The 57,671-nt window shown below is 55.0% G+C and carries 35 protein-coding genes (2 of these 35 only partly in view); 5 read left to right on the top strand and 30 right to left on the bottom strand.

Translation table 11 applies throughout. From position 1 onward, the window contains the following. Together LX87_RS02090 and LX87_RS02085 are read right to left on the bottom strand one after the other, a co-directional pair. Positions 1 to 979, bottom strand: partial view of a SusC/RagA family TonB-linked outer membrane protein gene (locus tag LX87_RS02090; protein ID WP_111626510.1) — the beginning only. Its footprint begins 2,081 nt before the window's first position; only the first 979 of its 3,060 coding nucleotides appear in the window; the start codon lies at positions 977 to 979; the stop codon falls past the left edge of the window. Positions 980 to 1,151: 172 nt separating this feature from the next. Next, a complete protein-coding gene (locus LX87_RS02085; RefSeq protein WP_111626509.1) occupies positions 1,152 to 2,492 on the bottom strand; it encodes a sugar porter family MFS transporter in 1,341 nt (446 codons plus the stop codon). Between the two features lie 100 nt (positions 2,493 to 2,592). Here LX87_RS02085 and LX87_RS02080 point away from each other — a divergent pair, with 100 nt between their 5' ends. Further along, complete coding sequence (locus LX87_RS02080; RefSeq protein WP_111626508.1) at positions 2,593 to 3,489, top strand: AraC family transcriptional regulator; 897 nt, start codon at positions 2,593 to 2,595, stop codon at positions 3,487 to 3,489. On the opposite strand, the gene LX87_RS02075 is transcribed toward LX87_RS02080, so the two are convergent. From LX87_RS02075 to LX87_RS01975, 21 genes are all read right to left on the bottom strand, one after another. Beyond that, positions 3,486 to 6,851 carry a tetratricopeptide repeat protein gene (locus LX87_RS02075; RefSeq protein ID WP_111626507.1) on the bottom strand — a complete coding sequence of 1,122 codons (3,366 nt, stop codon included), beginning with the start codon at positions 6,849 to 6,851 and terminating at the stop codon, positions 3,486 to 3,488. The two genes, LX87_RS02080 and LX87_RS02075, sit on opposite strands and share 4 nt — an antisense overlap. 30 nt (positions 6,852 to 6,881) lie before the next feature. Continuing rightward, on the bottom strand, positions 6,882 to 9,767 hold the full coding sequence (locus tag LX87_RS02070; protein ID WP_111626506.1) for a DUF8487 domain-containing protein: 2,886 nt from the start codon (positions 9,765 to 9,767) through the stop codon (positions 6,882 to 6,884). Between the two features lie 211 nt (positions 9,768 to 9,978). Further along, the gene (locus tag LX87_RS02065) at positions 9,979 to 11,499 is read right to left on the bottom strand and encodes a PQQ-dependent sugar dehydrogenase (RefSeq protein WP_111626505.1); all 1,521 of its coding nucleotides are present in this window, start codon (positions 11,497 to 11,499) and stop codon (positions 9,979 to 9,981) included. A 4-nt stretch (positions 11,500 to 11,503) separates the two neighbouring features. Beyond that, entirely contained in the window at positions 11,504 to 12,769 is a 1,266-nt protein-coding gene (locus LX87_RS02060) for a M14 family zinc carboxypeptidase (RefSeq protein WP_229310516.1), read from the bottom strand. Positions 12,770 to 12,873: 104 nt separating this feature from the next. Further along, on the bottom strand, positions 12,874 to 14,316 hold the full coding sequence (locus tag LX87_RS02055; protein WP_111626504.1) for a RagB/SusD family nutrient uptake outer membrane protein: 1,443 nt from the start codon (positions 14,314 to 14,316) through the stop codon (positions 12,874 to 12,876). Positions 14,317 to 14,341: 25 nt separating this feature from the next. Further along, a complete protein-coding gene (locus tag LX87_RS02050; RefSeq protein ID WP_229310515.1) occupies positions 14,342 to 17,812 on the bottom strand; it encodes a TonB-dependent receptor in 3,471 nt (1,156 codons plus the stop codon). 268 nt (positions 17,813 to 18,080) lie between these two features. Continuing rightward, positions 18,081 to 19,271, bottom strand: coding sequence for a FecR family protein (locus tag LX87_RS02045; protein WP_111626502.1), 1,191 nt, complete (start codon positions 19,269 to 19,271; stop codon positions 18,081 to 18,083). A gap of 84 nt (positions 19,272 to 19,355) precedes the next feature. Continuing rightward, on the bottom strand, positions 19,356 to 19,937 hold the full coding sequence (locus LX87_RS02040; RefSeq protein ID WP_111626501.1) for an RNA polymerase sigma factor: 582 nt from the start codon (positions 19,935 to 19,937) through the stop codon (positions 19,356 to 19,358). Positions 19,938 to 20,135: 198 nt separating this feature from the next. Further along, positions 20,136 to 20,990 (bottom strand): SMP-30/gluconolactonase/LRE family protein, encoded by an 855-nt coding sequence (locus tag LX87_RS02035; RefSeq protein WP_111626500.1) that lies wholly within the window; start codon positions 20,988 to 20,990, stop codon positions 20,136 to 20,138. A 39-nt stretch (positions 20,991 to 21,029) separates the two neighbouring features. Continuing rightward, positions 21,030 to 22,595: an SLC5 family protein gene (locus LX87_RS02030; RefSeq protein WP_111626499.1), complete on the bottom strand. Its 1,566-nt coding sequence runs from the start codon at positions 22,593 to 22,595 to the stop codon at positions 21,030 to 21,032. Continuing rightward, the gene (locus LX87_RS02025; RefSeq protein ID WP_111626498.1) at positions 22,576 to 23,976 is read right to left on the bottom strand and encodes a neutral/alkaline non-lysosomal ceramidase N-terminal domain-containing protein; all 1,401 of its coding nucleotides are present in this window, start codon (positions 23,974 to 23,976) and stop codon (positions 22,576 to 22,578) included. Before LX87_RS02025 ends, LX87_RS02030 begins: the two co-directional genes overlap by 20 nt. Before the next feature lie 6 nt (positions 23,977 to 23,982). After that, on the bottom strand, positions 23,983 to 24,771 hold the full coding sequence (locus LX87_RS02020) for an SDR family NAD(P)-dependent oxidoreductase (RefSeq protein ID WP_111626497.1): 789 nt from the start codon (positions 24,769 to 24,771) through the stop codon (positions 23,983 to 23,985). 4 nt (positions 24,772 to 24,775) lie between these two features. Beyond that, a complete protein-coding gene (dgoD, locus tag LX87_RS02015; RefSeq protein WP_111626496.1) occupies positions 24,776 to 25,954 on the bottom strand; it encodes a galactonate dehydratase in 1,179 nt (392 codons plus the stop codon). Between the two features lie 18 nt (positions 25,955 to 25,972). Continuing rightward, the gene (locus LX87_RS02010; RefSeq protein ID WP_229310514.1) at positions 25,973 to 27,319 is read right to left on the bottom strand and encodes an aspartate aminotransferase family protein; all 1,347 of its coding nucleotides are present in this window, start codon (positions 27,317 to 27,319) and stop codon (positions 25,973 to 25,975) included. 126 nt (positions 27,320 to 27,445) lie between these two features. Next, a complete protein-coding gene (locus LX87_RS02005) occupies positions 27,446 to 28,672 on the bottom strand; it encodes a Gfo/Idh/MocA family protein (protein WP_111626494.1) in 1,227 nt (408 codons plus the stop codon). A gap of 4 nt (positions 28,673 to 28,676) precedes the next feature. Then, positions 28,677 to 29,942 (bottom strand): Gfo/Idh/MocA family protein, encoded by a 1,266-nt coding sequence (locus LX87_RS02000; RefSeq protein WP_111626493.1) that lies wholly within the window; start codon positions 29,940 to 29,942, stop codon positions 28,677 to 28,679. 18 nt (positions 29,943 to 29,960) lie between these two features. Next, complete coding sequence (locus tag LX87_RS01995; RefSeq protein WP_111626492.1) at positions 29,961 to 31,733, bottom strand: RagB/SusD family nutrient uptake outer membrane protein; 1,773 nt, start codon at positions 31,731 to 31,733, stop codon at positions 29,961 to 29,963. 27 nt (positions 31,734 to 31,760) lie between these two features. After that, complete coding sequence (locus tag LX87_RS01990) at positions 31,761 to 34,937, bottom strand: SusC/RagA family TonB-linked outer membrane protein (protein WP_111626491.1); 3,177 nt, start codon at positions 34,935 to 34,937, stop codon at positions 31,761 to 31,763. 493 nt (positions 34,938 to 35,430) lie between these two features. Then, positions 35,431 to 36,069 (bottom strand): GntR family transcriptional regulator, encoded by a 639-nt coding sequence (locus LX87_RS01985; RefSeq protein WP_111626490.1) that lies wholly within the window; start codon positions 36,067 to 36,069, stop codon positions 35,431 to 35,433. A 222-nt stretch (positions 36,070 to 36,291) separates the two neighbouring features. Beyond that, on the bottom strand, positions 36,292 to 38,070 hold the full coding sequence (locus LX87_RS01980) for an ABC transporter ATP-binding protein (protein ID WP_111626489.1): 1,779 nt from the start codon (positions 38,068 to 38,070) through the stop codon (positions 36,292 to 36,294). A gap of 174 nt (positions 38,071 to 38,244) precedes the next feature. Next, positions 38,245 to 39,105 carry a helix-turn-helix domain-containing protein gene (locus tag LX87_RS01975; RefSeq protein WP_310587877.1) on the bottom strand — a complete coding sequence of 287 codons (861 nt, stop codon included), beginning with the start codon at positions 39,103 to 39,105 and terminating at the stop codon, positions 38,245 to 38,247. A gap of 134 nt (positions 39,106 to 39,239) precedes the next feature. On the opposite strand from LX87_RS01975, the gene LX87_RS01970 reads away from it, so the two are divergent. Then, on the top strand, positions 39,240 to 40,217 hold the full coding sequence (locus tag LX87_RS01970) for a phytanoyl-CoA dioxygenase family protein (RefSeq protein ID WP_111626487.1): 978 nt from the start codon (positions 39,240 to 39,242) through the stop codon (positions 40,215 to 40,217). Between the two features lie 190 nt (positions 40,218 to 40,407). Then, a complete protein-coding gene (locus LX87_RS01965) occupies positions 40,408 to 41,511 on the top strand; it encodes a 3-oxoacyl-[acyl-carrier-protein] synthase III C-terminal domain-containing protein (protein WP_111626486.1) in 1,104 nt (367 codons plus the stop codon). A 68-nt stretch (positions 41,512 to 41,579) separates the two neighbouring features. On the opposite strand, the gene LX87_RS01960 is transcribed toward LX87_RS01965, so the two are convergent. Both LX87_RS01960 and LX87_RS01955 read right to left on the bottom strand, forming a co-directional pair. Next, complete coding sequence (locus tag LX87_RS01960) at positions 41,580 to 42,272, bottom strand: LytR/AlgR family response regulator transcription factor (RefSeq protein WP_170139290.1); 693 nt, start codon at positions 42,270 to 42,272, stop codon at positions 41,580 to 41,582. Positions 42,273 to 42,308: 36 nt separating this feature from the next. Further along, on the bottom strand, positions 42,309 to 44,117 hold the full coding sequence (locus tag LX87_RS01955) for a histidine kinase (RefSeq protein WP_111626484.1): 1,809 nt from the start codon (positions 44,115 to 44,117) through the stop codon (positions 42,309 to 42,311). Positions 44,118 to 44,300: 183 nt separating this feature from the next. Between LX87_RS01955 and LX87_RS01950 the strand changes: the two genes are divergently transcribed. After that, positions 44,301 to 46,700: a mechanosensitive ion channel family protein gene (locus tag LX87_RS01950; protein ID WP_111626483.1), complete on the top strand. Its 2,400-nt coding sequence runs from the start codon at positions 44,301 to 44,303 to the stop codon at positions 46,698 to 46,700. A gap of 30 nt (positions 46,701 to 46,730) precedes the next feature. On the opposite strand, the gene LX87_RS01945 is transcribed toward LX87_RS01950, so the two are convergent. Continuing rightward, positions 46,731 to 49,349: an ABC transporter permease gene (locus LX87_RS01945; RefSeq protein ID WP_229310512.1), complete on the bottom strand. Its 2,619-nt coding sequence runs from the start codon at positions 49,347 to 49,349 to the stop codon at positions 46,731 to 46,733. Between the two features lie 106 nt (positions 49,350 to 49,455). Next, on the bottom strand, positions 49,456 to 49,788 hold the full coding sequence (locus LX87_RS01940) for a PadR family transcriptional regulator (protein ID WP_111626482.1): 333 nt from the start codon (positions 49,786 to 49,788) through the stop codon (positions 49,456 to 49,458). A gap of 276 nt (positions 49,789 to 50,064) precedes the next feature. On the opposite strand from LX87_RS01940, the gene LX87_RS01935 reads away from it, so the two are divergent. Next, positions 50,065 to 51,495, top strand: coding sequence for a glycoside hydrolase family 125 protein (locus LX87_RS01935; RefSeq protein ID WP_111626481.1), 1,431 nt, complete (start codon positions 50,065 to 50,067; stop codon positions 51,493 to 51,495). 122 nt (positions 51,496 to 51,617) lie between these two features. Here the strand turns inward: LX87_RS01935 and LX87_RS01930 are convergent, their stop codons facing one another. From LX87_RS01930 to LX87_RS01915, 3 genes are all read right to left on the bottom strand, one after another. After that, positions 51,618 to 52,826 carry an FG-GAP repeat domain-containing protein gene (locus LX87_RS01930; protein WP_111627444.1) on the bottom strand — a complete coding sequence of 403 codons (1,209 nt, stop codon included), beginning with the start codon at positions 52,824 to 52,826 and terminating at the stop codon, positions 51,618 to 51,620. Between the two features lie 58 nt (positions 52,827 to 52,884). Further along, positions 52,885 to 56,412 (bottom strand): PVC-type heme-binding CxxCH protein, encoded by a 3,528-nt coding sequence (locus LX87_RS01925; protein ID WP_111626480.1) that lies wholly within the window; start codon positions 56,410 to 56,412, stop codon positions 52,885 to 52,887. Between the two features lie 243 nt (positions 56,413 to 56,655). Continuing rightward, positions 56,656 to 57,671: the 3' portion of an outer membrane beta-barrel protein gene (locus LX87_RS01915; protein WP_111626478.1), read on the bottom strand. The gene runs 343 nt beyond the window's last position; only the last 1,016 of its 1,359 coding nucleotides appear in the window; its start codon lies off the right edge, out of view — the gene reads right to left on this strand; the stop codon is at positions 56,656 to 56,658.

Raw genomic sequence — 57,671 nt, 5'->3', positions numbered from 1 at the left:
TCCCGCCCGTAAACGAAAGCTGGTGATTGGAGAGGGCACCGGTCCGCGTAATGGCATCCATCCAGTTTGTGCCTGCGCCGATCTGATTGATTTGCGCATCGGTATAGCGCGGACTACCGCCCTGGCTACGTTCCAGAATGTTCAGATAGCGCGCGTAATCGGCACCGTTCAGCACCTCAATGGGCCGGGCAATCTGCTGAATCGAATACGAACCTTCGTAGTCTACCCGGCTGGCGCCTTCCTTCCCGCGTTTGGTCGTAATCAGTACCACGCCGTTGGAACCGCGCGAACCGTAGATGGAGGTTGCGGAGGCATCTTTCAGGATTTCGATGGATTCAATTTCGTTGGGGTTTATCGTCGCCATCGCGTTGCTGGCCTGCCGGTTACCCGATGTTCCCATCGCGCCGTTGTCGGGATACATCGGAAAACCGTCAATCACGTAAAGCGGCTCACTTCCGCTGTTGATGGAGTTGGCGCCCCGCACCCGAATGGAAATACCGCCCCCCGGTGCCGATGAACTCTGCGTCACCTGCACCCCCGGCGCCCGCGACTGAATGGCCTGATCGACCGAAATGACGGGCATTTCCTTAATGGCATCGGCTTTGATCGTGGATACCGAACCGGTCAAATCGCTCTTCCGAACCGTTCCATACCCCACGACCACCACCTCTTCCAGACTGCGGGTGTCGGCTGCCATTCGGATAGTCAGGTTGGTCTGGCTACCGACAACCACTTCCTGCGTGGTGTAGCCTACATAGCTGAAAACCAGCGTTTCGTTCGGGCTGGCGTTGAGCTGAAACGCCCCAGCTGCATCGGTTGTTGTGCCCCGGGTTGTGCCTTTGATGGTGATCGTTGCGCCGGGTATCCCTTCGTTTCGCTCGTCCGTAACCCGCCCCCTGATCGCGTTCTGGGCAAAGGCGGTGAGCGTAAAGCAAACCAACACCACGGCCGTTTGCAGACACCGTAAATAAAAGTGCATAAAAGAAAGAGCTAAGGGTTTAGTTAAGATTTAGGAATTAATAATTAAAGTAGCCAGTTGGTGCGGTAAAATCCAAATCATTATTTGCTTAATTCCAAAAATACAAAGGTTACGGGCGGCTTTCGCTAAATCAATAGCCGTAATTTTGATTAAGATGGATAATCTTACGGTTTCAATGTCCCACAAACGTCCCTTCCAGTTCCTCAAGCGTTCTGCCTTTCGTTTCGTAGACGTTCCGCCGGACAAACCAGAAGCCCAGCAGACAAATCAGTGCATACAGCCAGAACGGACCGTAGGTTCCCAGCCATTCGGCCAGAATCGGGAATGTGAAGACCAGGACAAAATACGAGCCCCAGAGCGCCAGTACGGCCACCGAAAGGGCCAGCCCCCGGACTCGGTTCGGGAAAATCTCCGAGATCAGAACCCAGGTGATGGGGGCCAGCGACGTAGCATACACGCTGATCGCCAGAAGCACAAACACCGACAGCAGCCCCGACGACGCGCCGGTTTTCAGCAGCGTCGCAATCACGACGTACAGCACCGCCAGGCCGAGCGTACCGATGAGCATCAACGGTTTGCGGCCCAGCTTATCAACCTGCCACATCGCCACCAGCGTAAACACCAGATTAACCGCCCCAATCGCAACGGTTTCAAAAAGTTGACGGTCCAGATTGGCCCCGACGGTTTCGAAAATCGTGGAAGTATAGTTAAACACCACGTTGATTCCGCACAATTGTTGCAGCACCGCCAGCCCCATGCCCACAAAAACCGCCGGACGGACGCTTTTTTCCCACAGCATTTGCAAGGAAGGTTTATGGCTCCCTTCCATAGATCGATTAATCGCCGTAACCGTTTGCTGGACAAACGATTCTCCGCCAATCCGGCGTAAAATGGTTTCGCCCTCGCCTACTCTGCCCGTCTGTACCAGCCAGCGCGGACTTTCGGGAAGCCAGAACACGCCCACCAGAAAGCCGAGCGACGGCACCGCCCCCAGCCCGAACATCCAACGCCAGGCATCGGGACCGCTGTCGGCCAGGCTGTAATTCACCAGATTGGTCACGAGAATACCGATAACAATGGTCAACTGGTTGATGGACACATTGCGGCCCCGGACTTCGGCGGGCGAGATTTCGGCGATATACAAAGGGCTGAGGGTAGAGGCCATACCGACGCCAATACCAGCAAAAAACCGCATGGCGATGAAGACGGACAAGGTTCCGGAGAGGGCCATGCCAATAGAGGACAGCGCGAAAATTAGGGCCGCCACCATCAGGCCGGGTTTGCGCCCGTAGCGGTCGGCCAGATTACCCGCCAGCACACAGCCCACCATGCAGCCCAGCGCCAGCGAACCCGTCAGAAAGCCCTCCCACCAGGCCGTCAGCCCAAAATTAGTACGCAGAAAGGGGAGCGCGCCCGAGATAACGGCAAAATCAAAGCCGAACAGGTAGCCGCCCAGAGCCGAGATAAAGGCGATGCCGAAAATGTAACTGGTGTTGAGACCGCTGGTTGCCATAACGGTTGGGAATGAATTAACGATAGGGTTTAGAAAGAAAAAGAGTTGGTTCTGTATTTTTACGGGGCAGTGCCTACCCAAACCCAGCGAAAAAACCGTCATGATCAAGAAGAAAGAAGGCTTTGCCGGACAGCGTAGTTGCGTTTTGCCCAGCGACCTGCAAAAACAGATTGCCGTTCATCCGCTTTGCGAATCGTTGTACATTACCGATATCGGTTATTACCCGAAAGCCGCTTTTCACGACCGCGAACGCCGGAAGGGCAGCCCGCAACACATTCTGATTTACTGCGTCCAGGGCGAAGGCTGGTATCTTCTTAACGACCAGAAATATAGCGTCAAGCCCAACCAGATGTTTATTCTGCCCGCTGAGCTGGCCCACCGCTACGGCACCGACGCCCGGAATCCCTGGACGATTTACTGGCTGCATTTTACGGGTTCGCGTGCGCATCATTTTCTGGATTTTTTAAAGTCGGGCCACGATAGGCCGGGTCAGGACTTCGCCCCGGTTACCGTGTCGCCCCAACCCGAACGTTTTCAATTGTTTGACGATATTCTGGCGCACGTTGAAATGTCGTTTAACCTGGACAATGTTATTTACGCCAACAGCAGTTTGTCACGCTTTCTGGCGACGTTCAACAACGCGGTTTACAACCCTAGCCCGCTCGCCCAGCCGGAAAGTGACCCCATCAGCCGGACCATCACGTTCATGAAAGAAAACCTGAGCAAGTCGCTGAGTCTGGAAGAACTGGCCCAGGTGGCGGGTATGTCGGCTTCGCATTACTCGGCGGTTTTTCGGGCTAAGGTGCAAAGTGCGCCCATCAACTTTTTTACTTTTTTAAAGATTCAGGAAGCCTGCCGCCTACTCGAAAACACCCGGTTCCGGATCAAGGAAGTGGCCTACCAGATCGGCTATGGCGACCCCTATCATTTCAGCCGGGTTTTCTCGCACATCATGGGCGTGTCGCCCCGCGACTTCCGCCAGCGCCGGAAAGCCTAACCCGACATTTCCGGCAGTGCCAGAAACTGGACCATTTTCTTGTGCAGGGCCGCGCCCTGGTGGGTCCCATCCAGCGCCAGCACCCGATCAAAACAGTCGATAGCCCGCTGCGTATGCCCGTTGCCCAACCCCAGATACCCCAACCCCATGAGGTAATCGCAGTGAATGCGGTTGCGCTCGTTCAGGTCGGCGTCAAACACCAGCAGGTCGGGCAGCGAAACAGCAAAATAGTCGATCTTGATCGTATCATTTCGGTGCATCTGGCCGTACTCGATCAGGCGATTGAAAAGCGATTCCGCCCGCTCGTGCTGACCGAGCTTTTTGCGAGCCAACCCCTGGTAAAACAGTTTGTCCGGCTGCTGATCGTTGTAAAAAACGGCCTGAACCGGCGCTTCCAGCCCCACCGAAGCCCGCTCGAAATAGCCCCGAGCGGTATTCGGATCGCCTAAGCCTTCATAGGCCAGTCCTTTGAGGTAAAACAGGTCGGGTTCGTGCACGCCGAACAGTTTGCCCTCGCCCAGATTGGGGGGATAGGTTTCGGCGGCTTCCAGCAGCGTCAGGGCTTCGGCGTAATCGGCATTTTGCAGCGCCTGTTTGGCCAGTTCGAGGTGGCAGATCAGGTATTGGCCCACCACCTTGCCTTCGCCCCCCTCCCACGGATGAAACTGCCGACTAGCCAGCAAATCGCGGGCTTTCTGGTGATTGCCCAACTGGTTATACAGCGTAATGCGCTCCAGATAGAGATCATCCCGTTGCTCGGTGACGGTCAGGTGTTTTTCTAGCAAGGCAAGTCGCTCGGCGGGCGGATGGTTCAGCTTTTTGTATAACTGATCGAGTTCCATCAGCACCCGCGCATCCATCGGGTCGAGCGCAAAAGCCGTTTCCAGTGCCGTCCGCGCCCGGTCGGGTTGGTGACGCTTGTTGTAATAGGCCAGCGACAAATTCCGGAACACCGTCGGGAAAGTATCTTTCAGATTAACCGAACGTTCCCAAGCAGCAATGGCTTCGTCGTACTGCCGGTTGGCATACCAGAAATTACCGAGGAAATACCAGGTGTGGGCGTGATTAATTGACTGATTATCGTCTGTTTGCGAAGTCGCCCATTGCAAAACCTGCAACTCCTCCAAGCGGTTGGGAAACACAAAGTCCGGGCTGGCCTCCGTGGCTTTTTTAAGGTACTCCCGAGCGGTTTGGGCGTCTCCCAACTGGTGATGAAAATAGGCCAGAAAGTAATACACCATCGGGTAAACGGGTTGCCCGGATGCCAGCAGTTCCGTCAGCAGGGCAATGGCTTCGTCGTACAGACCGGCCCGGCTGTAATCCAGCGCATAAGCCAGGTAATTATGGACGTAAAACCGCATCAGTTCGTTTAGCTCCCGGCGGGTTTGGGCGGCTTTCAACGGGTTATCCGCTTGCTCGATAAGCGATTTTTCGAACAGGCAGCCAAAATGAAAGCGGTCGATGGCCAGCGTGTCGTCGATAAGCCGGAGAGCTTCCGCCGTCCGCCCGGTCTTGCGCAGCAGAGCCGCTTTCAGGTGCCTCGCCGAATGCCCGTGCCATTTTCGAATCAGCGACTGTTCGACCAGTTTTAGCGCTTTGTCGTAGGTTTTGCGTCGGGTGGCAACGCGGGCCAGCTCGAGGAAACTGGTGTCCTGCCAGGCCGCATTCCAGGTGGCTTTATAGAACGCATCGTAGGCTTCGGCGTCGCGGCCCAGTAGTTGCAGACAAAGACCGAGGTTGTAATACGGTTCGCCGTCGTAGGGGTTGGGGTTGCGCTGCGTCAGGGTCTGAATGGCCCGCCGGAAATACGGTTCGGCCCGCGCGATTTGCCCCCGCCGGAGCAGCCAGAGCCCCATCGCGTTGTTGCAGCGAACGTCGCCCGGGTCGCGACGGAGGGCTTCCTCGTAGTAATCGGTGGCCGCGTAGGTCGCGTGGCGGTATTGCTCGATGTGCAAACCCGTCAGGTACAACTGCTCGTTGTTCTCTACCTCGGCGGGGTCTTTGGCGGCCTGGGCCGGTTCCGGTATTGCCTGCTCTATGGGTTCTTCGGGCTGGTAAGTGACTAGCTCAATACCGTCAGCGGTTTCAACGCTCACGCTCAGGCTGGCCGGCTTTTCAATGGGTTGGCTGACTTCGTAGAAAAAAGGTTGTTCCGGCGTAAGATCAACGGTTTGTTCAAATACAACTTCTTCATCCTGGGTTAGCCGGACGATGGCACCGGGATACACGGCAGTTGCATACACCCCGACCCGAACGGTTTCTTCCGTCCATTCCAGGTTCACGGCGGCTTCTTTCGTGGCATTTTTGACCAGCCCGATTTCACTGTACGGCATGAAATACTGCGTAAACTGGCGTTCTTCGTTGGGCATAATCCACGAAAAATCCGGTTGATTGTCCGTAAACACGCCGGTCATCAGTTCGATATACGGGCCATCTTCGTCGGTCAGGTTGCGGTCCCAGGCGTAGCCAAACTCCCCGTTGCCCCAGGTCCACTGTTTTTTGCCCGGCGACAGGTGATGATCGGCCACGTGCAGCAAACCGCCCCGGCTGTCGTGTTCGTAGCCGCCCATGAAATCGTACTTCGATGCCACGGCCATGTACGAGGTCGGTACCGGAATATTTTTGTAGCGGGAAATGTCGGTGCCCGGCGAATAATCCACTTTATAGTACGTCCCCCGCGCAATCGGGAAGGAAGAAACATCGCGCCGTCCGTGATCGTATACCGCGTACACATCCGGCGGAAACACGGACTGGTAATGGTCGTTGACCTTCACGGCGGGGTTGGCCCACCACAGAAACGTCTGCGGCATCGGGGTACGGTTATAAAGAACGCCCTGAATTTCCAGATACGCCTTGTCGGGATACAGCCGAAAACCGGCCATGCCCTTTGTGTGAAACATCCGTTCCACCTCGCTGACCCACACCGTTTTAGAGCCGTCGGGATGCGCTTCGGTGGTGTAATCCACCGGCTCGAACGTGCTGGGGCGGTGGTGCTGCGGCCAATTGAACTCAATCCCACCCGAAATCCACGGCCCCGTTAGTCCCACGAGCGCGGGTTTAATGACCCCATTGTAATAGATAAAATGACGGTTTTTGATCTTGTCGTACGCCATCTGAATCCGGCCACCCAACTGGGGCAAAACCATGATTTTCAGGTACTGGTTTTCGAGAAAAACCGCCTGATACGCCCGGTCTTCCTTGTGATCGTCGATCTTCTCGATGACGGCATTGGGGTACACCACGCCACTGCTGCCCTGGTAGACCCGTTTTTCGAGAAACATCGGATTTTTTTCGGGAGCGCCGACACCGTAGGTGGGAATGATAACCGACTCTTCCCACACGTTTACTTCCTGCAAATCCATAGATTCGTTTAGCGGTGTTGATAGGTTCGTTTACTTCTTTTGGGCCGGGCTGATCAGCGTCGTTTCCTGCTGGAACAATTGACTAATCTGATCAGCGGAAAGCTCATGGCCCGGCTTAAACCGACTGCTGTTCATGTAGTTTAACAGGCTGTATTTCAGTTGCCGGGCTGCGGACCGCTGGGCCAGATTATTGTCCAGGTCGATGCTGCAAACCAGCAGGTTCCCTTTGCCGACACGCCCCTCGAACGCCAGCGACAACCGACGGTTTTCGAACCAGGTATCAATCGGCTGAATCAGGGGACGGAGCGTTTTCGGGAAATCGTTGAGGATGACGGTTTGGGAATGGCTGACCAGATCCTGCCACTGGTAGTTGCTGCTGGCTTCGGTCGGGAATGCCGCAAACAGCGGGTGCGCCGGATCGCAGAGCAGTCCCAGCGTGTGCGGAGCCTGCCCTTTCGTCCAGGAGGTATTCCAGAACACGCTTGAAAAACCAATTTCCACTTCGGCCCCTTTGCCCTTCCGGACGTGGCCATAGGACAACAGCAGCACGTTCGCGCCGTTTTGCAACTGGTTTACCACGTCGTCGGTTAGCGAGTGGGCGACGATTACTTTCCCCCTAGCTGCATCGGGATTGACCCCCGTCGGGTACACCCAGAAATTCCAGGTGTTGGTAACATCCGTGCCCTTCAAGGCCACTTTCAGCGTCAGCATCTCCGGTTTCTTAAAGCCAGCTAGCGGCAGGTGAACGGTGCCCACGGTTTGCCCGTTGTCGATGGCAACCCGGTCTTTTTGCAGGGTTCCGCTTCGTTTCACTTTGCCCGACGCATCCAGCACCTGCCAGATCACGGTTTGATTCGTCAATTCCTGCGGACCAAAATGAGCAATTTCGAGGGCGGCCTGTAACGTCTCGTTGTTTTCGTAAACGAGTTTGTCCAGGCGAGCCAGCAAAACCGTATTGTTGCAAAACGTACGGTATTCTTCGGGCGTCGTGTACCCTTTTGATTCCCAGAAAACGTCCAGCGCCCCGACCAACGCCGTGCCCTGGCCCGGGAAATCGTGCAGGCCCAGCAGTTGAAAACCGGCAAAACCGGGCGTACGCAGGGCGGCTTCGATGTCGGCTTTGTAACAGAGGGTCTGCAACCGGCCTGATGAATGCAGGAAGGCTTCTGCCTGATCGCCCATCCCGGCTTCTTCGAGCGTTTCTTTGAAAATCTCGAAATTGGTCGGCTTCAACACGCCCTTGTATTTGGCCATTTCCCCGAAATTCGGGTAGACGCACCACTGCCCGATTTCGTGGCTGATGTAAGGCGCTGAAGCCTTTTGAATGATTTCCCGCCAGTCGTAGCCGGTTTGGGGAGGCTTCGCATTAATAATGCTGTTGACGCCCTGCCCCCACTGCTGAATCCGGGCGTCGGAGTGAATGTGGAACTGGTTTTCGGGCAGCATCGGCCAGCCCGCACCGCTCGTATAGAGCCGCCGACCGTCTTTTTGCTTGAAATGCTCGACCCAACGACCCAGAAAATCCGACTGAAACGCCCCGCCCGGTTCGTTGCCGTATGACATCATGCAGAACGACGGATGGTTGCCGTAGGCTTTCAGAATGCGCTCCGATTCCCGGTAAATGAAGTCGTCGATTACGCCACCGGTCCCGACGGCGCTGCTCTGGTTGGCCCAGAGCGGACTTTCCACGTACAGGTACATCCCCAGCCGGTCGGCCACGTCAAAAGCCGCTTCGGGTGGGCACCACGAGTGGAAACGCAGGTGATTCAGGCCGTAGGCTTTAGCCGTTTTCATGATTTTTTCCCAGTACGGTTCGGTGGTGGGTGGGTAACCCGTTAGCGGAAAAGCCGCGCAATCCACGTCGCCCCGCAGAAAGATAGGCCGTCCGTTGATGGTCAGTCGGGTGCCGCTGGTTCCCATTTCGCGCATCCCGAATGGCACCGTTTTTTCGGATAATACCTCGCCCTGCTCACTGACCAACTGGGCGCGCAACTCGTAGCGGTTGGGCGTAAATTCGTCCCAGAGCTGCGGGTTCGGAATAGCGTAGGTGGCCGTGACGGTGGTTTCTTCGGTGGAAAAATTGACGGGCTGCTCCTGATTGGGCAGGGCCGTTGCGTTAGGCTGTACCGGTTTGGCCTGGAGAATAATCTTGCCCCGGAAGGTTTGCCGCCGGGGCTGGTGCAGGTCCAGCGTTACGGCAATGGTTTTGGTTGCCAGTTTCGGATAGACCTGAACATCGTCGAGGTAGGTAGTCGATCCGGCAGTTAAGGACAGGTCGCCGACCAGACCGTTCCAGTTCGTCTGGGTGTGGTCCGCCACGCTGTGGGAATTGGGACCGATGTGCATTTTGTAGCGGTTGTCCACCCGCACGACAATCGTGTTCCGCCCCGGGCGCAGGGCTTTGCTCAGGTCAAACTGATGGGGCGCCACCAAGCTGTTGCGGGTGCCGCAGAACTGGCCGTTGACGTACACCATCGTCTCCCAATGGCACCGTTCAAGGTTCAGCGTAATCTGCTTTTTGGCCCAGTCAGCGGGAATATCGATTTGTCGTTTGTACCAGGCCGGACCGGTGTAGTACTTGACGGGCTTGAGCCAGAAGGGAATTTTAACGTCGCCCTGGCGGTATTTCTGGTAGCGCTCCGAAACAAAATAAGTGCTGTCAAAAACATCCCCTGTCCAGGGCGTTTGCAAGGTTATGTCGTTGCCTTTGCCGTTTTCGGCGAGCGAACCGGGTAGCGTAACCCGGTCGGTGTACTCCATTTGCCACCAGTGCTGGCGCAGGCCCAGGTCGTTTGGGTCCAGGCGAAGTTGCCACTCACCGGCTAAGGAGAGTTTGTTCTGACCGATCGCCCGATTTGAAAAGGCAAACCCGATAGCGAGCGCAAAAAGACAGATGCCCAGCCACTTTTTTTGCATACGCAGAAGTTGGTTACGAAGAATCAGCTTGGAGAATATGCAAAAAACACAAGTTTATACCCGATAAACCATAGCCTTAATTCGGAAAAAGATGGATGATTTAATGGAAAAGATTAAAAGGAGCGTTCGAAGAATCGACAGCGTTACACATTGCAAGGGCCGTCTACCCTTCTGTGATGGCGGTATACGAACCTTTTAGAGTGCTTATCCATCATTTTTTATCAGCCCGGACCTGCTTGATTTCCTCGGCAGAAACTCCGGAAGCCTCCCCGGCCAGTTTGACGCGGACATACGAGACGACTTCGGCCAGTTGCTTATCGGACATAAAACCAAAAGCCGGCATTCCTTCCCCGGACGCCGATTGAGAACCGGTCAGGATAAACTTAATCAGCGCCTTTTTATCCCCTTTCAGCCGGGACGAAGCGACCAGCGACGGAAACGAACCCGGAACCCCACGCCCATCCGGTTTGTGGCAGGATGCACAATAGCTCGCGTACAGCAAAGCCGCCGGTTCTGCGTCGGCGCTTTTCTGAGCCTTCGCCACCCGCGCTGCTTTCGGAATGGTACCGGCGCGGCTGATGCGGATAATCCGGTCATCGGCTGGGATCGGAAAATTGGCAATGGGGTTCCAGTCGCGGTTGCTGGTGCCGATAAAAACCGCACCCGACGGCGATACACACACGTCGCGCAGGCGGCCAAACTGCTTTGAAAAATGAATCTGCTCGTCCACAATCTTCTCCTTTTTGGCGTCCAGCCGCAGCACCCGCAGGCTCTGGTCTTTCAACGTACTGAGTAGCAAGGCGTTTTTCCATTCGGGGATGTTGCCGTCGTAATAATCCATACCGGCCGGGGCAATGGTGGGCGTCCAGGCTTTGACCGGAAACACGGTCGGATGGTCGGCGGCATACCGTTCTTCGTCGGGCAAGTCGCTGAAACCGGCGATATGCGGCCATCCGTAACTGGCTCCCTTCACCACCCGGTTTACCTCGTCGTCGGTGGCATCGCCGTGTTCGGCAATAAACAGATTACCGTTGCTGGCAAACACCAACCCCTGCGGCACCCGGAAACCCATCGCCCAGACCGGACTGCCCGGAAACGGATTATCAGCCGGAATGGTACCGTCGAGGTTCAGCCGGAGCACCTTGCCGTTGGGAAATTTGGGGTCCAGAATCGTTTCCTTTTGCTTCAGATCACCGGTGGCCCACAGGAGTTTCCGGTCCTTGCTGACCACCAGCCGGGAGCCGTTATGCCCCAAATACCCCGGAATCTGGTACAGCAAGACGGGCTTGATCAGGTTTTTGCCGTTGTAGGTATACCGCACCAGTTTGGAGACAATGACGGAATCCGGTTGCATATGGGTGTAATTGATAAACACCTGCGGACTGGTTTTCCAATCGGGATGCAATACCATACTCATCAGCCCCAGCCGCTTGCGGTAATAATCAGGGATTTGCAGCAGGTCCAGAATTTGCCCGGTTTCCGGGTTCAGCCGCCGGACTTTTCCGTCCTGTTCGGTAAACCAGATCCAGTTGTCGGGCCCCCAGACCATATCCCAGACGCCGTTGAGGTTGGTCGCTACGGTTTTCACCTCCAGTCGAGTTGAATCCAGCGCGTAGCTTTCCGTGGGCCCCATCCGGCCATCCAGCAGTTGGGGCACGCGAAAGCTGAGAGATGCAAGCAAAAAGAAGATCGGGCCCGCCCACAAGACCGCCCGGGGCCATCGCTTTTTCATCCGGTTACGGTTTCTGGAAATAATGGTAAAACACCTCCGGCAGTTTGCTGCCCAGTAGCAGCCAGTCCTGCGCCAACGGGGCTTTTTTCAGTCCTGCAATCCACTCGTAATTCAGTTCGTACACCAGGGCCTCGATGCCAAACCGTTCCATAAAGCCTTCGCCCAGCGAGCCGGGATTCCGGAATTGGGCGCTGGTGGAGCCTTCCGTAAACCAGGTGTATTTCCGCAGAAGCGTTTCGAGCTTCTTCATGTTTGCCAGATAAGCCGTGATGTCGCCGGCGGGTCGGCTGATGTGCAGGTTGCCGCCGGGGTCGTTGTGCAGGTCGATGGCCAGGTCCGGCTTTTTGTTTTCCCGAACCATTTTAGCCAGCCACTTTTCCAGGAAATAATTTTCGGGCGCAATCAACGAATCAGCCGCAATGTCCCACTTGCGGTTCAGGTCGTAGCCATTGGCGTTGAACCGGGTCCGGCCCCGGGCCACGCCGTCCTTGTTGGCCATCGGAAGAATGTAAACGCAGTAGTTTTTCAGGTACAGCCGCGACTCGGCATCATCCTTCAACAACCGGTTGACCAGCCCCTCGACCGTCCAGTTGCCGCCCGTTTCGAACGAATGCGCCCGCGCCCGGATAAAAAGCCGTTTCGGAGCTTTCTCGTTGCCGACTTTGATCATCTCCAGCGACCGCCCTTCGGCCGTGTGCCCGATTGGGGTGACGGTAACGAGTTTATGCGTCCGGATTTTGGCCAGAAACCGGTCCAGATCGCTGATGCGGTACGGTTCCAGACTGGCGATGTAGGCGCTGGGGCCGGTCATCTTCACTTTGAACTGCAACCGGTTGCCCGAAATCAACTCGGTCGGGCGGCTTTCCCAGGTTTTGTTGTCGAAGGAAACCACGATGGGCGTCAGTTTGGAAATCGAGCTGGCGGGGGTACGGTTCCAGATGTTGTTAAAGTTCTCGAGAATGATCGTTACCTCCTTGCCCACCGGCGCTTCGACCCGGAAATGAAAGTGATTGACCGCCCGGTTGATGGAAAACCGCTCGTGGTCGTACACCAGACTGCCGACCACCCGGCCTTCGGCATCGACCTCCCAGTTCATCGGAGATGCGTTTTCAAAGCCGGTATGAATAAAAACCGTGGAGGCAGACACGGTATCCATCCGCGCTGATTGTTTGCCGGATACGGACGCATCAGCCTGAGCAATTCCTAAAGTGGTGGTTAACCCACAAAGACCCAAAACCAATGGGCGCAGATAGTTTTTGTAGTTCATCATCAAATGCTCGATACGTAAGCGGAGCGTCCGGCACCGAACGAAGTCGGAAGAAATCCGGCTCAACCCGTGCCGGGCGCTCCTGTGAAACTTAGTTTGACACGGGCCTAAAAGGTATAGCCGGGATTTTGCGTGATGCCCTGCGGATTGACATCAATCTGGGTCTGCGGAATCGGGAAAACCTTGTTGAAATCCTGCACGACCTGCCCCTTAAAATGCCCATTCATCACCGGAACCGCCCGGCCGGTCCGGACCAGATCAAACCAGCGGTGGCCTTCAAACGCCAGTTCGACCTGCCGCTCGTGCTCAATCGCCAGCGCAAAAGCCGCCTTCGACTGACCAGCCGCCAGCGGAGCCAGCTTCGCCCGTTTCCGCACGACATTGATCGCATCCCGCGCTTCTGCCGTTGGCCCACCGTTGACTTCGTTGAGGGCTTCGGCATACATCAAAAGTACATCCGCATACCGGAGCACCGGCCAGTTGTTGTCGGCATCGCCTTCGGTAAAGGGCGTATCCTGGAATTTCAGCGTATACGGATCGGCCACAAACTTACCTGTGACATTGTCCGTATACCCCACCGCCAGCGACGCTTCCTTGCGACTGTCACCGGGTTCGTAAGCGGCAATTAAATCCTCCGTTGGAATGTTCCGGCCACTCGGAAAGCCCACCTTGATGACGGAGGTTCCGGAGTTGCGGGGGGCAAAATTGTTGTAAAAGTTGCTTCCCGTGCCGGTTCCGCCTTTCTTGAACTGCACTTCAAAAAGGGACTCCTGGTTGTTGGCGTTGGCGACCGGCCACAGCGCCTTGTAATCGTCCAGCAGTTTATACGTGCCCTGCTCAATTACCTCTTTGAGTTTGTCTTTCGCTTTGGCAAAATCGCCGGTGGTCAGATACACCTTACCGAGCAAGCCCCGGGCGGCTCCCTTCGTGGCGCGCCCAATGTCGTTGCCGGTGTACGAAACCGGCAGCTTCTGCTCGGCGTCGGCCAGGTCGGCAATGATCTGGCTGTACACCTCCGACGCGGGTCGTCTCGACTGGCTGTATCCTTCCGATACGGATTTCGTTTCAGACACCACCAGCGGCACATCCCCGAACGTCCGGACCAGGTTGAAATACATCAGCGCCCGCAGAAATTTGGCTTCCCCGATAAACCGGTCCCGCATTGCCTGATCCATCGTAGCACCACCGATATGGTCCAAAACCGCGTTGCAGGCCAGAATTCCCCGGTACGTATCCAGCCACATGAGCCGGATGATTTCGTTGGTGGAAGCCATTTTAAACTGGTCGAGTTCGGCATCGGGCAGATTTCCGCCCCCCTCCCAGTTCATCGTGTTATCGGACCGGACTTCACCCACGTTGTAATAAGCATAGCCGTATTCACCCGCGCTGGTCAGCATCCCGTAGGCGGCATTGACGGCCACCTGCATATCGGAGGCATTCCGGTAAAAATTCTTGACGTTCATCGCGTCTTTGGGGGCCAGTTCCAGAAAATCCGAACAACCGGCCAGCCCCAGGCTGAGCGCACCGATGATCAATAGACGAAATTTCATCGTTAAAATAAGTTAAGGTCAGGGTTTAGAAAGTCACATTTAAACCAAGGGTATACGTGCGGGCCAGCGGATAACCGTTGAAATCGACACCGGGCGTCAGCGAGCTGCTTCCATTCAGGCTCTGTTCGGGGTTGTAGCCCCGGTATTTGGTGAACGTGAAGGCGTTTTGCACCGACAGACTCACGCTGGCATTGCGGATGAACAGGGCTTTGCAGGCGGTTTCGGGCAGCGCATACCGCAGGTTGATGTTCCGAATCCGGAAGAACGACGCATCTTCGACCAGCAGGCTCGATACGTAGCTCACGTTGCCGCCCGTCGGAGAAACATTGGCTCTGGGTGTCCGGCCGTCACCCGGTTTTTCGGGCGATTGCCACCGGCCCAGCACATCCTTGCGGCTGTAGCTGCCATTGACCAGACCAATGTTCCGGCGCGAACCGTTCAGCAGTTGCAGCCCCTGCACCCCGTCGCCGAGGATGCTGAGATCGAACCGACCGACGCTGAAATTGTTGGTAATGCCGTAAAAGAAGTCCGGATAGTTGTCGCCGATGATGGTCACATCGTTGGGCGTGATGGTTCCGTCGCCGTCAACATCCCGAAATTTCAGGTCACCCGGACGTGAACCGGTGCTTCCTTTAACCGCCGGACTGTTATCCACCTCTTCCTGCGTCTGGTAGATGCCGATTACGTCGTAGCCCCAGAAGCTGCCAATGGATGAGCCGATGCGGGTAATGTGCGTATTCGGGCTAAACGAAGGGCTTTTGGAGATAATCGGATTGCCTTCCGGCCCCAGCGCCACTACTTTATTCCGGTTGAAGGAAATGTTGAAGTTGGTTGACCACTTAAAGCCGCCCGTGAGGTTTTTCGAATTCACACTGAACTCCCAGCCCCGGTTGTTTACTTTCCCGATGTTCTGCAAGGCGGTTTCGTAGCCGGTCGATCCGGGTACCGGCACATTCAGCAGCAGGTCCGTGGTGTTTTTGTTGTAGTAATCGACGGTGAACATCAGCCGGTTGCGCAACACACCGAAATCCAGACCAATGTCCATTTGCTGCATCATTTCCCAACCGAGTTGATCGTTGGTGATAGACAACGGATAAAGACCGTAGACCACCGTTCCGGTCCCGGCTCCCAGGCTATACCGGCGGTTGCCCAGGAGGCCGATCTGGCTGTAGTTACCAATGGCATTGTTCCCCGCCAACCCGTAACTGGCCCGGATTTTCAGGTCGGTCACGACCGGCTGGTTCTTGAAAAAGTCTTCTTCGGAAACATACCAGCCGACGGACGCCGACGGAAACGTTCCCCATTTGTTGCTGGCCCCAAACCGCGAAGAACCGTCCCGGCGAACGGTGGCCGAGAACAGGTATTTGCTGGCGTAGGTGTAATTAACCCGGCCCAGGTACGACAGCAGCGACCATTCCGAAATACCGGTTCCGCCAGCAGTTACCTGACCGGCGTTCAGCGTCGTAACCAGATCCGTCGGGAAGTTAGTGGCCGCCAGCGACGAGTATTCCGAACGGGCTTTCTGGGCCGTAAAACCCGCCAGCACATCCAGTTCGTGCTTGCCGTTGAAGGTGCGCTTGTAGCTGAGAATATTTTCATTCAGCCAGTTCAAATCCCGGCCGGTGCTGGCCGAAGCCCGCGCCTGAACGGGAGCCGGTACGCCATCTCTCCCGAGGTCGGACGGATAATAAGCGTTCTGCCGGGAATCGGCGTAATCCAGCCCGAAGGAGGTGCGGAACTTTAGTCCTTCCAGAATGCGGATTTCGGCGTAGGCGTTGCCCAGCGTCCGGAAAAACGTCTTTCTATCCTGAATCTTACTGGCAATCGCCACCGGGTTGTCGATCACCCCAATATTATACGGCGAAGGCCCCAGCAGCGTCGTAAAGGAACCGTCGGGATTGTACACCGGCACGGTGGGCGGCAGCGAAAGGGCCGATCCCAGAATCCCGCCCGTAAATACCTGATCTTCCACCGGCAGTAGTTTGTTGGATGAAAATGAAGGCGACAGGTTCAGGCCGATTTTCACGCGGTCGGACGCCTGATGGTCCAGATTGATCCGGGCCGAATAGCGGTCAAAACCGGTATTCATGACAATACCGTCCTGTTTAAAATAAGCGCCCGAGACAAAGAACTGGGTTTTGTCCGTTCCGCCGGAAACCGACAACTGGTGGTTCTGGATGGGTGCGGTGCGGAAAACCTCATCCTGCCAGTCGGTTCCCTTGCCCAGCGATTCGGGGTTCATGAACATTTCCGGAATCTGCAAATTGGCCGGACGCACGCTGTTGGGGTCCGTCGCCTTGCCGCCCCGGTCTACCCAGGCGTTGTTGCGGGCTTCGGTATTGTATTCGGCATATTCGCGGGCATTGAGCATCTCGATTTTGTTGGCCACCTGCTGCAAGCCGTAATAGGTATCGAACTGAACCGTTGATTTGCCCGATTTACCGTGTTTGGTCGTGACCAGCACCACCCCATTGCTCCCGCGCGAACCGTAAATAGCCGCAGCCGAGGCATCTTTCAGTATCTCGATGGATTCGATGTCGTTAGGGTTGATGGTGGCCAGCGGATTCAGGGTGCTGTTGTAATCACTGCCGACCGGAAAGCCGTCGATCACGTACAGCGGTTCGTTACCGGCCCCGATCGAACCCGTTCCGCGCACCCGGACCGAAACCCCACCGCCGGGAGCGCCTTTGGTCTGGGCTACATTTACCCCGGCAATCTGCCCGGCCATGGCCTGATCGAGACTGCTTAAGGGCTGATTGGAGATGCTTTTCATGGGCACCGACGCCACGGAGCCGGTAATGCTGCTTTTGGCCTGAGTTCCGTAACCGACGACAACGACATCATTCAGGGTTTTGGTGTCTACCACCATCCCGAAATTGATCTCCTGCCGGTTTCCCACCCGGATTTCCTGGCTTTTATAGCCGACGAAACTGGCCACCAGCGTCAGGTCGCCGGATTGGGCCAGCGCATCCGGAATGTTCAGGCGGTATTCACCGGCGTTGTCGGTCGTAGTGCCCATCTGTGAATTCTTGACCAGGATACTCACCCCCGGAAACGCGTTGCCGTTCTCGTCGGTCACCTTCCCCCGGATGGGCCGGTTGGCCCGCTGCGGAATTTCTTCAACGGTTTTCTGAATGGGGTTAATAGCCTGCCGGATTTCGGGAAGTTTCAGGGGCAGCAGGCTTTCCGGAGCGGAGACTCTGACCACCTTTTTGAGCACGATGGTCTGGTTGAAAATCCGGTACGAGAGCGGAAGGTTTTGGAAAACAGCCGTCAGCGCCTGGTCAATCGTTGCGTTTTTAACCCGTACCGAAATTTTTTGCGCTTCGGGCAAATCCAGTTTATCATACAGAAACAGGAAACTGGTTTGTTTTTCGATGCTGGTCAATACCGTTTCCAGCGGAGCATTCTTCGCGTTCAGGGTAATGTTCTGGCCCAGGCCGTCGGCCGCGACCTGCGTGAACGTCGCAATCAGCAAAAACAGTATCCGTGTCATGGCGACCAGTAATTTTACACGAAAGCATGCCTGCTTCGCCCGGGGATACCCGGGTAAGAAGTTTATTTTCATAAATTTGTAAAAGTTGAGGAATAGCAGATTGACTTTTGAGAGAAGTTGGGCTTGCCCCTTGACGATTCAGGGAAAATGTTGGCGCATTTTCCCTTCTTTCTAAACACAGGGCAAAGGGTCAGGAAGTCAGTGTACGGTTTGGTGCCATAGGGAAAGGTTTAGGTGTACAAATTTTAACGGTACTATCTATACGTAATCAGGAATCAATAACAATCTTTTTGCCTTCAATCCGGCAGTTCACCCCGGCATAGCGCAGCATATGGGTCACTTCGGACAGGTTGACATTCCGGGCAATTTTGCCCGTAAACTGCCGCACCGGTATTTTTCCCCCGAATTCAATCTCAACATCATACCATCGGGCCAGTTGCCGCATTACTTCTTCAATACCCGCATCCTTGAAATAAAACAGGCCATTTCGCCACGCCACCGCCTGATCGACCGAAGTATACTTGGTGTTAATTTGTCCGTTGGCCGAAACAACCGCCTGCTGACCGGGCCGGAGCGCCGTGTGCTGTTGCCGGTGGCTGATCTGCACGGAGCCTTCCACGAGGGTGGTTTTGGAGGCCCCTTCTTCGGGATAGGCCATCACATTGAACTGCGTACCCAGCACCTGCACTTCCGACGTATTGAATTTTACGCGAAACGGCTTGGCCTTGTTTTTAGCCACTTCAAAGTAAGCCTCACCGGTAATCTCTACTTTTCGTTCGGACGCCGGAAATACGGACGGAAAGCGGATGGACGAAGAGGCATTCAGCCAGACTTTACTGCCATCCGGCAGCGAAACTTCGTACTGCCCGCCTTTCGGAGTAGTCAGCGTGTTCATCCGCCCGTCGGGGCCTGCCGGGGTTGCCTTGGCGCTGTAGACCAGAATACCGTCCCCGGTTTTCCGGATTTCGGCGGTTCCCTGCCGGGCCAGCAGCCCGCTTCCTACCCGGTCCAGTTCGATGGCCGAACCGTCTGCCAGGGTCAGCAGGGCGCGGTTGCCGCCGGGTCTGACATCATTCGGTTTCTGCGCTTTTTGTACGGCCAGCCCGGTACCGGTTTGCTGATCGGCCCTAAACTGCCACCAGAATCCAATACCGATTAGCAGCAAGGCCGCAGCGGCCGCGTAACGCAGCCAGGTGAGCCGGAAAACGCGGGGCTGAGACGCTTCTTTCCGATTGGCTTTCGACAGAATGGAGTCCAGTATTTCGTGGCTTTTCTCCGGAGTAAATAACGCATTCTCCGAAGCCGCCCGGTTCCAGTTCTCTTTCAAAAACTTCTCGATCAGTTCATTGCTTTTCGCGGTCCGGATATAGGCCATAAGCTCCTCCCGTTGCTCCGGAGTCGCCGTACTGTTGTAATACCGGTTGAACAAATCTTCTAACCTGCGCTCTGTTTCGTCCATATACCTGCCGGAACCGGAATGAAGGCCCTTTGATTCAATGACAAAACCGGAGTATAAAAAGGGGGTATTGGTACGTGAATATTTTTAGAAAAAAATCTGAATAAGGAGTAGCACACTGATGACCAGCCTTTTACGAATGTACGAGGAGATGGATTCCGTTGAAAGTTGCAGGTATTTTTTGACGGTTTCTCTGGAAAGGCTCATGCGTTCGGCAATTTCCGCGTAGGACAGCCGTTCGTGCCGACTCAGCAAGTAGACCTGCCGCTGCTGAAACGGGAGCCGGTCAATGGCTTCATCAATCAGCAGATACCGGTAATCGTCCTCGGTTGTTTCGGCGATCTGCAACTGGTCGGCATCCAGTTCAGTTATTCGGGCCTGTTCATTAGCTAGCTTTTTGAGTCCATTCAGGGCCGCATTCTTCGACAGCACAAACAGATACGCCTGAAAGTTTTCGATTTCGCCGAGCAACTCCCGGTTTAGCCAGATTTTCAGAAAAACATCGTGAACGATCTCTTCCGCCAGCTCGGTTGATTTCGTAATCCGGTAAATATGAATTCCCAATCGCTGGTGATAATGATCAAAAAGGGCCGCAAACGCCTTTTCGTCTCCCTGCGCAATACGCCTTAAAACCTCATGTTCCTGATGTAAGGGAGACAGGTATGACATTCTTGTTTTTTACGAACGATTGATCAGTGCCGCTTGCGTTGATAAAGATAGGTTTGAGATTGTAAACAAAGAAAACAAGTCCGTAAAATCACAACAATTCCTGTTTCCAGCAGGAGCTTTCCCTAAAACGCATCATTTTCACGCCCTGGAGCCGGAGAAATGATACGTCTTAGGGTCGCGGTTAAACCGATGCGTTGGCTAGATCTCCAGTGCTTTAACCACAAAAAGACTTCCCGCCAGCGGTTGCTGCTGTAAATCGCCACCACTTATACCGGTTTTGGCCGAGGTGATGTATAAATCCTGAAGTTGACTGCCGCCAAAGGTGCAGGAGGTAATTCGGGCTGCGGGCAATGGAATCCGGGCCAGCCGCTCGCCGGTATGCGGGTTGCAGCGCACCACACTCCAGCCGTCCCAGAGGGCAATCCAGAGCATACCGGCCCGGTCGATGGTCATGCCGTCCGGCAAACCGTCGGCTTCGTCAAACTGAATGGCGACCCGGGGGTTGCTGATGTCACCCGTTGCCTTGTCGTAATCATACGCAACAACCTGGCGGGTGGGTGAGTCGATGAAATACATCGTCCGCGCATCCAGACTCCACGCCAGTCCGTTGGAACAGCTCACGTTCTGGATTTTTGGCGTAACCGAACCGTCGTGGTCGAGCCTATACAACGCTCCGGCACCGGGGGTATCGTCCAGTGACATGGTTCCGGCCCAGAACCGGCCCGCGGGGTCGAGCTTGCCGTCGTTGAAGCGGTTGCCCGGCAGGTGCGCTTCCGGGTCGGCTAGGGGGGTAAGGGTTTCGTTTTCGAGCGAAATGTCGTAAAAACCGTGTTGGAGGGCCGCCCGGAGCGTCCCGGAAGGCTGCAACGCAATGGCCCCAACCATCTGCCCGGCGTTAAAAACCCGGTGTTCGCGGCTAACGGGATCAAACGAATGAATGTCGCCCGGCAAAATATCCAGCCACAAAATTCGCCCATTTTGGGCGTCCCAAACCGGCCCTTCGCCTAATTGACAGGTGTAATCCAGAACAACTTCCCACGGGTATTGCGTCATGCTTCGTTCAGTAGAGGGTGAATACGGCCCGCCCAACCGTCAGGCGTAGCGGATGTAAAAATACAGAACGGCCGCCGTAATAATAGCCCACCAGATTGCCGGATTGCGCCAGCCCCGCTGTTGTTCGCGTTCTTCGGGCAGCAGCGAAAGGCTTTCCTTGTTCCAGATCAGCCCTGCGAGTTCGGCCTCCGGTTTGGGTTTGGTCACCAGACTAACGAGCACGCATAAGGCCATGCAGGTCCAAAATACAATACCGGTACGGTTGAAAAACGGCATTTGCGGAAACACAAACTCCAGCACGATGGAAAGCGGAATGGTCAGGATTCCGGCGGTCAGCGCCCCGGCCTGGGTGGTGCGTTTCCAGAGAATACCGAGCAGAAACATCACGGCAATACCGGGCGTAAACAGGCCGTAAGCGTTCATCAGGTAGAGAAAAACCGGCTTGTCGGACTGGGTGATGAAAAGCCCCGTGCAGAGAATGCCGACCGCAATGATAACCACCCCGGCGATGCGGCCAAACCGTACGGCCTGCACTTCCGACGCGTTTTTCCGGAAATACGTCAGGTAAACGTCTACCGTCAGAATGGTGGTGCAGGAGTTGATGGCTCCCGACAGGTGCGACATGACAGCGGCAATCAGACCCGCCATCACCAGCCCCACCAGACCCGTAGGCATCAGATTTTCAACCAGCGTTGGAAAGAGCAAATCCGGTTTTTCCAGCGCCGGAAACAATTTGGGAGCCACCAGCGCCGGAACCGTGATGATGACCGGTATCAGAAATTTCAGATAATCGCCAAACACCACGCCCATGCGCGCGTGCCACTCGTTTTTGGCCGCCAGCACCCGCTGCACGATAAACTGGTTGGTGGCGCAGTAGAAAATACTGATGCAAAGCGTACCGCCGAGGTACATCGTCCACGGAAAATCCGGATCATCGGCGGGCAGAATCAGGTCCCAGTCTTTGGAGGTTTCGGTCACGGCGGAAATCCCCCCGGCGGCATTGACCGTGGCAACGGTTAGGGCCACCCCACCCAGCACCAGCACGGCAAGTTGCAGCATTTCGGTCCAGATCACCGCCCGCAAACCACCCGCAATCGTGTAGATACCGGTAAAAATGGCCAGCACCAGCACACTCGTCACAACCGGAAAACCCAGCAGAGAATGCAGGGAAAGCGCGCCCAGATACAGCACCGCACTGATTTCCACAAAGATGTACGTTAGCAGAATAAGTACGGCATAGGTGGTGCGGGTGGCGGCTCCGAAGCGTTTCTGGAGAAATTCGGGAACGGTATAAAACCCGTTGCGGATGTAAAAAGGCAGAAAAATCCAGAGCAGGGCGTTAAAACCGATTAGGATGGCTCCCCATTCCATCGCAATGGCCACAAACCCCCGGCTGTAGGCCACGCCCATAGCCCCTACCAGGTGGTGGCTGCTGATGTTGGAAGCAATGATGCTGCCGCCGATCATCCACCAGGGCAGTTTGTCGCCCGCCAGAAAATAATCCCGTTTGGTTTGCTGGCCCTGGCGGGACGCATAAATGCCTAGTGCAATAACGCCAAGAATGTAAATACCGAAGATGGAAAGGTCAAGCGTTGAGAGGTTCATGCCGGGTCAGGTTGCGGGTCGTTTGAATGGCGCTTTCGATGAGCAATTCCAGGGAGCCTTGCGCAAAGGGAGTTTGCCAGACGGTATAAAGGTCGTCGCCGTACAGATCTTCGGGCGGCAGGTAACCGGTCGAGCCGTTGACGATGTTCATGACAGCCACGGCTTTCGGCACAAACCGGGCGCGAAGCTGCTGCTGGAAAGCGGAATAGGCTTCGTTCGGCTGGCCCACCAGAATGGAATCGCCCACGTGCCAGACCCAGAGCGGCATCTTCGTTACCTCCCCGTCGCCCACGGTTTTCCGGATGCCGCGTTTTCGCCAAAGCCGTTCTTTTAGCACGTTATCCCCGCAGGCCGCCCACTCTTTTTCGATTTCGGCCAGCGACGGAAGCGGTTTCAGGGGGAGTTCAACCTCAACCCGTTCGGCCCGGAGCGTGGTGGAAGGTGCATACGGTTCTTTTTTCCAGATGGCCAGCGGAGCCCCCGATTCAACCACCCCGGCAAACGACAGCCGCGTCTGGGTGGGCAAAACCGCTTCAAGCGTCGACAGCACGGCATAGCCCAACTGACGGCCGTAGGTGTCGGCAATGCGGACATCCCCGACGTACTGTTCCCTCGGCGACAACTCGCCCGAAGCGCCCTGCATAAATAAACAGGGCGCGTGGGTGGCCTGCTCGACCACTTCCCGCATGGCACCGATGTAGTCGGGCGAAATCAGGCGGTTTTCCCAGGCCAGCGTCGTCGGGTGACAGGCGTAGTTGACGATGGTGCCCAGAACCCGGTCCTGACCGTCGGCAATTCGGCCAACCAGCAGGGTATCGTCCGCGCTTTTTTCGGGATTCAGCCCGCAGATGTACCGGTCTTTTTCGCGATCCGGCAAATCGCGGTTAACGGCCAGCGCACAGGTTCCATACGCCCAGGTCAGCGTGGCAGGTTGCGCCCCGGCCAGCGCCGTCTGAATGGCCCGGATCGTGCGTTCCTGAATCAACTGCAAATACGGTTCTACCAGATGGCCACCCGCTTTCGGGGCGTCGTCACGGCTCAGGCTTGGCCCAGCGTGGGTGTGCGACAGGCAGAACATCAGCCGGGATTCGTCCAGCGACAGGGCTTTCAGAATACCGTTTCGCAGAAATCGCTCATCGTCGGCACTGCGCCACCAGCCCAGATCGGCCCCAATCAGCACAAGTGGCGGCTCATCCGGCGTGGTTTGAAACGTCACGCAACTCAGCATCAGCGGCCGGTGGATGCCCTCGGCGGCTTCGTGCGTGGCGGCTCCCCAGTTTCGGGCGTAGATGCCAACGGGCGGGGTAACATCTTCCTGCGCAACACCGATCAAACCGGCAAACGCAGACTGTTCAAAGGTAGGGTAAAGGGGTGCGTTCATGCGATTTTAAAGTGAAAGTCCGCCATCCATCAGCAAAGTGCTGCCGGTCATGTGCTCATTGTCGGGATGGCAGAGGTAAACCACCTGCCGGGCTACCGCTTCGGCACTGATTAGTTTACGGATGGGCACGCGTTGCCGGGCCTCCTCGGCCCGGGCGGGTTCTTTTTCCCACAGCTTGGCGCTCAACCCGGCGTTGACGTAACCGGGTGCAATTTCATTGACCAGAATCTGGTGTGGGGCCAGTTCCAGCGCCATGCACTGGCAAAGCATCCGGAGACCGGCTTTGGCAACGCTGTAGGCCGGAATGTGCGGGTGTACCGCGTGGGCCGCCCAGCTTCCGACAAACACCACCCGCCCCGGAAGACCGTGGGCCAGCAGCCGGGCCGTGGCGCTTTGGGTCATAAAAAACGCGCCGTCCAGATTGACCCGAATTTCGTTCGACCATTGTTCGGGCGTGATTTCATGAATCCTTCTGGCGGTAACGATAGCCGCATTGGCAATGATAATATCCGCTACCCCAAGGCTATTTTCAACCGCCAGCACCCAGTTCTGCACGGCATCGGCCTCTCTGACATCGACCTGCGTGTAGTGGGTTGCAACGCCCAATTGGCCCAGTTCATTCAACAAGGCTTCGGCCTGGCTGGCCGGATTCATGTCACCAATGGCAATGGCGGCACCCAGCCGCGCGAATTCCAGGGCCGTCGCCCGGCCGATGTCGCCCAGTCCGCCACTGATCAGGACGGTTCTCTTCGTAAATAGTTTGTCCACTGTCGGTCCATTTTTTGTTTCAACCATCGTGTTACCAATCGCCGACGCTGCCGTCTTTGTAGAAGGTCCGTTGCAGCACTTCCTGCTGGAACGGGTGTTTTTTTACTTCGTTTTCGTCTATTTCGATGCCCAAACCCGGCCGCTGATTGGGGTATACGATTCGCCCTTTTTCCTGCACCGTAAAGCCTTCGCTGACCACATCGACCCGCCACGGAACGTCGCAGTGTACGCTTTCGCAAATGCTGTACGAGGGCGTGGCAAAACCGAATTCGATGGAAGCCGCCGTACTGACGGGTCCCTGCGGATTGTGCGGGGCCACGGCCACCCGGTACGCTTCGGCCAGGGCCGCAATCCGGCGCACTTCGCTGAGGCCCCCACAATGGGTAATGTCGGGCTGAATCACGCTGACAGCCCGTTTTTCGAGCATCTCGCGGAACGCGTGAATACCGACCAGCCGTTCGCCACTGGCAATGGGGGTTTTTACCGCCCGCTGAATCAGGGCAATGTCGTCGATGGTTTCGGGCCAGCAGGGTTCTTCGAAGAAATACAAACCGTAGGACTCCAGGGCTTTGGCAAATTGCATACCCATGCGCGGGGACGGGCGGGCGTGGCAATCGACCATGATATCAATGCTGTCGCCGACGGCTTCGCGCATTGCTTTCACGCAGGCTTCGGCGTAATGGATGGGTTGCAAGCCTTCCAGCGGCATGGTTTCCGGCACCGCCATCGACTTGAAGGCCGTAAAACCGTCGGCCACGGCCTGCTGGGCCAGTTCGCCAAACCGGTTGGCATCGTCGGGGCGGGTCTGGTAAAAATCTTCCATTTTTCCCCCGCCGAGGTGGCAGTACAGGCGGATGTAATCGCGCACCCGGCCGCCCCAGAGGTCGTGGCAGGGCACACCGTGAATTTTACCGAGAATGTCCCAGAGGGCGATGTCGATGCCGCTGATGGCCGTTCCGCGCACAATACCGTTGCCGTGCCAGAAGTGCTGGCGGTACATCATCTGCCAGAGGTGTTCGATCCGCCGGGGGTCTTCGCCAATCAGCAACTGCGACAGGTCTTCAATGGCCCCGACCACCGAGCGGGTGTGCCACTCGAGGGTCGCTTCGCCCCAGCCCCACAAACCGGGCTGGTCGGTGATCACTTTTACAAAAATCCAATTCCGCATGCGGGCATGGCAAACCAGCGTTTCAATAGCCGTAATCTTCATTCGTTGTGGGCGGGTTAATCAGGCAATTTGAGAATGGGGAATTTGCTGAAACAATTGGCTCACCACCGCTTCGGTTTTTTCGAGCGTTTCATCAATGTCCTGCACGGTATGGGCAAACGAAATACTGCCCTGCTTGATGGGGAGCGGGAAGTTGAAAATGCCCTTTTCAATCAATTTAACCCGGTATGCTTTGTCCAGCGCAAAATCGTGGTTGGCGGCAATGTCGTGAAAATCGACTGGCGCGTGATCCATGAAATACAGGCAGTACGCCGACCCCTGCCGCGCCAGGTGGAACGGTCGCCCCGTTGCGGCAAAAATCGTGTTCAAGCCGTCTTCCAGCCGTTGCCCCAACTGATTGACGTGCTCGTATACCCGGTGTTCCGGCGACGTGAGTTTTTGCAGGGTGGCAATGGCGGCCACGGTCGTCAGCGGAAAGGCGTTGTACGTACCCGCAATCAGCACCCGTTTGTCGCGATCGGGGTGTACGAAATAATCCATGTATTTCTTTTTCCCGCCAATAACGCCCAGCGGGTACCCGTTGGCAACGGCTTTTCCGAACGTGCTCAGGTCCGGCTGAATACCGCACAGGCTTTGGTAGCCGCCGATGGCGTGGCGAAACCCGGTTTTTACTTCGTCGAAAATGAGCAGAAAACCGTGCTCGTCGGCCAGTTGCCGCAAACCTTCCAGATAACCGGCTTTTGGTTTAACAATACCGATGTTCTGCAAAATCGGTTCGAGAATCAGGCAGGCCACCGGATACCGTTTCAGAACGTACTCCACCGAATCCAGATCGTTGTAGTTGACGATGTGAACCAGCGATTTGTGCACCTCCGGAATACCGGCGGAAAGCGCATCGAATGGGTATTCGCCGGGGCTGACACGCGGCCCCACATCGTTCAGGCTGCTGATTACGTTGCACGCTACGTCGTTGTGCCAGCCGTTGTAACCGCCCTGCATGACAATGACGTGATCGCGGCCCGTTACGGCCCGGGCGATGCGCATGGCGTGGTAGGTGGCCTCCGAGCCCGTCGAGGTAATTTGCAGGCTCTCGACCGACGAAACGTGTCTGCAAAACAGCTCGGCAAATTGTCCTTCCAGATCGGTAGGGCCGGCGCCCATCAGTACCGTGTCATTGCCAAGCGCCTGACGAACGGCTTCGGTAATATCCGGATCGTTGTGACCGAGGAACGTGGCTGCAAAACCAGCCTGATAATCAATGTATTCGTTCCCCTCAATATCCCAGACGCGGCTGCCCATTCCGCGCGTAAAGCAGATATTGGGGTCGGATTTCCGGTTGAGCGATACCACACCACCGGGTATCCATTGTTCGTTGGTTTTGAGAATTTCCTGCGATTTCGGCCACATGCTCATTGTCAATTCAGATTGGATTCAATTGATCTATTTTCCATTTTCTACGATTCGGCAGACGGACCGGATCGGTTGGCGTAGGTACGGCATTCACCAACCGATCCAGCCTGCCTCACCTTTGGGTTAATCGAAACTGGGAATCTTCAGGTATTCTCCGTTTTTCAGGGCCGACTCGTGGGCCACAATGCCGGGGGCGGTATACGCCAGAGCTTCGTGAATGTTTACTTCGGGCTGGCGGTTTTTGACGATGGCGTCGATAAATTCGTGGGTGATAAACGTGTGCGATCCGCCGTGTCCGCTGTTGTGCCGCAGGGGAGCCGGTAACAGATCGGTTTCCCACCAGAGCGGCTGTTTAAACGCTTCGACGATGTTTTCCTTATTCTGAAAACCGCCGTCGTCGCGCCCCAGTTTGTCGGCCACCCGCACGATGGTGGATTCACCGGTTTCATTCTGGGGCATGTAAAAGCTCATTTTCTCACCCCGCCATTCGCCCCGTTCGGCGTTGCGGAGGGCACCCCGCCAGTTGACTTCCACCCGAAACGGCGTTCCCCGGTTGGTTTTGAAAAAGGCGGTTTCGTTCCAGAACGGATTTTTGTAGGGGTTCCCCTTCAATACGGGGCTGTCGTCGCCCCAACCCATGCCGCTCACGTGGGTCAGGCGCTCGCCGGTTACCGCAATCAGGAAAGCCGTGCAGTGTGTCGGGTAGAGCATGGGCGGCAATCCGTGTCGCCAGGTGGGTTTACCGTTCTCAAAATACAGTACTTCCAGACCTGGGTGGTTGTATTCGGCAGCCGCGCTGAAAAGAGTCCCAAACTTCCCTTCTTTGTACATTTTCTTGACGGAAATCGTACTTTGCCGGTACGTGGAGGTTTCGGCCATCATGTAGGTTAATCCGCTCCGCTTCACCTCGTCCCGCAGCTTGGCGCAATCCTCCAGCGTTAAAGCCGCCGGAACGGCGCATAAGACATGCTTCCCGGCTTTCAGACTCGCCAGGACGTGCTTGGCGTGATCGGGGGCGGGGGTGGCCAGAAATACCGCTTCGACCTTGGGATCACGCAGTAGTTTGTCGAGCGACTCGTAACTCTTCGAACATTTATAGGTTTTCATGAGCGCGGCCCGGCGGTCGGGCAACAGATCGCTGACGGCTTCGACAATGCAGTTGGGGTGCTCGTGGAAATAAAAGCCCAGCCCAAACCGTCCGCCGACAATGCCAATCCGGACTTTACGGTCCTGAACCGACGGTGCCGCGAAGGCAAACCGGGGTGCCACCGACAGCGCAGCCGCCGACAGTCCGGCTTTGCTCAGAAATTCGCGACGCTTTAAGAAATGTTTTGTGGTAGGGTTAGTCATGCCGTTAGGATAGAATTTTGTACTGTGGAATTTTTAACGTCTCCCCGTTTCTCATCGCCGACTGATGGGCGACAATCCCGGAAACCGTCATATTCAGGGCCATGGAAATGTCTACGAGCGGCTGCCGGTCCTGCAAAATGGCCGTAATAAACTCGTCGGTCAGTCGTCCGTGGGAGCCGCCGTGCCCTCCGGCATCCACACCGGGTGGCAGCGCCGGACGAACGAGATCGGGCAGGACTTTTTCCAGCCCCTCATATTTGCCGTAAAACGAACCCCTCTGCCCGCGAATCCGGCCCCGTTCGCCGTGGTCGCCGGGCGTATCCCAACTGACGGCCATCCGCGACGAACCGCCTTCGCTGGTGCGAAACATCGCGATTTCCGAGCCAAAAGGGTTTTTATAGCGGTTATTGGCGGGCTTGAGTTGCTCCACAATGCTCGGCATTCCCAGACAGGAAACTTCGGTAAAACTGCCGCCCGTAACACCGATGTAATAGGCGTTGGAGTGGGTTGGGTAGTACTGCGGGGGCAGCCCGACGCGCCACTCCTTGTAGGACGGCAGTGGATCGTCCATGTAGTGGTAATATTCGCCTTCTGAATACACGAGCTTGCCCAAACCGCCCGCGTTGTAAATCTGGCGCATGGCGTACAGGTCCTCGTGGAAACAGGACGTTTCGAACATCATGTACTTTTTGCCGCTGGTTTTCACGGCTTCGTACAACTGATCGGCTTCTTCCAGCGAACCGAATACCGCCGGAACCGCCGAGGCCACGTGTTTACCGTGTTTCAGGGCCAGGATGGCCTGTTTGGCGTGGCTGGGGGCGTCGGTGGCAATGAAAACCGCTTCGATACGGTCGTCTTTGACCAGTTCTTCCAGCGACGGATACGTTTTGGTACAGCGGCAGGCTTTGGCCAGTTGCTCGCAACGATCCGGAAACAGATCGCTGACGGCCACAATCTCGACGTTCGGGTGATTCTGGAACCCGAACTCGGCACCGAATTTACACAGGCCGTAGCCGACGATACCGACGCGAACTTTGCGGTCCGAGACTGGGGTCCACTTTTTAGCGGTGCCCGCTTCCTGCGTCCGCTCGAAGCCCTGAATAGGTGGCTTTCCGGCGGTGGACTGAGCGGGTTGTTTTCCGGTCGAGCAGGCCATCGGGAGCAGGCCCAGGGCCGTTGCGCCCAGACCCGCCGAACGCAGAAACGAGCGTCGGTTGAGGGCGGCCTGTTCGGGCGATGTAGATGATGGAGGGTTGTTGGAGGTTTTCATGGTGGAATAGTCAGAAAGTTAATAGCCTGGGTTTTGTTTAAGCGTCGGCTGACCGTCTTTCATGCTCAGATCAATCTGGGCCTGCGGGATCGGGTACAGCTCGTTTTTCCCTTTCGTAAAGAAAGCACCTTTCATATAATCCTGGTTGAAATAATTCGGCACGGAAGCTTCGTAATTCAGGTATTTGTTCAGGAGCGTTGCCATAAAGCCGGTGCCCTTGTCGTAGCGTTGCAGATCGAAAAACCGGTGGTGTTCCAGCGCCAGTTCCAGTCGGCGTTCGAAGCGAACGGCCTGACGGGCAAACTCCTGGCCTTTCTGCACAAACTGACCGTTATATAGGCCCACTTTGTAATTGGCCGCCGGTTCGTTGGTAAATCCTTTCAACGGAGCCGCGTTGTCGATGTATTTCTTCACAAAACCCGCCGGATTGGCCGCCCGCGCCCGAATCTGGTTGACGTACGTTTCGGCCTGCGCCAGACTCCCAACCTCCACTTCGACCTCAGCGGCCCACAGCAGTACGTCGGCAAACCGGATCATATTGTAGGGATTGTTGGTATTGGCGTTTTCCCGGTCGGTGGCAATGCGGGCCTGCCAGGCAATGTTTTTGATGACGCTATAGGGGCCACCCGTGTTCTGTTGGCGAATCCAGGCCATACCGGGGTGCAGGCCCCAGTCCAGGTACGGAATGCCGCGTCGGCCCACGTTCCAGTCCAGGCGCGGGTCCAGCGTACCGGTATGGGGTGTAAAGGCTGCGGAGGACGAAATGCCCTGATCGTGCTTGACGGGCGTCTTGTCGTAGGTATCCATCAACGGCAAACCCGTGTTCGGATCGGTCTGGTAAGCGTTGACCAGATCAAACGAGGGCTGCAACCAGCCGTAGCAACAGGAAGGCGGCCCACCGAACGGCCCGTTGTACATATCGGCGCCATTGCCGTTGGCGCCGTTGGCCCGGTCATAGACCGACATCTGCACGGTAAAAACCGCTTCGGGGCCGTGTTTTTTGTCGGTGCGGAAATTATCGAAATACTGTTCGGTCAGGGCGTACTTTTTGCCGTTGGCGGTCACTCCGTTGGCAATGATGTCGGCCAGCAGGGGTTTGGCTTCCGTGTATTTGTGCTGAAACAGGTAGACTTTCGCCATAAAAGCCTTGGCCGCCCATTTATTGGCCCGGCCCACATCGGCTTTGGTGGGGGTCAGATTGTCGGCGGCAAACTGGAAATCGGCTTCAATTTTCGGCCAGATCGGGTCCGTGTTGCTGACGTTGTAATTCCCGGCGTCGTACGTAATGGTTTCGTCCAGATACGGCACATTCCGCCAGTGTTTGGCCGCTTCAAAGTGGTAAACCGCCCGCAAAAACCGGGCTTCGGCCTGGAGTTGCGTAACTTCATCGGCCGATAAGCCGGTTACTTTCGGCAACAGTCGCAACACGTCGTTGGCGCGCTGAACGGCGGCATACAGAAACTGCCACTTCTCGTTAGTCGACGAGGTGGTGGGGTCGTGGGTGTAGGCTTCGTAGGACGCCAGCAAACCGTTGGGCTCGGTGCCGACGTGCGCATCGTCGGAGGCTATGCTGGCCATGACGGTCGGGCTGCTCCAGATGCCCCCGCCGGTAGCCCCCACCCCGTCGAGCAGCGAATAAGCCCCGATCAGTACGCCATTGATGCCGGAGCGGGTCGCCAGCGTTTTTTCGTTGATGGAACCAATCGGTTCTTCTTCCAGAAATTCGTTTTTACAGGCCGAGAAAAATAGAATTAAGCCTGTCAGAATCAGTTTAAAGGAATGTCTTTTCATGATCGCTTGGGTTGAACAGGGCCGGTTTTAGAATGAAAGGTTGACGCCCAGCAGAAACGTCCGCTGGTTGTTGGGATAATTGCCGTAATCGATGCCGAAGTTGGAGCTGCTGCCACCCAGTTCGGGGTCCAGACCAGTGTATTTGGTGATGGTAAACAGATTGGTCGCCTGTCCATAAACGCGCAGCTTCGGAATACCTACTTTCTGCAACACCGACGGTTTCAGCGTATAGCCCAGAATCAGCGACCGCAACCGCAGGTACGAACCGTCTTCCACAAAATAGGAATTGAGGGCGCCCGAGGTGCTCAGCGACGTACCAGTTTCAATTTTCGGTACGGTGGTGTTGGTATTTTCCGGTGTCCAGGCATTCAGCAGCACATTGCTTTTGTTGCCGATATAACCCGCGTAAAAATGGGTATAAGACCGGATGGTATTGACGATTTCGTTGCCCTGCGACCCGTAGAAAATGGTTGAAAAGTCGAAGCCTTTGTAGTTCAGGCCGAGGTTCAGGCCGTAGGTGAAATCCGGATTCGGACTGCCCAGGAACGTACGGTCTTCGGGGGTGATGGCACCATCGCCGTTGACATCGCGGTACCGGAAACGACCGGGGGCGGCTCCACTCTGGGCGGGCGCTTCGGCTACTTCCTGCTCCGAATTAAACAGCCCCAGCACGTCATACCCGAAGAATGAACTGACCGGCTGGCCCTTCTGATTCCGAACCAGCGTGCCCATGCCCTGCAAACTGGCCACGTCGAAATAACCGGGCGTCGGAATGTCAACGGCTACGTTTTTATAGGTGGTGATGTTGGTTCCGACCGAAAATTGCAGATCGCTGGTGATGCGGCCCCGGAAGGTCACCGAAGCGTCCAGACCGGTATTCCGAATGTCACCGATGTTGACGACGGGCGCCGTAGCCCCGCCCACCGTTGCGGGCAGCGGCTGCGTAAACAGCAGACCGTTGATTGATTTCCGGTAGTATTCCACCGACAGATCGAGCTTGTTGTTCAGCAGGGTGGCGTCGAAGCCGATGTTCGACACGACGTTTTCCTCCCAGCCGGTCCGGGAGTTGCCAATCCGGGTTTGAATAAAGCCCTGCCGGACGCTGTTGCTGGTTCCACCGATGTCGTAATAAGCGTTGCCGTACCCACCGCCGTACAGACTAAAGGCGTTTTCCGGACTCACGTTGTTCTGCGAACCCAGCACCCCGTAGCTCCCGCGCACTTTCAGTTCGTTCAGCCAGAGAATGTCTTTCATAAACCGTTCGCCGGTAACGCGCCAGCCGAGCGACACCGAGGGGAAGACGCCAAACCGCATATCGGACCCGAAGCGGGAAGAACCGTCCCGGCGAACCGTAGCCCCCACGAGGTATTTATCGTCAAAGGCGTAATCAACCCGGGCAAACAGCGAGTACAGGCTATTGACAAAGGCGTTGCTGAAGTTGGTCACCCCGGCGGTGCCGTTGCCCAGCACGAGGTAATTGTAATCGGTGGCAAAAAATGCCTGCGAACTTCCGCCAACGCCCCGGCCCGTATTTTTTACGATCTCCGAACCGGCCAGCACCTGAAGGTTATGTTTACCGAACAGATTGCTGTAATTCAGCGTATTGGTCCACATGATGGTACTGCTGTAGCTCGAGCTTTCGCTGTAGCTGTTCGGTGAACTGTTGCCCTGCTTGTTGTCGTACTGGGTAAAGTTGAACGACTGGTTATAACCGTTGGCCACGGTACCGCCGAAGCTCGTGCGGGCGGTAAAATGTTTCAGGAAATCCACCTCGGCATACATATTCCCGACGATGTTCCACGAATGATCGCGGTTGTTGCGGGTGCGCTGCTGCATGGCAACGGGATTCTGGTTACTGCCCAGCGACGGACCGGCAAACGTCCCGCCGTAGTTGCCCATGATGTCGTAGACCGGAATGATCGGCATCATTTTATAAACGGCCGACAGGTTGCCAAACTCCGCCTGATTCCCGAAACTCGGGCTTTGCCGGTAATAGACGTTGGCATTTTCGCCGATGCGGATGTGATCGCCGATTTTAAAGCCGGTATTGATGCGGGCCGAATACCGTTTCAGGTACGTTTCAATCAGCGTGCCCTGCTGGCTGATGTAGTTGACGGAAAACAGGTAATTTGACTTGTCGGTGCCTCCGCTGGCCGTCAGCGTATGATTGGTCATCGGAGCCGGTTTGAACAGCTCGTGAAACCAGTCGGTGCCGGTTTGATTAACCCGCTGAATCAGGTAGTTATTGGCGGTATTGATGGGGTCGAAGCTGTATTTGGCGGGGTCCACGGCGGGATCTCCGGCTTTGGCAACCCCGGCCACACCCGGCCCGGCATACAGATAATCGGGCATTCCGTTAGCAAAAATCGGATTGTTGGGTGTGGCAATCTGCACCACCTTCATAAAATCCTGAGCGTTCAGCAGGTCGAACGGATTACCCGGCAGCGGGCGCTGGGTGCCGTAATAGGCGTCGTAGGTAACCGTTGGACGACCGGATTTCCCCTTTTTGGTCGTAACGACAATAACCCCGTTGGCACCCCGCACCCCGTAAATGGCCGCAGCTCCGGCGTCTTTCAACACCTGAATGGATTCCACATCGTCGGCGCTGATGTTGTTCAGATCGGCCTGAATACCGTCAACAATCACCAGCGGTTGGGTGTCGCCAAAGGATGTAACCCCCCGTACAAAAATCCGGCTGTTGGCCCCCGGTACGCCCGAACTGATGACGTTAACGCCCGAAGCCTGCCCCTGAAGCGCCTGCACCGCCGAACCTGCGGGTACGGATTTGACGGCTTTCATATCGACAATGGCTACCGAACCCGTAATGTCTTTCTTGCGCTGGGCCGAATATCCCGTAACCACAATTTCGTTCAGGGCCTGTACGTCCGCATTTAACTCCATATTGATCGTTGTCTGGTTACCAACGGCTATTTCCTGGCTAACGTAACCGATAAACGAGAAGATGAGAACATCACTGGGTTTGGCGCTGATGGAGAACTGGCCTTCGGCGTTTGTGCTGGTGCCCCGGCTGGTTCCTTTAATCACCACATTGACACCGGGCATCGGTGCCTGTCCGACTTTTTCGCGTACGGTTCCCTGTATTTCGCGGGTATCCTGAGCGGCCAGCTGGCCGAACGTACTAAGCACTAAGGCTATCAGGAGGATAAAAGCCGGTCCTGGCTGGTAAAAGTTCTTTCTTTTCATACGGGAATCAGGTTAAACAGGATTTATGGTACTAATTGATCTGTAATTCAATTTGACTATCAAAACCCCGGGCCAACCCGGATCCGTATGGCTAATGAAAAGCGTAAATTAATTCAGCGGCAATCTGTTAACACGGTCTTCTGCGCGACAGTCCTGAACTTAATTTACTTTCACTGAACCACGCCAATAAGCGTTTTTAAAGAAGTAGTGGAGAATTGCTTGTTTCCAGAATCGCAGGCTTTACCACTGAAACAAGCACTGTACTAAGAATTATGATTACAAAAATAGACAAAATTTGTAAACAAAAAAGTTTGATAAAAATATTTTAATCAACCTTTCAGCCCGCCATAACGAGAATGGCCTAACAACTCCATCGGCACTTTTGGAAGGACGCGACGTAAAAACAGCCAGGAAGCCGGTTCAATACGGAATAAAGGAGAATTTGAGCCACGGTTTTGCCGGTGGCGCATCTGGATTCGTTCAGGGAGGGCAATTAATCCAGGTCCAGAGAAGCGACCTGACCCCGGATGAGGTGTTTGGTAAGTGTTTCTTCGGCCAGTTTAAGGTCTTTTTCTTTCAGGGCTTTCAGAATCTGGCGGTGTTCCATGTCCGTCAGTTCATAGTCATCCATGTGGGTCTGCGATTGCCCTAATTTCTGGTGGAAAAGCGGAATGTTCCCGGCCTGGTAAAGATTACGGAGCTTTTCATTGTTGGCGCTGTCGATGAGGGTTTCATGAAATTTTACGTCGGCTTCACACGCTCCGCCAAAATAACCGCGCTGAATCATGGATGTAAAGTCCTCACATATCCGCTCCAGTTCTTTAATGTGCTGATCATCAATCTTCTGAATGGCCAGACGCAAGGCACCTAGTTCCAGCACTTCCCGCAGCTCACGGATCTCCTGAATGTCGGCAGCCGTTAAGGATTTCACAAAAAAGCCGCCTTTTTCGCCCAGCACCACCAGTTGTTCGCCCAGAAGCCGGGTGAGAGCCTCCCGAATAGCCATGCGGTTTACGTCTAAACGGGTGGCCCAGACATCCTCTTTAAGCCGCATACCAGACACCAACTGGTTGGACAAAATCTTTCTTCTCAGTTCGCTATACGCTTTATTAGCTAGAGAGTCCTCTTTCATCAGGCAGTTATTGTAAACAAATTATATAGAAATGGGTAAACAGGAAGCAAGTGTAAAGGTAATAAATAATACAAGCGCGTCAAATGCCCCACCCTACACGATGAAACTGGCCCTCTACAGAACCTGATTACGGACAAGCACTCAGGCTCTTTTCGCCTGCCATTCGTGAGAGTATGCTGGATGCCGGGTTTTTCAGTGCTTAATGAGTGGAGCAACAAGCGGCTACACCATCGGCACTTTTTCCGTTAGCTCCTGGTCCTGCCGACGTTCGCCAATTTGCTGCCGCCACATCGCATAATACAATCCCTTCTGATCGAGCAGTTCGGCGTGGGTACCGGTTTCGGCAATTTTCCCGCGTTCCAGAACGATGATGCGGTCGGCGTGCATGATGGTCGATAGACGGTGGGCAATCAGGATGGTAATCTGCTCACGCCGGGCCGAGATGCTGCGGACGGTATCGGAAATGGCTTCTTCGGTCAGCGAGTCCAGGGCCGAGGTCGCTTCGTCGAAAATCAGCAGCCGGGGGTGCCGGATCAGGGCACGGGCGATGGAAATCCGCTGTTTTTCGCCCCCCGACAATTTCATTCCACCCTCCCCCAGCACGGTATTGACTCCCTTATCGGAACGCGCAATCAGTTGATCGCAGGAAGCTTTGTGTAACGCTTCCCGAATTTCTTCTTCGGTGGCGTCGGGCTTGACAAACAGCATATTTTCCCGGATCGTACCGGCAAACAGTTGGGTATCCTGCGTCACAAAACCGATCTGCCGACGCATCGGATTGTAGCGAATCTGGCTCGCCGGAACGTCATTGAAGTAAATTTCACCCGAGATGGGTTTGTATAGCCCCAGCAGCAGCTTCACCAGCGTCGATTTGCCCGAACCCGACGGTCCTACAAAGGCGACGGTTTCGCCCATGCCGATCCGGAACGAAATACCGTCCATCGCGTTTTGTTTGGCCGTCTGGTGCCGGAAAACCACGTTCTCAAAGCGCAGGTGTTCCAGTACGCCGAAATCGATGGAATCGTCGGGTCGGCGCTCAATGGGCTTCTGCATCAGGCTATTAAAGGAAGTCAGGGAAGCTTCGGCTTCACGGTAAAACAGGATGATGTTGCCCAAATCCTGCAAGGGGGCAAAAATGGCCGTCGAAATAAACTGCATCGAAATCAGTTCTCCCGTGGTCAGCACATCCCGAAAAATAAGCCAAAGCAGGGCAAACAGAATGGACTGTTTGAGCACATTCAGCGTGGTACCCTGAAAAAACGATAACTGGCGCACCTGCCGCGTTTTCTCCATTTCGAGTTCGTAAATCCGCTGCGTGTATTGCTTCAATCGACGGATTTCCGGAAACGTCAGCCCCAGGCTCCGCACCAGTTCGATGTTACGCAACGATTCGGTAATGGCCCCCGAAAGCTTGACGGTTTGCCGGTTGACCGCCCGCTGTACGGTTTTGATCTGTTTACTAAGCAGCCCGGTCAGCCCGCCCAACACCAGAATACCGATGATAAAAATGGGAATTAGCGCCCAGTGCTTGGTGATGGCGTACCAGATCAGAAACCCCATACCGACGATGGACGAAAACAGCACGTTGATGAAGGCGTTGATAAACTTCTCGGTATCGGTCCGGACTTTTTGCAGTAGCGCCACGGTTTCGCCACTCCGCTGTTCTTCAAACTCCTGAAACGTCAGCCGGAGCGTCTGTTTCAGGCCATCGTTAAACACCTGCGTCCCAAACCGCTGCACCACCAGCCGCATGAAATATTCCTGAAACGACTTGGCCAGCCGCGCCAGCGTAGCAATTCCGACGGCCACCAGCAACCAGAACAAAACGCCCTGCACCAGTTCGTTTTCGGGCCGGACAGCCGGTTTGGTGGCGTATTCGTCGATAATTTTCCCGAAAATCAATGGGTCGATCATCGTCAGAATCTGGCTGATTCCCGCCAGCCCGAGCGAAAAGACGACCATCCAGCGGTGCGGTTTAAGATAGGTCCAAAGAATACGCATAATGTCTCCGCTTCCTTTTACACAAAATAACAAATTCCACCTCTGCCCCAGCCCCGGGTTACACCCGCGGTTATCCAGGAGCAATCCCGGCGGACGCGTCATATAATGACCCGGAAAACGGTGGTTTTGTTATCCGAGTTTACCAATCCGGACAAAAAGGCTTTTTTCAGCCCGCTAACAGTGCTGCTTCTTGAACTGCATGGGATTCAGCCCGGTTAGCTTCTTAAAAATCCGGTTGAAGTACGATAAGCTCTTGAAACCGCTGGCGAAGCAGGCTTCCGTTACGGTTTGATCGGCCAGCAACAACCGCTTAGCTTCCCGAACGCGGTGCTGATTCACAAATTCGGTAAACGTTGTCCGGGTCATCTTTTTGAAATACCGACAGAACGCCGGTACCGTCAGGTGGGTCAGGTCGGCCAGTTCGGCCACCTCGATTTTTCGCCCGTACTGTTCGTCGATGAAGCGGAATATGCGCTGTAACCGTTGCTGTTCTTTGACGTTGTACGGCGACTCAACGGGGCGGCTGTTGAGCAGCGTGTATTCTTCCGAGGTTGCCAGCATCTGGAAAATTTCCAGCAACTCGATCAATTGCCGGAAATGCGATAACTGATGAAACCGTATCAGCCGCTTGCCTACCTGCCGCTTCGTGTTGCCGTGAAAAGCAATCCCCCGTCGCGATTGTTCGAATAGCCGCGCAATGCTGGCCAGCTCCGGCATTTTCTGGAAATTATCACGCAGAAAATCCTCGCGCATCTGAATCACCACCTTCCGGTAGTCGGTCCGGACCCCGTAATCAAAGTTCAGGTGCGGAATATAGGAACCGATAAAAACCAGGTCGCTGCCCTCGTAGCGCGAAAGATGGTCGCCAACGTGCCGGGGGCCGTCGGCGTTTTCGATAAAAACCAGTTCGTATTCCGGATGGAAGTGCCACAGAAAAAAATCGTTCAGATGCGGGGTCAGCAGCAGGCGGAACGAACTATCGGCATCAGCCTGAATCTCTTCCAGATACGCTTTCATGACAAAACGGATTTGCACAAATTTATACAGTTTGCAGGCAAGTACCGGCTATAAATATCAATATTGTTCAAATACTGGCGATTCCGCGTGTAGTCTTGCACGGTATTGATCCCCTACCTTTGTCCTATTCAATCTAAAACCGATACCATTCTATGGAAACCATGACGCCAACCATGAATCCAACGATGATGCCAGACAATGCCCACACAGACATTCCGGGCAATCCGTCGACGGCCACCAGCAGCCACCTGAAACTCAACGACCGCTCGAACGGAAAACCGTTGCGCGTTCTGTCGGAAGACGACTGGAAATTCTGGATCGAGAACGGGTATATCGTTATTAAAAATGCCGTGCCAAAAGAACAGGCCGAACGCCTGGCGCAACTGCTCTGGGAATTTGAGGAAAAAGACCCGAACGATCCCGAAACCTGGTACGCCCCGGCCCGCGCCGAGATGAAAATGAAGGAACTGACCAATAGCGGGATGGTCGAAATCTATAATCACCAGTACCTCTGGGACAACCGGCAGACGCCCCGCGTTTACGATGCGTTTGTGGACATCTGGGGTACCGAAAAACTCTGGGTCACCATCGATCGTGCTAACCTGAACCTCCCCGCCCGACCCGGCTTTGAGTTTAAAGGCTTCATCCACTGGGATTACGATCCGGAAACCAAACCGCAGAACGTACAGGGCGTGCTGGCGCTGGCCGACCAGACCGACGAAAACATGGGCGGTTTTCAATGCATTCCCGAACTGTACCGTACCTACGACACCTGGAAGCTCACCCAACCCGCCGACCGCGACCATTTCAAGCCCGACACCACCGGTTTTGAGTTGGTGAAAGTGAAAATGGAAGCCGGTGATCTGCTGATTTTTAACAGCACACAGCCGCACGGTATCCGCCCGAATCTGTCGGGCAACAAGGTTCGCATTGCGCAGTACATTTCCATGATGCCCGCTCAGGAAGACAACGAAGCCCTACGGCAATGGCGCATCTCCTCCTGGCGCGACCGCAAGGCCCCCGAAGGCTACGCGTTTCCTGGTGATCCGCGCGGCTGGGAGCAAACCCGGTATCAAACCGCCGAATTGAGCGATTTGGGAAAGAAACTGCTGGGGCTGGAAAGATGGTAGAAGGCGTATTGCCGTTATTTTACGGAAAACCGTTTACTCGCTCAAAGGCCGTTTTGCCCGGTTTAAATAAGTAATCAGACACACTGAATAAAAGAGGTAATCCGGCAAAACCGTATGTTGGTATTTTCACGACAAAAGAAATCCCGGTTTTAATGACCGGGATTTCCTGACAATAAACAACATACTACTAATGTCATCTTTACCTTCTCAGCCGCCGGTGCGTCCGGTGCAGCTGGCCATTGCCGGTCTGAGCAGCTACGTTGCCGAACCGACCCCCATCGCTGAATGGGCGGACTCCTTTCAGGTCCCGGACCGTAAAGATCCCTCCAAATACCTGGATGGTCCGATGGTTGAAAAAGTTCTGGGCGTGCGGTCGAAGAGCTGGGCCCCCGACGTTTTTCAGAATCAGGAAGTTGTTACGGAAGTCGCCCGCGAAGCACTGGCCAACGCCCAAATTTCGCCCCGCCAGATCGATGCCGCTATCATTGTCACCTGTTCGCCCTATCAGGTGCTGCTCGATCAGGATGCGTTTTATTTTCTGAAACGTTTACAGATACCGGATTCGGTGGTACCGGTTCAACTGGGTGCGGGTTGCGCCGGAATGGCCCGCGCCATGCAGCTTGCCACGCAACTCGCGGCCGAAAACATTCTGATTGTGGCCTACAGCCTGAGCAGCCTGTATACCCAGACCCCGCTTTACAAACAGAATCCGGTGCATCCGCTGGGGCGCTCGCTCTGGATGTCGTCGGCGCTTTTTTCGGATGGCGCTTCGGCGCTCGTGCTGCGCAAAAACGGCTTCCGGGGCGGACTGGCTTTCTACTCCCGTGATTCGCTGGCCTTTGGTCCGGAAGGCGGTTTTGATGATCCGCTGATTCATTACATGGGTGGCGGGGCGCTGAATCCGCCGGGTCAGGACAAATCAGAAGCGCTTTCCTGCTTCGGCATGGCTGGCGACCGCGTGAAGGAGTATTACATGAAAGGCATGATGCTCAATCATCAGACGTTAATCCAGAACCGCCCGACGTATTTAACCGACGTTCGCAAAATTTACACCCACCAGGCCAGTCCCGTACTGACCAACGGTTTTCTAAACCATCTGATCGAAACCTGCGGCATTCCCCTGTCCAAGTTTGGGGTCAACGTAGAAACCTACGGAAATCTGGTAGCCACCAGCACCGTCAAGCTGCTGCACGACGACCTGACCAACGGTTTGGTCCGGGCGGGCGATGAGATTTGTATCTCCGTGGTGGGCGCCGGACCGGAGCGGGGCGCTTTTATTACCCGAATTGCCTGAGTTGTTTTCCAAATCTAACCGATGAGTGTGTTTAGCCCCTTTTAGCAAGGGGCTTTTTTTGTTTATTCCTACCTGGTTTCTCCATGCTCGATCAGCCAGCGCGCCAGCTGATCGCGGTAAGCCGGACCAATCGGAATGGTCCGCTCCGGCAAGTGCAGATGCGCCCGGCCCACGCGCTGGATGAGCTGCGTATTAACGGCAAACGAGCGATGCACCCGGATGAATTGTCCGGCCGGAAGTAAAGCCAGTAGTTCCGACAGGGTTGTTCGAACCAGAATCGGCCGGCTGCTCTGGTGAACCTTCACGTAATTATCAGCGGCTTCCAGATAGTTGATTGCCTGGGGTTGCAACCCGATCCACTCATAACCATCCTTGACAAAAACCGGTAGCGTCCCCAATGTCCGGGTTTGCAGGCGCTCCTGTGCTTTGCGGCAACTTTGCACAAAACGGTCAAACGCAATGGGTTTCAGCAAATAATCCAGCACGTTCAGTTCGTAACTCCGGAGCGCATGTTCAGAATAGGCCGTCGTGAAAACAACCAGCGATTGACTCCCCAGCGCCTGCGCAAAATCCAGTCCGGTCACAACGGGCATGTTGATATCCAGAAACACCAGATCCACAGGATTGAGCCGCAGGTAGGCAAGCGCCTGAGTGGGGTCGGTGAAGGTCTGCTCCAACTGAACGAACGGAATCCGTTGCGCAAACGTGCGAATGACTTCGAGAGCAACCGGCTCATCATCAACGGCAAGGCAACGGAGCATGGCCATAGGGGTTTCGTGTGTTCGAAAGATACGGTTTCAGGCGGAAAGTTGCAGATTCAGCTCCACCCGAAATACACCGTCGGTTTCGCCAGTCGTCAACGTATACTGGTTGGGGTAAAGTAACGCCAGACGCTTCCGGACGTTGGCTAAACCGATGCCGCTACTCTGGCGAAAAACCGTTTTAGGAATCAGGCTATTAAGTACTGTCATGTTCAGTTTCTGTTTTTCTACATCCAGTTGCAAATCCACGAAGCAGGGGCCGTCGGTCCGGATACCGTACTGAAACGCATTCTCCACAAACGGGATCAGCAACATCGGGACAATTTGGGCGGGTTTTCCGTCGTACCGAATCTGGAAGTCGATCAGAATCAAGGGATGATCCGGAATCCGTTTCCGCTGGAAGGCCACATAATCCTGCACAAATTGCAACTCATCAGCCACGGCCACCTGCCCCCTGGAACCGCTTTGCGTTACATACTTCATCAGGTCAGTTACCTGTTTTAAACTTTGCGCAGCCGCCGACTGCGCGGGCAGTTCCGATGAATCGACCACTTGCTGGAGCTGGGCCGTCAGGTTTTGTGCGTCGGCCTGCTGATGATAATCGGCCCGTTGTTGTTGCCGCTGCAAAGCGCGGTTTTCCACCAGCCCCTGAATCGTTTGGTAAAGCCAGCCACTCAGGAAGTAAATAAGGCCAAACAGTACCAGCATTGAAATCGTGCCTTTCCCGTTCATCGTCCAGACACTTTCCCAGATTTGCAAACCGGTAGCATCCTGGCGCAATCCCCAGGCCTTCAGATCGACATAATCGAAGCCCTGCTGGGGAAAATCATGCAGATGAAGGTAGATCGAAAAAAACATCCGGGCCAATGCCAGCGTCCAGTGAACCGCCAGCAGCAGACCCATTCCAATCAAGTAAGGCCCATACCGTTTCGCCAAAAAATAAGGGCGGTAGAGGTAGCGGTAGTGCCCCCAGGTTAAAAGCGCAAATACGAGACTACGGAAAAAAGCGCCCGCCGGGTTAGCCAGAATTTTATACCACAAAAACTCCCAAACGGTTTGCCGGGTAAAATAGGAATAGAAATTGAAGTGGTCCAGCGTGTAATACAGAAAATTAGCGCCCGCAATCAAAAAAGCCGTTAATCGGGCCGTACGCCGGGCGTCTGGCTTTGGGTCGGTTTCGACATCGGCTACTGACGATTTGTTCATTTCCCGCGCCCGGGTCGCCAGTTCCTGTATGCGTTCGGCCAGTTCGTTGAACCCTTCCACCAGCGCCTGGCCATAGACGGTATTCAACGCATTGAAAAAGAAATGGGGACTCATCTGAGCTTGTAAGGCCAACAGCTCGGCCTGCCGGTTTTCACGCTGAATAGCCAGACGGCGGACGCGGATTTCAAAAAAAACGTACACCAGCGCCAGGAGGCTCGTTAAAAGGAACTGACCCACCAAAACAAAATAAACCCTGCCCCCACTCGATTCCAGGACACTTTTAACGAAGTCTTGCCACTGCGACCGATAATAGTCCAGCGAGGTAATATGACGCAGATACGTCGGTAAGTCGCGGGCCTCTCCGTCGGTCCAGGCAATGCCGAAAAGAAGGAATACCACTAACAGAAGCAAAAACAACGGTATTCGGGCCAGGTAAGCCCCGTATCGCCCGGCGAGTAAATACGGATAAATCAGGTACCGGTAATTTACCCAGATCAGGCTGACAAAAGCCGCGCCCATCAGACCAGCCTGCACCCAGCGGTGAGCCGGTGATGCCTTCCACGCTTCGAATTGAAACAAGAGCAGGAGCAGCGCGAACTGCCCGATAAAGATCAAATAATTGCGTCGGATCGCTAGCATACGGCCGGAAATGGAAAGGTTGAAACAAAACAACGATCCAACGCGCTGCCCTGCAAAAAAATGGGACGAATGCTCGCTCCAATGGGGTGAAGACCGTGCAACCGATAACAATTCCGGAATGTTGGTAGTATTTAGTATAACGACCCAAAAAAGTAATGGCCCGATTCGACTAAAACCGTAAGCATGATGCGTTGGAATAAAATCCGATTAAAATACCAACACCTTTTAAGAAACCATCTGGCTTTCAGCAGCATCCTTTTTGTCTGCCTCTTTTTAGCCCCTGCTCTTTACGCCCAGAAAACGGACGGAAATACGCCCGGCGACAGTCTGCCCATTATTCCGCAGCCCGGTATTCCCGTCGATAGCATCATTGCCCGGCTGGAAAAAGGCCATACAGCCCTGAACGACATCAGCAACCGCACCCGCCGGGGATTCAGCACCTGGGCCATCGAAGACCGGCTGCCAGAGGTTCAGTCGTACGTCCAGACAATCCGAACCAACCTGCGCATCTACAGCAAGGTAAACGACATGAAAAACATGCTCATGTTCCAGGTCTTGCTCCAGGATATGCAAACGCAGCTTAAAGCCTGGCGGGAAACGCTCTCGGGGTACGAAAAAGACCTATCCGGCATGAACGGGCAACTCATTTCACTAGCCCGGGACTCGCTGCTGGTGCTACCCAATGACACCAATGCCCGCGCCGTCTATTTCAATTCGCTCAAGGACTTGCGGCAACAGTGGATTCAGGCCAGCGAATCAACAAACAAGAATCTGACGAAGATTAATAAGCTTCAGGCGTCGGTTTCCGACGCGTATTTCGAAACCGCCGAACTAACCAATGTCGTCAATGACCGAATCCGGGAGTTCAACGCCCGGATTACCGGACAGGAGACGGATTTTATCTGGGCCATTCCCAAAACGGCGGGGTCCGACGAACACCTGAATGAACTGGTAGCACGCTCGTACGAAGGGCAGCGCGATATGCTCCAGTATTATCTCAACCGCAGCGTCGGCAACTGGATTTATATGCTGGTGATTGGGGCCGCTTTCTTTATCTGGGTCTACCGCAGCTTTTCCGTTATCGATAAGCACGGGCAGCGGGAAGCCGTTCAGCAGGAGTTAAAACTGAAATACCTGCGGTCGATTCCGATTTTTTCGGTTTTTGTCGTTGTGTTCAACTTCGCCCCGCTGTTTGATCTGAGGCCCCCGGCGGTTTATGTCGAACTCATGCAGTTTATTCTGCTGCTGGCCCTGACGGCCTTGTTTTTCCGTAGCTGGTCGGGGCAGCTTTTCCGGTATTGGCTGGCGATTTTTACGCTCTACCTGCTGGTCATCGTCACCCGGTCGTCTATCATCGACCCCGGTATCGGCTTCCGGCTTTGGCTGCTGGTTCTCAACGGTATCTCCGTCCTGTTTGGCTTCCTTTTCTTGTTCCGCATCCGGCAGGCGCTGGCGCTGGCCGGTTTTGTCAAACAGGTTTCGGTGCTGTACGTCATTCTGAATTCGCTGGCGATTCTGTGTAATATTTTTGGCCGCATGAGTCTGGCGAAGATTTTCACTACAGCGGCCATTTACGGTCTGACCCAGGCCATTGGCCTCTTCACACTGGTTCAAATCATCAACGAAGCCTTTGCGCTTCAGGTCGTTCGCGGTAAACTGACCAACGGCCTGGCTTCCCGTTTCAATTATGCCAAACTGGAAGTGGGCCTTCACCGGGCCATGAGCCTGATCGCCATTATTGGCTGGCTTATTATTTTCACCAACAACATTTACGTTTATAACTCGATTTATGAGGTTGTGGCCAACTTCCTGACCACGGAACGGGTTTTCGGCAGCACCAAGTTCACCTGGGGAAATATCGTCCTGTTCTTCATTGTCCTCTATTTATCCAGCGTACTGCGGAAGTATATCGGTTATTTTTTCGGCGAAACCGATGACGAAATTGGCGGTAACATCACCAACACCGATTCGCGGCTGGTCATGATTCGGCTTTTCCTGCTCGTTGGTGGTTTTATGTTCGCAGTGGTCGCGTCCGGCATTGGTCTGGACAAGGTGACGGTCATTGTCGGGGCGCTGGGCGTCGGAATTGGTTTGGGGCTTCAGACCATTGTCAACAACCTGGTTTCCGGTATTATCCTCATCTTCGACAAACCCTTCCAGATTGGCGATTTCATTGAAATCGCCAACAAAAAAGGGCGCGTCAAAAACATCGGCATCCGTTCCAGCCGCTTGCTGACCACCGAAGGCTCGGAAGTAATTATTCCAAACGGCGATCTGCTGTCGGGTCAGGTTATTAACTGGACGATCAACCACAAGGCCAAACGCATCGAGTTGACCATTAAAGCCGACGCCGAGCACGAACTGAGCACGCTCAAAACCGTTATCCGGGAAGAAATAACGAAACATCCGAATTCGGTGAAACGGCAAAAACCCGAAATCTTCCTATCTACCATCACAGGTGACGCCGTTGAACTGAAAGTACGGACCTGGATTAACTCCGTTAACAAAGAGGATCAGTTCCGCAGCGAAATTCTGCTCAACGTCTACCGCCGGTTTAAGGAAGCGGGAATTAAGATGATGTAGAGGAAGGCAGAGGGAAAAACCCTCTGCTTTTCACTCGCTTCGCAAACTTTTCACCGGGTTCATCAGGGCGGCTTTCACCGTGTGAAAACTGACGGTGAGCAGGGCGATGAAAACCGCCAGCAGTCCGGCCGTGGCAAAAACCCACCAGGAAATACCGATGCGGTACGTAAAATCCTGCAACCATTGATTCATCGCGTACCAGGTAATCGGAATGGCGATCAACAGCGCGATTCCAACGAGCGTAAGAAAATCTTTTGACAGAAATGCCACAATCTGGCCCACCGTTGCGCCCAGCACTTTCCGAATACCGATTTCTTTCCGGGCCTGTTCAACCGTAAACGAGGTCAGGCCGAACAAGCCCAGGCACGAGATAAAAATGGCCAGAGCGGCAAAAAGGCCCGCCAGGGTTTTGGTCCGCTGCTCGTTGTCGAATTGGGCCGCGTATTCCTGATCGACAAAGTGATAATCGAACGGATAGGCCGGGTTGTATTTTTTAAAGACCTCTTCGACCCGCGCCAGGTTTTCGGCGGTCGAATGAGCCGGGTTGCATTTGATGTGCATCGTTGTAAACCCGGCCCCCGGCCCCTGAATGACAACCGGCGGAATGGCTTCGTAGGGCGAGCCCACAATGTAATCCTTTACAACGCCCACCACCCGCCAGGTTAGTCCATCATGGGGTTGGGTAATAATCTGCCCGATCGGTTTTTTAAACCCCATCAATTTGACAGCGGTTTCGTTCAGCACCACCGCGAAGCTGTCCGACGGATACGTTTGACTGTCAATATCCCGCCCCGCAATCAGCTTCATCCCGGCGGTTCTGACCAGATGGGCATCGGTGCTGAACAACGTGATGGCGGTGTTTGTATCCTTCGGGTTTTCGCCCGGCCACCGCAGCCCCCACGTCCGCCAGCCATCATGGGCGAGGCCGGTGAGGGTTTTCGTGACGGCGACAGCCGCGCCCGAGCGAATCAACTCCTGTTTGATCGGTGAATAACGTTTCTCAATGTCGCCCACAAAATCGACGCGAATCAACTGGTTGTTCGCATACCCTTTGTCGCGTTCCTGGGCGAAAATGATCTGATCCCGAACAATGATCGTGGCAATGACCAAGACAATAGCAAACGTAAACTGCAACACCACCAGCCCTTTCCGGGGTGATAAGCCCAGTTGAGCCTTTCGGAATTGCTTGGTAAAAATGCCAACCGGCTGAAAGGAAGACAGGTAAAAAGCCGGATAACTGCCCGCCAGTAAACTCGTCAGGATGATGAACCCAACCACAGCCAACCAGAAAGAAACGCTGCTAACGGGCAGCGAAAGCTGGGTGCCAATCAGCGAATTAAAGGGCGGCAAAGCCAGGTAAACGACCAGCATGGCCACCGCGCCCGCCAGGCAGGTGGTCAGAACCGCTTCGGCCATAAACTGACTGATCAGCAACCCGCGCCCGGCCCCGGCTACTTTCCGAATGCCAATTTCCTTGGCGCGTTTTTCGGAGCGGGCGGTGCTCAGGTTCATGAAGTTAATGCAGGCAATCAACAGGATAAAAGCCGCGATCAGCCCGAATACACGGACGGTTTCGATGCGGCCGCCAACCGGTTTTCCATTTTCAAACTCACTGTACAAATGCCATTGGCTCAGCGGGTGCAGAAAATGCGTCCAGACGTCCTTCCGGCCCGCATACCGCCAGGTCATGTCCTTGATTTTCCCGCCAAAAACTGCCGGATCGGTGTTCGGTTTCAGCAGGACGTAGGTGGGGGTGTTGTTGCTGAGCCAGTCGTCGTTGCTCCAGCCAGTCCCTAATTTTTTCAGATACGCCCAGGGCAGCAGGTACTCAAACGAAAACCGGGTGTTTGGCGGCAAGTCTTTCAGGACTCCGGTAACTACAAAATGATCGACCGAATCGAGCTGGATGCTTTTGCCCAGGGCGGGCGCATCGCCGAACAGTTTTTTCGCCAGTTTTTCGGTAATCACGATGGATGAAACCGTCGTCAGCTGCTGATGCGTTGTGCCCTCCACCAGCGGAAAGCTGAACATATTCAGGAAAGCCGCATCGACAAAAGCGCCTTCAATACCGCTAAAGCTTTTTTCGTTGACCCGGATCAGGAACTTGTCGATTTCCCGGACACGCGTGATGGCTTCGACCTCCGGATAATCTTTTTCCAACGCTGGCCCCAGTGGTTGGGAAGTGGTGGAAATCGCTATCCGTTCCCCACTTATATCGCCCGTCAGACCGTACACTTGAAAAAGCCGGTCTTTATGGGCATGAAACCGATCAAAGCTGATCTCATTATACAGCCATAAGCTAATCAGCACCGCCCCAGCCATGCCCACCGCCAGTCCCGAAATGTTAATCGCCGAAAAACTCTTCCCTCCGATCAGGTTGCGGAAGGCAATTTTGAAATGGTTTCGAATCATAGCCGTATTTGTTGGATTCGGAAATTCGCCGAAGCGTCGGACTGTTGGTTTGCGTCGGATAAAAGCGGGTCGCAGATACGCCAGTAGGTCGCGCCAATACCGTCGGCGGGCCTGACTAGCCCCCAGGCGGTTAGCCTGCATCTGGAACCGTTCGTGCATGTCGCCCAGCACCTCTTCGCGCAGGTGTGGCGCCACCAGCCAGTTGAGCAGGCGGTCGGCAAAACGGGGCGGGGTCATAGGAGTGATAAGTTAAGAGTGATGAATTGAATGGGCGGTGGAAATGAAGGACGGAGGGGAAGTCAGGGCGAGTAATTCTTAACTCATAACTCCTAATTTTTAACTCCTAACTCCCCAAAATCGTTTGTGGCACAATGCGGTCCCAGAGCCGGTTGCGGACCGAACGAACTTCCTGCAAAACCCGACCGCCCAGCGCCGTGACGGTAAACAATCGCTTTCGACGCCCACCCCGCTCGGCTGTGGCCGCCCCCAACGTTGAGGTCACGTAGCCTTTCTGCTCCAGCCGTTGCAGGGCCGCGTGCACCGCGCCTGTGCTGACGGTTTGCCCGGTTTCCTGTTCGAGTTCGTCGGCGATGACCACCGAGTAAGCCGTCGGCACCAGTACCGCCACCGTCAGTAAAACCACTTCTTCAAATTCACCCAGATCACTCCGTCTCATGTGTTGAAAATCAGAAGAGTTAAGGAACTGATTAATTTCTTCTATTTCCGTATATCAAATCTGCGGCCAAAACATAAAAACCCTGATTCGGATAAATAGTGGGTGTTTTTGTAAAACCGTCTTCTTCGGTTTGTCCATTAGCGGACAGGTTTTGTACGCATCTGGACAGTCTGATGAGCTTGCAGAAAAGCCGTCGGTTCGAAGCAATTAATTCCTACTTTTGATGAATCGAAATCCGGATTGGGCATGACTAATCACGGAAACTACCAACTACCTATGAATCGTCGTCAATTTCTACAACAATCGGCCGTAGCCAGCGCCGGAATTACGTTGGGTTCTCATGCGGTTTTTGCAAACAGCGACCCATCTTTCCCGACCGTCCGGGTAGCGCCCGACAAACGGAATTTTACCAGTGCCGCCGTGGAGCGAGCCATTGAGCGCGTGAAGAAAACGGTTAAAGACCCCGAACTGGCCTGGCTTTTTGAAAACTGCTTTCCCAATACGCTCGATACCACCGTTCAGTTCAGCGAAACCGGCGGCAAACCCGATACTTTCGTCATCACGGGCGACATTGACGCCATGTGGCTGCGCGACAGTACCGCCCAGGTCTGGCCGTATCTGCCCCTGACGAAAGAAGACGAACCGCTGCGGAAACTCATTGCGGGCGTGATCCGGCGGCAGACGCAGTGCATCCGGCTCGACCCGTACGCCAACGCTTTTTATTCGGACCCGACCAAAGAAGGGGAATGGAAGAAGGACATTACCGCCATGAAACCGGGCTTACACGAACGGAAGTGGGAACTGGATTCGCTTTGTTACGCCATCCGGCTGGCGTATCACTACTGGCAAACGACCGGCGATACCAGCCCGTTCGATGCCGACTGGGCCGATGCCATGCGGCTGGTGGTCAAAACCTGCCGCGAACAACAGCGCAAAACCGACCGGGGACCGTATAAATTTGGCCGCACCACTGCCTGGTCGACAGACACGGTTCCGGGCGACGGCTACGGCAACCCAACCCGTCCCGTTGGACTGATTCACAGCATTTTCCGTCCGTCGGACGACGCAACAGTTTTTCCGTTTCTGGTGCCTTCCAACTGGTTTGCAGTGGTGTCGCTGCGGCAGTTGGCCACGATGACCGATAAAATCCGTCCCGATGCGGCTTTTGCCAAAGAGTGCCGGGCGCTGGCCGATGAAGTCGAAAAAGCCCTGAAGCAGTACGCCATTTATACGCATCCGAAATACGGCAGGATGTACGCGCTGGAAGTTGACGGTTTTGGCAATCACCTGTTGCAGGACGACGCCAACGTGCCGAACCTGATTTCGTTGCCGTATCTGGGAGCCATGCCGGCCAGCGACCCGATTTACCGCAACACCCGCCGGTTTTCGCTCAGCGCCGACAACCCGTATTATTTCAAAGGGAAAGCCGCCGAGGGAATCGGTAGTCCGCACACGCTGGTGGACAACATCTGGACCATGAGCCTGACGATGCGGGCGCTAACCTCCACTGACGATCAGGAGATTCTGGCGCAGCTCCGGCAACTGAAAAAGACCCACGCCGGTACGGGTTTCATGCACGAATCGTTCGACAAAGACGACCCGGCGAAGTTCACACGCAAGTGGTTTGCCTGGGCCAATACGCTGTTCGGTGAGCTGGTTCTAAAAGTGGTAAACGAGAAGCCGCAGTTGGTAAGTAAGCCGTTGTAACGACGGAGGTTTTTGTTACCCAGCGTTGATCAGAGAACATCAAAGTTGGGGTGTTCTCTGATACCCTCTGATGTCCTCTGATCAACTCTGTGTAACTGCCCCGTCGCAATGCCGGTTTTTCTTTATTTCCGTTTCTGTTGCTCGAAAATATGTACCCCCTTTTTGTTGCCTACGGTGATGTCGGGCAGTTTGTCGCCGTTGAGGTCCTCCACCGTTACATGCAGCCCTACGCCTGAGTCGTTATCAATTTCATGCGGTATCCAGGAGGGATTTTTGCCGGGTTTAAACTCAAACCAGTACAATACCGCCGGATCGTCTTCGCCCGGATCAACCTTGCCATTGTGGGCATAATACCGTTTTCCCGTTACCAGATCCGGTTTTTTGTCACCGTTCATATCCACAAAAGCCAGCCCGTGGCTCTGCGAAAAACCTTTATGAATCTCGTGGGTGGTCCAGCTAGGTTTACCCTGCGCATCTTTCCCCTGCTCATGCCACCAGATACCGTATTTGTGGGCTGAGGAAGAAATCACATCGTTCAGACCGTCGCCGTTCACATCGTACACATACATCTGCGCACACTCCTCGCCGAAGTTTGCCGGATGCCAGGTCCAGTTGGCCTGTTTCGGGTTGGCCGGAGCCTCCCACCAGCCGGAACGGATGAGCACATCGGGTCGTTTGTCGCCATTCACATCGCCTAAGCCCAGACCGTGGGTATACATATGGGTGCCGGGCGTCGAATCGCCTTTGCTGATGACGGTTTTTTCCCACTCGTCCGTGAAGTTTTTATCCGGTGCCCGCAGCCAGATGATTTCCTTGGCCGTTGGATCGTTCGAGACAATGTCCTTTCGACCGTCGCCATCGACATCCACAAACAGGGGCGATTCGTTGCCCACCGAGGGGTAAATGGGGTGAGCCTTCCAGTAGCCGGGCTGATTTTTAGGATTCTCGTGCCAGACGGCGGCTTTGCCGGGGAAGTCGATGCGGATCACGTCCAGCCAGCCGTCCTTGTTCACGTCCATCGTGAAGTTCAGAAACGAGTTGCTGTACCCCTCGTTATAGATAAACTTCTGGGGCTTGGCCAGTTCGTGGGGCGTCCAGTTGGGGGCTTCAAACCAGTAGGCGCCAGCCACCACGTCCTTCTTGCCATCCTTGTTGACATCAATAACCGTTGCCCCTTCGGCAATGAATTCGCGGGACAGGGCGGTCTTTTTGAACTGCAATTCACCTCCTTTTTTCTCGTTACGCTGCGCCTGGCAAACCAGAACACTCAGGGTCAGACAACCGCAGACAACCGTACTCAACTTGGACCATCGACCTGCTTTTTGCGCCATATCTTTCATTTTTTGTATTCAACTGGTAGAATAATGGAAAGTGCAAACCGGCCAAAAGCTACTTAACACTCAGTAAATAGGTTACCAGATTGTAAAAATCTTTTTCGGGGATAGTGTGCCGGAACTGATCGGGCATCAACGTATACCTGGAGGCTTTATATTCTTTCATATCGCTTTTGGGCACCGAAAATTCCTTACCGTCCGGATTAGCAAATACGATGACCTCCCCCTCGGCCCGGCGATACAAACCGGTTTGCGTCTGCCCGTTTTTAAGGACAATGTTGTAGGTGCGAAAGGCTTCCGAAATGCTCCGGTTAGGGTCCAGAATCTTTTCAGTCAGGGCTTTCTGACCCCAGTTACCAATGCCGTCCAATTGCGGACCAATCAGCCCGCCCGTGCCTCTGATCTGGTGACACATGCTGCAATTATTCATAAAAACGCTCCGTCCGGCATCCACCGACGTAGTCGCCGTGTTCAATCCAACCATCCGGGCCAGAATCAGCTTCTCCCGTTCTTCGCGTTCGCTGGCCCCATTGGCCCGCAAAGCCGCCAGCAGTTTTTGCTGCTCGGCGCTGGCTTTGGCCGTCAACCGCTCCGTAACCGACGTTTCGGCTAACACATCGGCCCCCACCTGTTCGTCCTTCAAAGCCGCAATCAGGTGATTGATTCCCCGCTCATCGTTCGCCAGCGCCGAGGCAATGACCACCTGCAAAGGCCGGGCACTTCCCGATAAACCGTTTTCAAGCGCCTGAAAAACCGCATCCGAAGGCACCTGACCCAGCGCCGAAACCAGTTTTTGCCGCAAGTCTACCGGCTCCGTCCGATCCGCAAAAACCGTTGTAACCAACGCTTGATTCTGGTTCGGCGCAAGCGTCATCAGGGCGTTCGCGGCTGCGGTCCGCACGCGGGCGTCGAGCCACCTGGCCCGCAGCAGTTTTTGCAGGGCCGGTTCCAGAGATTCTATCTTATACTGGCCAACCAGTTCAGCCGCCTGCACCCGCTGCTCGGCCAGTTCGTTGGGACCTTTGGCCGTCATCGACAGCACCGCCGGTTGCAGATCACCAAAACCGATGGTACTTACCTTTGAACTATCCACTACTTCCAGGTACCCGCGCTGCCCCTTATACAGTTCCAGGTCCAGCGTGGGCCGGGCCATCACATCATTTTTGGTTGCGGGCTTTTTCTGCTGCATCCGGTATTCGGCAACGATTTTACCGCTATCGGCCAGCCGGACCCGAACGGCATTCACCGACATACCCGTTTTTAAATCGCTATTGAACAGATCATTATCATACACGGTTAACTGCAACGACGGGGGCAGCACGAAGGCCGTTGAATGAAGCTGCGACATGGTACCCCGCTGGCCCACGATCATACGGACGGGTTGAAACCGCTCGGTCGTCAAATCGCTCGCGGTAAACCAGGAGCCCGGATCACCGTTTTTTTCCAGCGGACGAATTTTCCAGAGCTCACCCGCTTCCGATATTTCCGAAAGAAACCGTTTTGCCAGCTCTGCGCCCCAGTCTTTCAGTTGCGGCAAATCGACCGCTCCACTTCTGGCCATGCCGTCGAGCATGGTGCGGTGCAGTATAAACTGATTGTCGTAATCGCCCGCAAACCGGGTGCGCACGGCCGAAATCAATTCACCGAGTCGGGATTCCGGCAAATACCGGCTCACAAATGCTACATAGTCAGGCAGTTGCTCCGTCGGCAGGCGGCTGCTGCGTACTTCATTCAGGACAAACAGAGCGGCTTCCGGCGTCGGAACGTCGGTCATCGCTTTGGTTAGCAAGGTCAGTTGCGGACCGGTCCACTGCCGCCCGGCCACCTCGGACAGGACCGCCTTGTTGCGCAGGGTGTTCCGAACGGCAATGATCGTTGTATAGCGCAGATGTGAATCCTCTGACGGTGTTTTTCCGTACAAGTCGCTGAGTAAAGCCAGGTTGGCGGTATTTGGGAAACGTCCCAGCACCGCAGCGGCTGTGCGCCGAATGTTCGCGTCAGGATTGACCAGCGCCTTCGTTACCAGCGCGTGCGTGCTTTCACCCAATTCTTCTCGTTCCATTAAAACCCGTAAAGCGTGCAACTGGATCAGCGGATCGGTATGCGTCAGGGCCGTTTGAAGTTGCTCCTCAGGCAGGGCATTCAGCCGGTTCAGAATCCACAGGCCCTGAACGTACGTTTTAGAATTGACACCCGCCGTAGCCATCATCTGCCGCACGGGTTCGACGGCCCGCTGCTGCCAGACATCCACCAGCCGGTCGGCCAGCTTCATCCGCACGTTTAGCTGCGGATGGTTCAAACCGGCTACCAGTTCCGGCAGACTGGCTTTCGACCAGTCCGTGACCGGCAGGTTTTCATGCGGCTTCTTGCCAACGTATTTAATTTTCCAGATGCGACCGCTGACCCGATCCCGACCGGGGTGCTTCAGGTCCACTTCGTAATGCCCAATGATGCGGTTGTAGAAGTCCGCTACATAAAGTGCCCCGTCGGGACCAACTTTGATGTCCACCGGCCGAAACCAGGGATCGTCGCTGATCAGAAAGTCGGCTTCCCGTTTGGAGATGGGCGTCGAACCGGTGTGGGTGATGGTGTTGCGGTTGATCTGGCAGGTCACCACGTCGCCCGTGAAGAAACTATGGCGGTATTCTTCCGGAAACTGCAAACCCGTGTAGTAGACCAGTCCGGCGATGGCCGTTGAACCCAGTTCGTAGCTCATCATCTCGGGCGCAAAGCCGATGACCGGCGCTTTCTTGCCAAAATGCGGGTATTCTCCGCCGGGAATAAGCTGGTAAATGGGTTTCGAGTGGCAATCCACCGAATACAGATACCCCGACTCGTCGTAAGCGTACCCGAACGGGTTGACCCGTCCAAAGGTGGTTTGTTCCACCCGGCTGCCATCGGGCCGAAACCGGAACGTATTGCCGGATACCATTTTGATCGAGTCGCCGTCTGCCCCGGCCACGGCGGAGGTGTTGGTAAAGCCGTGGCAGGCATACACCCAGCCATCGAACCCCCGGATGAGGTTGTTGACCATGCCGTGCGTATCGCGGTAGCCAAACGGCCCCACAACCACCTTCTGCTGATCGGCTTTTCCGTCGCCATCGGTATCGCGGTAGTGGGTCAGGTTGGGGATGCTGTAGGCAATGGCCCCTTCGCTCAGGGGTAAAATGCCGATGGGGATGTTCAGCTTGTTGTCGAAGGGCGTAAAACGGTCGGCTTTGCCATCGCCGTCTGTGTCTTCCAGGATGGTGATGCGGTCTTTACCGTTGCCGGGATCGGCGGGCAGCGGATATTCAGAAGATTGAGTGACCCAAAGCCGTCCGCGGTCGTCGAACTCCATGTTCATCGGTTTGGAGATGTCGGGTTCGGACGCATACAGGGTGATTTCAAAACCCTCGGGCAGGTGGAAGCCCAGGCGTTCTTCTTCGGGGGTTCGGAACTCGGTCGTACGCACGTTGTCGCCGAATTTGGCCCGGTTGCTTTCCCGGCTTTCCTTTTTCGCGGGCAACTTACACCCTTGCAGGAGCAGCAATAGTAATCCCGTATAACCAAGAATCAATTTGTTGGTCAGCAACACGTTCATCGGGTTTAGGAGCTATGTAAAAATGAATAACTGGCTTTCTTGCGTTTCTTGCCGATCCGGCGAAACCTTTCGTTCCAGTTCCAATCCCGTAAGAAAAAAAGGGACGATTTCTACGCTAAGCAACTGATTGTTATAGCCCTTTAACCATGAAATTTTTGCTGTACCTGTATTTTCAAGCGACTTGTTGGTGCGGGCTGCGGTCAACTTGTTTCAACACCTGAAAAGGAAGCTGACTGTTATGGCTTAACGACCCGCCCGAAAGCCAAGCCGCAGACTGACGCCCCCCGACCCGAGCATCAGATTCTCGCGGGTGAACGGCCCGATCGGATATTTTAGATACGGTTCGGCCGATAACCGGAATTGCTTACCCAGCCGACGCTCGACGCCAATGGAAACGTTGACCAGCCGCCCCCAGTAAATTCGCTGAAAAGCCGGTTCTGAATGGGTGACGGTTTGCTGCTCCGTGACGTACTGCGTGACGGCCTGCTCCTGCCCGTCCGATCCCATGACCAGCACCGTCACTTCCCTTTGCTGTTCGTACGTCTCCGCATACCGTTCGTTCAGGAAAGCCAAAGACGACAAACCGGCTTCGACGTACATACCCGTTCGGGACAACCGTTTGGGACGAAAACGGACGTTAAGCGGCACATCAAGGGTAGTCAGCCGGATGTCGGTGGAAACCAGATGAGGACTCAACCAGGTGATAAGTGGTCCGGACTCCGCCGTGCCGAGCGTCTGCCGGGCCATCGACAGACCGGTGGACAAACTAAACCGTTTGCTGAGCGGTATTTCAGAAAATAGCCCCCCGCCCACTGTTGCTTTAGCCGAACTCCCGGCTGCATAAACCGACTGCGGGGCCAGACCAACGCTCCAGACCGGATTCCGGCCGGTTTTAGACCGATCAGCTTGTGCGGTCAGCGGCTCTGTTGGCTCCATGCTCAGGGGAAGGCCCAGTGGCCGAAGCGACCAGCGGTAAGCCGGTTGCGCTCGCGGTTTTATCAGGGCTAACGAACCCGGCGGACCGGCCAATTTAACGGTTTCTTCCGAACGGGAAGCGGTGTTTTTGTTATCAGGGAGACGCTCCGTCGATTGAGTCAGGATGGGTTGACGGAGTTCCTTCTGACGGTTTCGACGGGCTTCCAATGTTATTTGCCGTTCGGTATCAGAACGCGATTCGTATCCTTCTTTTTGACGAGGTAGAGCGTTTCTCCATGCAATACGGTCTTGAGGTAAATCTTTATTCCGGGACAGGGATGGCT

Source organism: Larkinella arboricola, from assembly GCF_003259745.1.
Classification (GTDB): Bacteria; Bacteroidota; Bacteroidia; order Cytophagales; family Spirosomataceae; genus Larkinella; species Larkinella arboricola.
This window is presented reverse-complemented; position numbering and strand designations above follow the sequence as displayed.

Coding starts and splice junctions, on each gene's coding strand:
- LX87_RS02085 (WP_111626509.1), bottom strand. CDS start 2,492: ATGGCAACCAGCGGTCTCAACACCAGTTACATTTTCGGCATCGCCTTT.
- LX87_RS02080 (WP_111626508.1), top strand. CDS start 2,593: ATGATCAAGAAGAAAGAAGGCTTTGCCGGACAGCGTAGTTGCGTTTTG.
- LX87_RS02075 (WP_111626507.1), bottom strand. CDS start 6,851: ATGGATTTGCAGGAAGTAAACGTGTGGGAAGAGTCGGTTATCATTCCC.
- LX87_RS02070 (WP_111626506.1), bottom strand. CDS start 9,767: ATGCAAAAAAAGTGGCTGGGCATCTGTCTTTTTGCGCTCGCTATCGGG.
- LX87_RS02065 (WP_111626505.1), bottom strand. CDS start 11,499: ATGAAAAAGCGATGGCCCCGGGCGGTCTTGTGGGCGGGCCCGATCTTC.
- LX87_RS02060 (WP_229310516.1), bottom strand. CDS start 12,769: ATGATGAACTACAAAAACTATCTGCGCCCATTGGTTTTGGGTCTTTGT.
- LX87_RS02055 (WP_111626504.1), bottom strand. CDS start 14,316: ATGAAATTTCGTCTATTGATCATCGGTGCGCTCAGCCTGGGGCTGGCC.
- LX87_RS02050 (WP_229310515.1), bottom strand. CDS start 17,812: ATGACACGGATACTGTTTTTGCTGATTGCGACGTTCACGCAGGTCGCG.
- LX87_RS02045 (WP_111626502.1), bottom strand. CDS start 19,271: ATGGACGAAACAGAGCGCAGGTTAGAAGATTTGTTCAACCGGTATTAC.
- LX87_RS02040 (WP_111626501.1), bottom strand. CDS start 19,937: ATGTCATACCTGTCTCCCTTACATCAGGAACATGAGGTTTTAAGGCGT.
- LX87_RS02035 (WP_111626500.1), bottom strand. CDS start 20,990: ATGACGCAATACCCGTGGGAAGTTGTTCTGGATTACACCTGTCAATTA.
- LX87_RS02030 (WP_111626499.1), bottom strand. CDS start 22,595: ATGAACCTCTCAACGCTTGACCTTTCCATCTTCGGTATTTACATTCTT.
- LX87_RS02025 (WP_111626498.1), bottom strand. CDS start 23,976: ATGAACGCACCCCTTTACCCTACCTTTGAACAGTCTGCGTTTGCCGGT.
- LX87_RS02020 (WP_111626497.1), bottom strand. CDS start 24,771: ATGGTTGAAACAAAAAATGGACCGACAGTGGACAAACTATTTACGAAG.
- dgoD (WP_111626496.1), bottom strand. CDS start 25,954: ATGAAGATTACGGCTATTGAAACGCTGGTTTGCCATGCCCGCATGCGG.
- LX87_RS02010 (WP_229310514.1), bottom strand. CDS start 27,319: ATGTGGCCGAAATCGCAGGAAATTCTCAAAACCAACGAACAATGGATA.
- LX87_RS02005 (WP_111626494.1), bottom strand. CDS start 28,672: ATGACTAACCCTACCACAAAACATTTCTTAAAGCGTCGCGAATTTCTG.
- LX87_RS02000 (WP_111626493.1), bottom strand. CDS start 29,942: ATGAAAACCTCCAACAACCCTCCATCATCTACATCGCCCGAACAGGCC.
- LX87_RS01995 (WP_111626492.1), bottom strand. CDS start 31,733: ATGAAAAGACATTCCTTTAAACTGATTCTGACAGGCTTAATTCTATTT.
- LX87_RS01990 (WP_111626491.1), bottom strand. CDS start 34,937: ATGAAAAGAAAGAACTTTTACCAGCCAGGACCGGCTTTTATCCTCCTG.
- LX87_RS01985 (WP_111626490.1), bottom strand. CDS start 36,069: ATGAAAGAGGACTCTCTAGCTAATAAAGCGTATAGCGAACTGAGAAGA.
- LX87_RS01980 (WP_111626489.1), bottom strand. CDS start 38,070: ATGCGTATTCTTTGGACCTATCTTAAACCGCACCGCTGGATGGTCGTC.
- LX87_RS01970 (WP_111626487.1), top strand. CDS start 39,240: ATGGAAACCATGACGCCAACCATGAATCCAACGATGATGCCAGACAAT.
- LX87_RS01965 (WP_111626486.1), top strand. CDS start 40,408: ATGTCATCTTTACCTTCTCAGCCGCCGGTGCGTCCGGTGCAGCTGGCC.
- LX87_RS01960 (WP_170139290.1), bottom strand. CDS start 42,272: ATGCTCCGTTGCCTTGCCGTTGATGATGAGCCGGTTGCTCTCGAAGTC.
- LX87_RS01955 (WP_111626484.1), bottom strand. CDS start 44,117: ATGCTAGCGATCCGACGCAATTATTTGATCTTTATCGGGCAGTTCGCG.
- LX87_RS01950 (WP_111626483.1), top strand. CDS start 44,301: ATGATGCGTTGGAATAAAATCCGATTAAAATACCAACACCTTTTAAGA.
- LX87_RS01945 (WP_229310512.1), bottom strand. CDS start 49,349: ATGACCCCGCCCCGTTTTGCCGACCGCCTGCTCAACTGGCTGGTGGCG.
- LX87_RS01940 (WP_111626482.1), bottom strand. CDS start 49,788: ATGAGACGGAGTGATCTGGGTGAATTTGAAGAAGTGGTTTTACTGACG.
- LX87_RS01935 (WP_111626481.1), top strand. CDS start 50,065: ATGAATCGTCGTCAATTTCTACAACAATCGGCCGTAGCCAGCGCCGGA.
- LX87_RS01930 (WP_111627444.1), bottom strand. CDS start 52,826: ATGGCGCAAAAAGCAGGTCGATGGTCCAAGTTGAGTACGGTTGTCTGC.
- LX87_RS01925 (WP_111626480.1), bottom strand. CDS start 56,412: ATGAACGTGTTGCTGACCAACAAATTGATTCTTGGTTATACGGGATTA.